Source organism: Ureibacillus thermosphaericus (genome assembly GCF_012396605.1).
In the GTDB taxonomy this organism is placed as follows: Bacteria; Bacillota; Bacilli; order Bacillales_A; family Planococcaceae; genus Ureibacillus; species Ureibacillus thermosphaericus.
On sequence record NZ_JAAXPW010000010.1, the window covers coordinates 1 to 57,671 of the forward strand.

A 57,671-nucleotide genomic window follows, 5' to 3' on the forward strand; every position below is an offset into this window, starting at 1 on the left:
AAGAGAACAGCTATTCACGGAAGTTATAAAGACTTGCGTCAATCATCTTAATTGAACCGCCGTATACGGAACCGTACGTACGGTGGTGTGAGAGGACGGGAGTTAATCGCTCCCTCCTACTCGATTATCTTCATTAATTTGTTAAAAAACAGATGCTTATTATACTGATTATTCCAATCATGTTTGTTAAATCAATTTGAATTTGCTAAATATCCAATGAAGGTTCCGGTAAATTGAAAAGTTTACGTGTATTCTCTGTTGCATGTTTCGCAACCACTTCCGGTTTGACGCCCATAAATTTAGCGATTTCATTTACGATATGAGGCAAGAAGGAAGGTTCATTTCGCCGATTTTTTGGTCTATTTTCCATATTCCTAGGAAGAAGGTAAGGTGCGTCTGTTTCGATTAATAATCGGTCAAGTGGTATGTATTTTACTGCATCTTGCAAGGCTTGCCCTCTGCGCTCATCACAAATCCATCCGGTGATTCCTATATAGAATCCCATCGATACGTATTTTTTCACTTGCTCTTTATTCCCTGTAAAACAATGGACCACCGATTTTTCGGTCATATCCATAAAGTTTGCAAAAATTTCGCAAAAACGATTGTGAGCATCACGTTCGTGCAAAAAGAGAGGCATCGAAAGTTTTCTTGCTAAATGTAGATGGGCTTCAAAACACTCTTCTTGAATATCTTGGGGAGAAAACATTCGATTGAAATCTAGACCGCATTCACCAATGGCAACGACTTCATCATACTGTGCTAATTGTTCCAACTCATCGATTGTGTTATTAGTAAAAGTTTTGGCATCGTGGGGGTGAATACCGGCAGTTGAAAACAACACATTTGGATATTCTTTTGCAATTTCTAAACCCTGTTTACTGTTCCTTAAACTAGTGCCAGTAACAATCATTTGAACTACTCCATTTTGAAGTGCACGTTCAATAACTTCACTTCGATCATTTTGGAATTGTTTATCTAATAGATTAACTCCAATATCGATTAAATGCTGCATTAAATTTCCTCCACTATGTATTCAAAATTAATGTGAAAAGCATTATAAAAACAATATACTGACAAAAAGGTGATTTCAAGAATAATGAGTTAAATCTATGGATATTGTATGGAGTAAATAAAAGGAGAACTTGAGTAAACCCAAATTCCCCTGTCTCATTTTTTGTATTAGAATGCCCAATCGCCTTTGCGGAAAATAGGAACGATGGAGCCATCTCGTGTTATTCCATCAATATCCATTTCTGCAGAACCAATCATAAAGTCCACATGAACGTTTGAAATATTTAAACCTTGGGCACGCAATTCTTCTTCGCTCATTTTTGTACCACCTTCTATTGTAGAGGGGTAGGCGGAACCAATCGCGATGTGATTTGAAGCATTTTCATCAAATAATGTATTGAAGAATGTTACGCCCGATTGGGAAATTGGAGAAGGATCAGGTACAAGTGCAACTTCTCCCAAGCCGGTAGCTCCTTCATTTTCAAATACAAGTTTTTTAATAACTTCATCGCCTTTTTCTGCGGAAATATCCACAATCTTTCCGTCTTTAAAATGAGCTACAATGCCTTCAATTAATTGTCCTGCATAACTTAAAGGTTTCGTGCTGCGAACGACTCCGTCCATGCGGCGAGTATCGGGTGCTGTGAAAAGTTCTTCCGTTGGCATGTTGGCAATAAATTGCTCACCTTTTGGATTATAACTTTCTGCACTTGTCCAGATGTGATTTTTTGGCAACCCTAATTTAAAATCAGTTCCTGGCGCCTTGAAATGCAGGGCTTCAAATTGGTATTCATTTAATTTTGTTGCTTTTTCATTTAATAAACTTATATGTTTGTCCCATGCAGCAATTGGATCGTCCTCATATACCCGGCAAGTTTTAAAAATTTGATTCCATAAAGCATCGACTTGTGCTTCAGTAGTTTCTAAGTGAGGGAACATTTTATTTGCCCAAGCGCTGCCAGCTGCTGCTGCAACGGTCCATTTCAAATCGTTATTTTGTGTTGCTTTTCGTTGAACTTGGAAGGCTTGACTAGCTGCTTTTTGGAATGCAGCTACTTTTGCTGGATCCGCTGAATCAAGTAAACTTGGATCGCTAGAAAGGATGGCAAGTCTCGAAACGCGCTTATTTAACACATGGTCTTCTGATTCCTCAATTTCATATGGAGGAATGTCCGTTAGTACTTCTGTAGGCTGATGAAGATAATGTAATTTAGTAATTTCATCATCATTCCATTTGATAATCACTTTTTCAGCACCTAATTCGTAAGCCTCTTCTGTAATAAGTCGAGCGAGTTGAGCTTGCTCAACGGAAATTGTTATTTTCACCCAATCACCAGATTGAACATTTATTCCTTTTGACACTAATAGTTTTGCATATTTTCTTAAGAGTTCATCGAAATTTTGTAACATATCTATTCCTCCACATGTGTTTTTTCCAATTTTATCATATTCATAATAGAATGATTCAAGGAATACATTGTATGGTTATTTCTTTGTAAAACGATTCGCATAGGTGCTTGCAACAAAGGAGTCTGGTTTAATCTTTGCTTCAATTCCAAGGGAGTTCATTCTCGCAATCATTTCATTGACAAAGACGCTTGTTTTGTTTCGATTTCCGCTTCCAATATCGATATGTCCTTCAATGGTGAAGCTAGCTCCTTTATATACATAAGGTAATACGATATTTATTAACTGCTCTATTTTTTCTTCTGTAAATAAAGAAACGACTTCTTCGGTTAAAGAGGTTTCGTAAGAAATACGTTCATGTAAGTTTGTCATTCTCCTTGGGACAATGACTTTTCGAAAACATGCCCAAACGCCCTTTCCTTTTTGCTGAATGACAATTCCGGTAATAAATTTTGTTTCTTTACTAAATACTTGTGAATCTGTTCCAAACATTAAAACAAAATTACCGGTTGGTTCTTTTCTCATAAACTGTACAATTGCGTCGAAAACTTGCTCGAAAGTCATGTTCTTTTGACTCAAATTTTGAAAGGTTCCGTCTGTTATTCGATCGCTCTCCATAGAGATCTTACCTTTCTTAAGTTGTTATTGAATTAGTACAGTTTATTCACTATTAGGACATAAATGTGCTTTTCCAATAGTACAAAAAAGACCCAATCATTTGGGTCTCTTATTTTATGCACGGTTCAATTTCATTACCTGTTTTGATATCGATAACTTTTTCATTATGAAGAGGAGCAGGAATCGTCTTGCTTTCTGGTGGTTGGATATTTTGTTCTACCCAATCCACCAACAAATTAAATGCTTGATGCGCATACGGCAACAATGGTTGAAGTTCTTTGTCTGGATCTGTTGCTGGATTCCAAACGAGTCCATCTACATGATTACCATTTTCTATAATATATAATCGATGTAAATGTTCTCTTTTCGCTCGTTTCACTAATTTTTCATATCCTTTTGCATGAATTTCTGGGAATATAAGCGTATCTAATGATCCTGTAATACTGATTAACGGGACTTCAATCTTACCTGTATTTTCGATTTCTTTTATATTATCTTTGATTAATTTTCGTCTTTGATTATACTGATAGTTTTTGAAAATATGGTCAAAGGATCGATCACGTAAGCCGTTCTCATCAAATCTTAAGTAATTTGGCCATTCTATCCGATTAGGTGCAGTTGGATCAAAATGGTCACGATAAATGTTTAACGTGACAAACCAATATATTTGGTCATGATAAACCCATAATTTTTCAGATCCTTTTGGAACGCCTGCTTTAAATAATTCTTTTATCGCTTGTTCCTTTGCTTTTCCGCTACCATAAAGGGCTTCTTCTGCATGGTTGACAACAGAAACTAACGAACTTATGAGATTAGGGGCTTTTTCTGTCCAAAGAACACCTTCCCAGTCTACACCGCCATCGAAAAGTCGCGGTTCTCCGGTTTTTTCAGGGTTATCATTTTCCAATGCGAAACGAACAACATAACCTCCATTTGAGATTCCAATGGCATATGTCGGCACTTTATGATCTGGCCGAATTAATTTGCTTGCAGGATTTGAAGCATCATTCGGGTTAATAAGTCGGTCGCTAAAATTGTTTATCAAATATTGATGTGAAGCTTTAGTAATTTGTCTAAAACGAAGATGCCATTCTCGAACAGAATCATCTTCATCAACTAAAGCATTTTTCACTTTTGCCAATGGATCACCTTCGACTTCAGTGCCTTGAGTTCCTTTATCAATCGCTGCAAAAGCATACCCTTTTTCAAGAACAAAATCGCTAAATAAAAGATCTGTTGAGGTTTCATTTCTTGTTGCTGGAATGCCTGAAACGACTAATTTGCCATTCCACTGGTCAGGTACTCGAATGACAAATTGTGCATCATCAAATGCACCGGTTACTTGAGTGCCTGTTATTTTTGCAGGTTTATACATTTGAAACCAACCTGTTTCCTTTTCTGGGTCACCCCAATAAATGGGAGCTATTATATTGTTGCCATAAAGGTTAGCTTTTTCAAGTTGTTCAGGATTCAATGTTGTGAGCCAACGATCATCTTGTCCATCAAAATAAGTAACTTTTACAGAATGTGCTCCAGGGATAATTTCTTCATTTGCATGGGCTGCTGCACCTCCACCAATTGAGTGAGCACCAAAGAAGATCAATGGGGTTAATGTAATTCCAATTAGTTTTCGATACAAAGAAAGGCCCCCTTTATAAAACGAATTTACTCTATTTCTATATTCAATTTTCTTACAATTTATGAGATGTATTCAGCTTTTCTGTAACTATTTGGTAAATGGAGTTAAATGGTTATAACAAATTTGATATAATTTATTCATATTAAAGAAAATTCTTTTAATTACAGGTGAAAAAAATAAAAAAACATCATAAAATATAATTAAAACGAAAATAGGAGGAATGCTGATGATAACCGGTCAGTTAGAGCGGGCATTTCAGTTAGCTGAAAAGCATCGTCTCGAAGTTAGTACCATTTTAGAATTAAACAAAATCATAAGGAAGGAAATTAATTCGACCCCTATGGTAGAAGAAAAAATCCTTCAACAAGTCATTAAGATATTGGAAAATAATAAAAGATTACTTAGGGAGGCAACTTAGGAATTGGAAAAACATGTTGAATTATATGGTGATATAGACGAATTTGATTAAAGGCACTGCTCTGTAATAAGAAATGAGAGCAGTGCCTTAATAATTTATACATATTCTATTATTAATTTGATTTACGCTCTTTTGCCCATTCAGCTGTTGCTGTAAATAATACGTCGGATGATGAATTTAATGCAGTTTCACAAGAATCTTGTAATACGCCAATAATGAATCCAACAGCTACAACTTGCATAGCAATATCATTGGAAATTCCAAAAAGACTACAAGCGACAGGAATTAAAAGCAATGATCCTCCAGCGACACCAGAAGCTCCTGCAGCAGAAAGTGCAGAAAGTACTACTAAGATGATAGCGGTCATTACATCTACTTCAATTCCTAGTGTATGACTAGCTGCAAGCGTTAATACAGAGATTGTAATTGCAGCTCCCGCCATATTAATTGTGGCACCTAATGGAATAGATACAGAATATGTATCTTTATTTAAACCTAATTTTTCACATAATGCTAAATTGACTGGAATGTTTGCGGCAGAACTTCGAGTAAAGAACGCAAAAATTGCACTTTCTTTTAATGTAAGCCATACAAGCGGATATGGATTTTGCTTTGTAAAAATAAATGTGATGAGCGGGTTTATAACTAATGCAACAAAGAACATACAGCCAAGAAGAACAATTAGCAATTTTCCGTATTCAACTAATGTGGAAAGACCACTTGTTGCTATCGCATCAAAGACAAGCCCCATAATACCAATAGGTGCAAATTCAATTACCCATTTCACAATTGTTGAAATTGCTTCTGAAAGATTGTCAATCATGGTTTTTGTTGAATCTGCTGCTTTCTTAAGCGCAATTCCTAGAAGAACGGCCCAAGCCAATATGCCAATGTAATTTGCATTCATAAGAGCATTTACCGGATTACTAACAACATTAAAAAGCAACGTTTCAAAAACTTCTGCAATACCTTCTGGAGGAGACACATCTTCAGCACTCATTTTTAATGTCAGTGTCGTTGGGAAAATGAAGCTGGCAATGACACCGATTGCACCAGCGGAAAAAGTACCGATAGCATAAAGAATTAAAATCAATTTCATATTGGTTTTTGTTCCGCTTCGATGATTTGCGATTGCTTGAATAACCAATACCAATACAAGTACTGGTGCCACGGCTTTTAATGCACCGACAAACAAGTTTCCGAAAATGGATACCCAACTGAAAGTATCAGGTATTGTAATAGCTAGAAGAATACCTAAAATTAAACCGATTAAAATTCGTTTGACTAAGCTAATTTGACTCCATGTATGAAATAGTTTTTTCATAAAAACCTCCAAAGATTAAAATCTTGCTTACAAATACAAATGTTTACACCAAAAGGACATTTAAGATAGATATAGTTTAGCACGAATTTTTAAAATCCAAAGAAATTTGTTATTTCGGAAAAATGTAAATAGTATTTATATTTAGATAAAATAAAAAATCTCCTCACCAGGAGATTTTTATAAATGGTTATTTATTTACTTCCCATAAACCTTCGCCATTTAAGATTCTTTGGATGCCTGCTTTACATACACCATAGGAACGCCATGTACAACTTTCACAAAGAATATCTATATCTTCAGGAGTTGCGAATTTTTGTATGCGAGACTCAATTTCTTCCCAAGTGAGAGTTTGACCAATCTGTATCCCTAACTTTTCCAAAATTTGTTTATCTCTTATGTAGATGTTTTCATCTTGACAATGATATTTTCCGCAGTTTGGGTATTTTTCGCAAATTTGATCGATGCCCTCGATGATGTGAATTAAGGTCTTGGGGTTTTTCCTAAGTTCTTGGTGAATGCGCTTCATATTTTCCGCAAATTCTTTAGAATATCCCATACCTCTAAAGCCAACAAGGCAAAATAAATGATGCCCTCGTATTTTATACATGAAATGCTCCTCCTAAAGTTAACGTTAACTAACTAACATATTAACATACTGATTAGGAGGAAAAAATTAGAATATATGACACTATTGTAATAATGTTACAACTTAAATAATCTGTTTTTTCCAGTGAATCTCAATGTTCCCTACATTTCTAAAGTATTAAAAGCTATAGCTTGAGCATTCTAATGGCACAAGGAGGTGAACAACATGACAAATCGTAGTTCTAACAAACTAGTATTCCCAGGGGCAGAAGCTGCATTGAATCAAATGAAATATGAGATTGCACAAGAGTTTGGCGTAAACCTTTCACCAGATACTTCTTCCCGAGCTAATGGTTCAGTTGGTGGAGAAATTACGAAACGTCTTGTGCAAATGGCTCAACAACAATTGAAAGGAAACTCAGAATAATTGGCAATAATAAACACACCTAAGTTCAAATGTTCTTAGGTGTGTTATTATTGTAACCATTATAATTAAATTTTACTCATATAAAAATAAAGAATCAAAATAATAATAACGTCAAATATAAACCAACTAATGTGAAGAATAGTATTGGAAGTGTCAGGATAATCCCCATTTTAAAATAAGCTCCCCAAGAAATTTTAATCCCCTTGTTTGAGAGTACATGTAGCCACACAAGCGTAGCAAGTGAACCAATTGGTGTAATTTTGGGACCTAAATCTGAGCCGATTACATTGGCATAAATTAAAGAATCGCGAATTACACCTGACGTGGAAGTTTCCGCTATTGCTAATGAGTCAATCATAATTGTAGGTAAATTATTCATAACTGAAGATAAGAAGGCTGCAATATACCCCATTCCAATCGTAGTAGTGAATAATCCTCCTTGCACTGTCCATTCAATAACATAGGCTAGTCCTTTCGTGAAACCTGCATTTCCTAATCCATAAACGACTAAATACATACCGATGGAGAAAAATACAATATTCCATGGCGCTCCTTTTATTACGGCTTTTGTATTGACTGCTGAACTTTTTCGAGCCATCGCCAATAAGAATATCGCCATAATCCAACCAATAATACTAACGGGTACATGAATCCATTCAGCTGAAAAATAACCGGTTAATAAAATTGCCATTACCGGCCACGCTAATTTAAACATCTTTTCATCCCGTATGACTTCCCGTGGGTTTTTTAGCATCATTACATCATACTTTGATGGAATAGATTTCTGGAAGTATAAAAATAGAACGATAATGGTTGCTATTAATGAAAAGAAATTAGGAATAATCATTCGTAAAGAGTATTCCATAAAGCTGATTCCAAAAAAATCTGCTGCGATTACGTTTACTAAGTTACTTATTAAAAAAGGGAGGGAAGTAGTGTCAGCTATAAAACCACTAGCCATAATAAAAGGGAAAATCATTTTCTCATTAAAATTTAAATTTCGAACCATTGCAAGAACAATAGGGGTCAAAATTAATGCTGCACCATCATTTGAAAAGAAGGCTGAAACAAAAGCTCCAAGAACTGTAACGTAAATGAACATTCTAATACCGTTCCCTTTTGCTATGCGAGCCATGTGCAGTGCAGACCATTCAAATAAACCAATTTGATCCAATATTAAGGAAATGATTATAATCGCAATAAATAATAATGTCGCATTCCAAGTAATGTTTACAACTTCAAAGACGTCATTAATATCCACTACTCCAACAATCAATGCAACTATTGCGCCACAGCAGGCTGACCAACCGATATTGATATTTTTTGGTTGGCGAATTACGAGTATGAGCGTGATGATAAATATTAAAATGGCTAATAGTAAATTGAGCAAAATCATATCCTCCAACAAAGTTGAATTGTGACATATTGAAGATAAAAAAATAAGCACTTATGAATTTAGTTAAATGCCTAAAATTCACAAATGCTATTATATCACTATTCATTTTCCTATCGAATATTTTATTTACTTTTCCACCAAGTATTATTTATCAAAATAAAAACCTGCCATTTTCATGGCAGGAGAATATTTATGAAATCAATTGTAATTGTGTATTTCTTAATAAATAATCTAGCATTTTTTGTTGCTCTTCGTTTAATGGCACTAGTGGAAGACGAACACCACCAACTGTTATGCCTTTCATATTTAATGCTGCCTTAACAGGAGCAGGATTTGGTGCAATGAACATCGCTTTCATAATTGGTAACAGGTTTCGATGTTCTTTTGCAGCTTCTTGAATATTTCCAATGAAGAAATTTTTAATCATAGATTGCATTTCATTGCCGATAATATGAGAAGCAACGGAAATTACTCCTGTACCACCAATTGCTAATGTTGGTAATGTTAAGCTATCATCCCCGCTATATAGTGAGAAATGATTTGGCGTGTTTTCGATAATTTGTGCCATTGCATCTAAATTTCCACTTGCCTCTTTAATTGCAACAATATTCGGTATTTTCGCAAGACGAACTACCGTATCAACGGATAAATTGACGACACTACGGCCAGGAATGTTATAGAGTATAATTGGCAGTTTTGTATTTTGTGCAATTGCTTTAAAGTGTTCATACATTCCTTCTTGGTTTGGCTTATTGTAGTATGGAGTTACAAGCATGATGCCATCCACCCCGGCATCTTCTGCTTTTTTAGTAAGCTCAATGGAAGCTCTCGTATTATAAGAGCCCGTACCTGCAATTACAGGAACTCTACCATTTACAGTCTTCACAGTAAATTTAAACAGTTCTACTTTTTCTTCATCTGTTAAAGTAGGAGATTCTCCAGTTGTACCACATACCACTAATCCGTCTGTACCGTTTGCAATTAAATGTTGAATTAGAATTTCCGTAGCCTCAAAATCTACGTCACCATTTTTGTCAAATGGCGTTACCATTGCTGTTAATACTCTTCCGAAATTCATTCTTCTCCACATCCTTTTCAATGTTTTTTAATGGAGAAGGGCAATTTCTTTATAAACGCAAAAAGCAACAACGAAGAGCCTCGTTGTTGCAAAAAGGAAGATTTTTTGCGTAAGATAGCCCTCCATATAGTTTCCTATATGACAGTCCTACACTTATTCAATGCAGAACCAGCCCCTAGAAAAATGAGTTTCTAGAGACTTCGGCAAATCCCCCTTTCCACAATTATCATTGGACCTCATTATCCTCAAACTGTGTACTCTTGGTTTTTGCGCCTCTATCCTTACTTCAAAGCAATATTGAAATAAGTCGATGGATAATTGTATATAATTGTAGCTCCTTTTATTTGGAAAAGCAATAACAATTAAGTATTTAAATATCATTTATGATTGAATTTTATACAATATGCAGAAAAATTTTGAATTTTCAATCGAAAATTTTGTTAAATTGAAAATTTAAAAGGAATTCTAACTTCTTTGCAATAATAATGCTGTTATTTTTATAAAAAGCATCCATACTACTTTCTGAGGTGAAATAGAATGTATAAATTGCTGTCCCACAATGATTTAGATGGAGTTGGATGTGGCATTTTAGCGAAACTTGCCTTTGGACAAGATGTAAAAGTCCGATATAATTCAATTGCTTCACTTGAACGGGAAATTGAATACTTTTTAGAAAATGATTTGCCTGATACTTTTTTATTTATTACAGATTTATCACCTAGTGAAGAAAATGAAAAAAGATTAAATGCACATTTTAAACAATATAAAAATATTCAACTTATTGATCATCATAAAACAACGTTGCATTTTAATGAATATGATTGGGGAACGGTATTAGTCGAAAATGAGGAAGGGAAGCTAGAAAGTGCAACTTCATTATTTTATCAGTTTTTAGTTGCAAACGAGTTATTAAAGCCAACAGAGGCAATTGATGAATTTGTGAAGCTCGTAAGACAATATGATACTTGGGAGTGGGAAAAAAACGATAATCATAAAGCCCATTTCTTAAATTCATTGTTTTTCTTAGTGTCCATCGATGAATTTGAAGAAACGATGATTGACAGACTAACTTCTTCTGAACACTTCGATTTTGATGAATTTGAAAAAAAGCTGTTGAATATGGAAGAAGATCGGATAGAACGATATATTCGTCGCAAAAAAAGAGAGGTAGTGCAAATAAAAAATGATGAGTATTTTGCTGGAGTTGTGTATGCGGAATCTTATCATTCAGAATTAGGAAACGAATTAAGTAAAGAACATCCTCATCTTGACTATATCGCTATATTGAATATGGGAAGTAAAAAAATTTCTTTCCGCACTATTCATGACCATGTGGATGTTTCGGAAATCGCAACAGTGTATGGCGGAGGAGGACATCAAAAGGCAGCGGGTTGTAACTTAACAGAGGAAACATATCAAATATTTGTACAAAATACTTTTCAGCTTGATCCAATGCCTCAAGATGCGAAATATAATCGGTATAATGTAAAGGAATCTTCTTTTGGTACGATGTATGCTGATGCCGATGATAACAATTATTTTATATTACAAAAAGATGGCGTTTGGATGATTGAAAAATCAGAACAATTAATAGAAACAACTTTTGCAAGTTTTGAAGAAGCAGAAAAATATTTAAAAAGGATGTATGAAGCCTATCTAGTACGTGATGAAGTGTTTGTTGAGTATTTAATGAATCGAGTAAAAAAAGAACATTAGAAGTAGATGATTGAAATATTTTTTATGAATGCAAAATTCGCTAGCTCCTTTCAATTTAGCTAGCGAATTCTTATTATTATTTATGTTGTGATAAATATAATGCGGTTTGGAAAACGAACTTTTTATTTTCATCCTGCATCATATTTATTAATTCATCGTGATCAATTAAAAGTATATGGTTTAAGGAAGAAAACTTTTTGGCAGATGGTGTAAAAGATTGATTTGTAATAATCATTGCGCCATCTGCACTGTATGTTTTTATATTGACAGCAACTTGTTGAACCTTTCGGATGTCAACTGCATTTGCCCCTTTTATAATCTGTACTATATATTTTCTCGTACCTTTCCATAAAATAAGATCCACATTGAAAGTTTCAATGTCCTTTGTAATAAGTGCTACGTAACGATGTTTTTCAAAAAGTTTTTTTAATAGATGGATGTACTCCGTTTCTGGCAAATTATTCAATTGTATAAGTTCTTTCTGTAAAAGATCGTTGTCAGTGTGAACGGTTTTTATTAAATGTAATGTACGATTAATTAAATAAAAAATAAAACGAAAACTTGCTATTCTAAAAGGCTTGTAGAATATTACCAAAGTAATGAAAATCATGAAATACAATTTAATATCATATACATTTAGTTCCATGGAAATCAAACTGAATAATGTGATAACAATACCAAAACTGAACATCAAAATCATTAAAAATTCAATTACTTTGCTTTCAAATTTTCTTTCTTTCATCTACATTCATTCCTTGTTTTTTATATTATTTTTAACTTTTGGAGCCGAATATATTCTAAAAAAGGATGAGAATTAAAAACAGAATATTTGATAATCATCCTAATATTTGTGTATGATTACAAAGAAAAATATTTCAATTTCGAGATAATCTTTTTTGTATGTGGAGGGAATGAGGATGGAAATAGGGTTAACGACATTTGTAGAAACGACGCCAGATGTAAGAACGGGAAAAGTGATAAGTCATGCGGAGCGCCTTCGAGAAGTTGTAGAAGAAATTCAACTAGCTGATGAAGTGGGATTAGATGTTTATGGAGTAGGTGAGCATCATCGAAAAGATTATGCTTGTTCATCACCTGCTGTATTGCTTGCTGCGGCCGCAACGAAAACAAAAAATATTAAATTAACGAGCGCAGTAACTGTATTATCTTCAGATGATCCAGTGAGAGTGTATCAGCAATTTGCTACATTGGATGCAATTTCGAACGGGCGTGCAGAAATTATGGCAGGCCGGGGTTCTTTCATAGAATCTTTTCCGTTATTTGGTTATGACTTACAGGATTATGATGAATTATTCGAGGAAAAGTTAGATTTATTACTACAAATACAGAAACAAGAAATCATTCATTGGAACGGTAAACATCGTCCAAGTATTAATGGTCGAGGAGTATACCCAAGACCAGAAAATGAAGTTCCGATTTGGATTGCTAGTGGTGGAACGCCTCAATCGGTAGCTCGAGCAGGTGCGTTAGGCTTACCTTTATGTTTAGCGATTATCGGCGGCAGTCCATTACAATTTGCTCCTTTAGTGAAGTTATATTATCGTGCAGCAAAAGAAGCAGGACATGATATTTCCAAACTAAAAGTAGCATCTCACTCCCATGGATTTGTTGCGGAAACGACAGAAGAGGCGGTTGAAAAGTTCTTCCCTCCAACCCAATACGCAATGAATGTTTTAGGTAGAGAACGAGGATGGGGACCATATACGCAAGCGACATTTGATTATGCTAGAAGTTTAGAAGGAGCATTGTACTGTGGCGATGTAAAAACGGTAGCAGATAAAATTATTTTCTTGCGTAAAAATGTTGGAGTTACTCGCTTTATGCTCCACTGCCCAGTTGGTTCAATGGCTCATGAAGATGTGATGAGATGCATCGAATTGTTAGGGAAAGAAGTTGCACCAATTGTACGTGAAGAAGTAGCGAAATGGGAAGCGGAAGGTAATGGGCAAATCATAGTCTAATAATAACTATCCATATTGGCTATTATTTTGCAAACTTTGACTAATATCTTTTTTAGCTTGACTATTAAGTGATCGATTTTGGCTAATATCGGTCTTTCTCGAATCGAAATTGAAACGATTGGCAATTAAGTTCGCACATTTGACTATTATCCATTTTAGTTTGACTATTAAGTGATTGATTTTGGCTAATATCGGTTTTCCCTAAATCGAAATTTAATCGATTGGCAATTAAGTTCACACATTTGACTATAATCCAATTTAGTTTGACTATTAAGTGATTGATTTTGGCTATTATCAGTTTCCATGAATCGAAAGTGTTATAGCTAAGCCTTATTTCAAATGAGAAATGATAAAGAGAGGACTGTCATCAACTTTTGCACAGTCCTCTCTCTTATAACACGAATATTTCTAATCAATAAACGTATTCAGATTCAATTTCTTTAATCTTTTCATACAGCATTTTATTTACCGGTGTATCAATTCCGTACTTTTTGCCAAGTTTTAATACAGTTCCAGCAAACAATTCAACTTCGCTTAGTCGTTTTGCATCGACATCTTGTGCCATTGATGGTTTTCCTTCTGGACTGAGAGTATCTAATACATCAAGCCAGTAATTTAAATCATCTTCTGTCAATGGAACACCAGCTTTATCTGAAATAGCAATAACTTCTCGCATAGCAGCAATCATCGTATTTCTTGCTTCACCTTCATTTTGTACTTCCCCATAATTGCTATTGTAAACGGCAACCGTTTGATTGACTCCAACGTTTAGCATGAATTTGCCCCAAATTCGATGGGGCATGTTTGTATCCACTTGATGTGGAAGTTCAACAGATTTGAAAAATTCGCTTAATCTTTTTGTTTTTTCACTAAGGATTCCTGGTTTTCTATCACCAAAGACGAGCATTCCTTTATGTTCAAATGTTAATTTGTTATCAATTTTTACTGCATCCATTCCTTGAGCGACACAATAAAGTACCTTTTCAAAGCCGTAAACTTGTCCAATCATTTCTTCGCTGATGATGCCATTTAATGCCGAAATGATTATCGTATGTTCACCTACATGGTGCTTAACAGATTGAATGGCTTCTTCTAAACCGTTAAACTTAACAGTAAAAATAAGTAAATCTGCAGGTTCTACATGCTCATCAGGTGTTACAAAGTGGAATTCACATCGTTCTCCGTTGCAAAATACCCCTTCAGTTTGATATTTTTCAATACGTTTTTTATCGGCTATGATTCGTACATTTTCTTTCGGAAGTTTTTGAGAAAAATGTTGACCATACATAATGCCTAATGCACCTAAACCGATAATTGATACCTTCTTTATACTCACAACCATCCCTCTTTCATTAACTTCTTACAAACGAAATCATTTCATTTAGTTTATCAAATTATTTGGCAAAAGGAATTCTTATTAAGGGTTATAAAAGCTAGAAAAAAAGAGATGCGAGGGTTATTCTCGCACCTTATAGATAAGAAAGGGGTTGTGAATATTTTGAACATGTTTAAAAACATGAGCAACTAAGCGGGATAGTTGAGCCATTCATCAGCTAAAGCTTTAATTCATTTCTTTATTGAGATTGTACTTCCAAAAAACATAAAATAAAAGGCATTAGAAAGGAGTTCAAAGATATTTCAAAACTTTTCGAACAGATAAAGAACAAAGAAGAGTTCAGCGGAATGTTGATGATCATTTCTCAATGATTATTTTTCTAATATAGAATTATGTTATAATTGAAGAAATTTTGTTGGGATTATGAAAATAGAGGTGAGCCGTATGATTAAAATAACAGCCGATAGCACTTGCGATTTATCTCCTGAAATTATTGAGCAGTTAGATATTTCATTAATGCCATTACATGTGTTAATTAACGAGGAAGATTTTCGCGATGGAATTGATATTACGCCAAAAGATATCTTTCGTTATGTAAGTGAAGAAGGAAAAACTTGTAAAACGGCTGCGGTAAATGTATTTGAATATGAAAATTTATTCAAGGAGCTATCACCGCATTACGATGCTGTGATACATATTAGTTTAGGTTCTGGTTTTTCCTCTTGCTATCAAAATGCCAAAATTGCATCGGAACAATTTGATAATGTGTTCGTTGTAGATTCAAGCAACCTTTCTACTGGAAGTGGACATGTTGTCTACGAAGCGGCACTTATGGCAAAAAAGGGAGCACAACCAGAAGAAATCATAAAACATTTAGAAGAGATTATTCCTAAGGTAGATGCAAGTTTTGTGATTGATACTATGGAATACTTACGAAAAGGCGGACGCTGTTCCGGAATTGAAGCTTTCGGTGCTACATTGTTAAGAATTAAACCTTCCATTGAAGTTGTAGATGGTAAAATGATTGTTGGAAAAAAATATCGTGGGAACTTCGATCGCTGTATCGTTAATTATGTAAAAGACCGGATTGAAAATAATGATGACATTGATTATTCAAGAGTGTTTATTACTCATTCCTATTGTTCACCCGAAACGGTTCAAAAAGTAAGAGAGGCAATTGAACAGTATGCATCATTTGAAGAGATTATTGAGACAACGGCCGGTTGTACCATTTCAACTCACTGCGGACCAAACACATTAGGAATCTTATATAAAAGAAAAAGTAAAAAGTAGTATGTGGGGCTGTCTAGAAAAGTTAAAAACTAGACAGCTTTTTTCTTTTTATTTCCGTTCATTGTATTAAGGAATTGAAGTTAGTTTAAGTAGTAATCTGGCTATATATGTCCTAAAATGTGGAAAAAATGTTGCTAATGTTTGTATAATATGAATTAGAAAAAAGAATCATAGGAGGGATTGGAATGGATCCAAAAGCAAAAAGAACTGCGCTAAGAGGCATCACATATGGACTGTATATTATTGGAACGAAAGATGACTCAGGAGTTAACGGCTTCGCAGGAAACTTTTTAACACAAACTTCTTTTGAACCTCCTCTCGTTGCCATCGCTGCCAAAGAAGGTACACGCTCTCAAAAACAAATTGCTGAAAGTGGGGTATTTAGTGTAAATATTTTAGAAACTGGTCAGAAAGATATGGTAACGGCTTTCTTTAAATCATTACAACCTGAAGGCAATAAACTAGCGGGTTACGAATTTTACACTGAAGAAACAGGGTGTCCAATCTTTAAGATGCATTAAGCTTTTTTGAATGTAAAGTGGTGGACAAGATTGAAAAAGGTGACCACTATATTTACGTTGGTGAAGTGATTAATGCTGGTGTACACCGTGAAGGAGATCCGCTAACAATGAAAGAAACAGGTTTCTATTATGGCGGATAATAAAATTTATTCATATTTATAATGCAACAACATAACATGATTATTGAACAATCTTCAAAAGCTTTCCTAAAGCAGTAGTGCTCTTAGGAGAGCTTTTTTCTATCTCATTATGTTCGTTTCCAAAACTAGCTAATTAAAAATCAGTGGTATCATAAACAAAACGTAATCATACTATGTTATAAATTAGCCCTGAATGGAGGGAAGGCGCTATCGACATTTTAAAGAAAGTGAAAGAGTACAGAGAAGAAGAAGAAAAGCTGAAGTGGGAAGGTACCTTTGCTGAGTATTTAGAAATAGTGAAAAAACGCCCAGAAGTTGCACAAACTGCTCATTCCAGAGTTTACAATATGATAAAAAGTGCAGGGATTGAGGAAAAAAATGGACAAAAAATCTATAAGTTTTTTAGCAATGAAATCTTTGGATTAGAATCAACAATTGAACGTTTAGTGGAAGAATATTTCCATCCGGCTGCTAAAAGACTTGACGTTCGAAAACGGATTTTGCTTTTAATGGGCCCTGTCAGCGGTGGTAAATCAACAATTGTTACTTTGTTAAAACGCGGATTGGAAAAATATACTCGCACCGATGAAGGAGCGGTATATGCAATTAAGGGTTGTCCTATGCATGAAGATCCACTGCATTTAATCCCTCATCACTTGCGAGAAGATTTTTATAAAGAATACGGTATACGTATTGAAGGAAGTTTATCGCCATTAAATCAATTACGTTTGGAACAAGAATATGGTGGCCGCATTGAAGATGTAATGGTGGAGCGAATCTTCTTCTCAGAAGATAAACGTGTAGGAATTGGAACGTTTACTCCATCCGATCCAAAGTCACAAGACATCGCTGATCTAACAGGTAGCATCGATTTTTCAACAATTGCTGAATACGGTTCGGAATCCGATCCACGTGCATATCGATTTGACGGAGAACTAAACAAAGCAAACCGAGGAATTATGGAGTTTCAAGAAATGTTGAAACTCGATGAGAAGTTTCTATGGCACTTATTATCATTATCTCAAGAAGGAAACTTCAAAGCTGGCCGGTTTGCGTTAATCAGCGCAGATGAATTGATTGTTGCTCACACGAACGAAACGGAATATCGTTCATTCATTGCAAATAAAAAGAATGAAGCTCTTCATTCAAGAATTATTGTGATGCCAATTCCGTATAACTTAAAAGTGAGTGAAGAAGAGCGAATCTATGAAAAAATGATTAAGGAAAGCGACATGGCTCATGTACACATAGCACCACATGCGTTAAGAGCTGCTGCTATCTTCTCGGTTTTAACGAGACTTGAAGTGCCGAAAAAACAAGGCATCGATATTGTAAAGAAAATGCGGTTGTATGATGGAGAAACTGTTGAAGGGTTTAATTCAGTTGATGTAGAGGAATTAAAAAAAGAATATCCTAATGAGGGAATGAAAGGCATAGATCCTCGTTATGTCATTAACCGTATATCATCAGCTATTATTCGCAAGGAAGTACCATCCATTAATGCATTAGACGTTTTAAGATCATTAAAAGATGGACTAGATCAACATCCTTCTATTACGCCAGAAGATAAGGAAAAATACATGAACTATATTGCTATCGCAAGACGGGAGTATGATGAAATCGCGAAAAACGAGGTACAAAAAGCCTTTGTTTATTCTTATGAAGAATCAGCAAAAACATTATTAAACAACTATTTAGATAATGTGGAAGCCTATTGCAATAAAAATAAAATTAAAGATCCGTTAACAGGAGAAGAAATGCCGCCAGATGAAAAATTAATGCGTTCTATTGAAGAACAGATCGGTATTTCAGAAAATGCGAAAAAAGCATTCCGAGAAGAGATTCTCATTCGACTTTCTGCTTATGCACGAAAAGGAAAAAAATTCGATTACAATTCTCATGAGAGATTAAGGGAAGCAATTCAAAAGAAACTATTTGCTGATTTGAAAGATGTAGTAAAAATTACAACATCTACAAAAACTCCTGATGAGGCACAATTGAAAAAAATCAATGAAGTGATTGCTAGGTTAATTGATGAATATGGTTATAATTCCACTTCAGCCAATGAATTATTGCGTTATGTTGGAAGCTTGTTGAACAGATGAATAATGAAGAAAGAAACTATTAATTTATGTGCTAAGATTTTTTCTTAGCACTTTTTTATTTTCAAAATGAAGTGGTAATTCCATAAAACTCCCGCATATGATAAAAAAAGTGATTTTCCAGATAGATTAAGGAAAGTCATGAAAGATGGGTGATGATGAGATGGGTAAAAACGATAATAAAAGCTATATTGTTTCTCGAGAAGATTGGTCATTACATCGTAAAGGTTATCAAGATCAACAACGTCATATGGAAAAGGTTAGAGAAGCTATTAAAAATAATTTACCAGATTTAATTAGTGAAGAAAGCATCATCATGTCAAACGGTCGTGAAGTGATTAAAATTCCAATCCGCTCTCTCGATGAATATAAAATCCGGTATAACTATGGGAAGTCTAAACATGTTGGTCAAGGGCAAGGGAATAGCAAAATTGGTGATATTGTTGCAAGGGATTCCCAAGGTGCTCTAGGGCCTGGAAAGGGGAAAGAAGCAGGGAACCTTCCAGGGCAGGATTACTATGAAGCAGAAGTTAGTCTTGATGAGGTACAAAACATCCTATTTAGCGAATTAGAATTACCAAATTTGCAACAAAAGGAAATATCGAATATTACAACAGAAAAAATTGAATTTAACGATATTCGTAAAAAAGGATTAATGGGAAATATTGATAAAAAACGCACCATTCTTTCAGCATTTAAACGAAATGCCCTAAAAGGGAAACCAGCAATCGCACCGATTACAGATGAAGATTTGCGATTTAAAACATGGAACGAAGTAGTGAAACCAGAATCGAATGCAGTAGTTTTAGCGATGATGGATACGAGTGGTTCAATGGGGAATTTTGAAAAATATTGTGCTCGCACGTTCTTCTTTTGGATGACTCGCTTTTTACGTTCAAAATACGAAAAAGTTGAAATAGAGTTTATTGCCCACAGTACAGAAGCAAAAGTAGTGACAGAAGAGGAATTTTTCACAAAAGGTGAAAGTGGTGGAACAATTTGTTCATCTGCCTATTCAAAAGCCATTGAACTTATAAAAATGAAGTATAGTCCAAGTCGATATAATATTTACCCAGTTCACTTCTCAGATGGTGAAAACATGTCCAGTGACAATGAAAAATGTTTAAAGCTCGTAAACGAACTAATGGATGTTTCCCAAATGTTTGGATATGGGGAAGTAAACGCTTTAAATCGTTATTCCACTTTAATGAATACGTATAAAAAAATCGATAACCCGAAATTTCGCCACTATATTATTCGTCAAAAAAGCGATGTATATGAGGCGTTAAAAAGCATGTTCCGTAAACAAGAAGCAAATGCTTGATTTTCCAAAGAGAGGTGAGTTTTCTTGGATAAAGAGCTTCAAAAAGCAATTGATGAAATTACGGAAATAGCTATTGGATTCGGGTTAGATTTTTACCCTATGCGCTATGAAATCTGCCCTGCGGATATCATCTATACAATTGGTGCATACGGAATGCCGACAAGATTTTCCCACTGGAGTTTCGGAAAGCAATTTTACAAAATGAAATTGCAGTATGATTTAGGTCTCAGTCAAATATATGAACTTGTCATCAATTCGGATCCTTGTTACGCCTTTTTGTTAGAGTCCAATACACTAACGCAAAACAAATTAATTGTAGCCCACGTATTAGCCCACTGTGATTTCTTTAAAAATAATATTCGCTTTTCTAATACAAGAAGAGATATGGTTGAAAGCATGACAGCAACAGCTGAACGCATTGCTAGCTATGAGAGGGAGTACGGAAAATATGAAGTGGAACAATTTTTAGATGCGGTCCTGTCCATTCAAGAACATATTGATCCCTCTTTAGTTCGTCCACATTTAATATACGAAGAGGAAGAAGATGAAGTTGAGAGCAGCATCCTTATTCAAACCCCATATGATGATTTATGGAATTTAGATGAAAAATTAGAAGGGAAAAAAGAAGAAAATCGAAAGAAAATAAAAAAGAAGAAATTCCCACCGAAGCCGGAAAAGGATTTGTTGTTGTTCATTGAACAATACAGCCGAGAGTTAGATGAGTGGCAACGGGATATTCTTACAATGATGCGAGAAGAAATGTTATACTTCTGGCCACAGCTTGAAACAAAAATTATGAATGAAGGATGGGCATCCTACTGGCACCAACGAATTATGAGAGAATTAGATTTAACGACGGCAGAAACCATTGAATATGCAAAACTCAATGCTGGTGTACTTCAACCATCAAGAACGTCAATCAATCCATACTATTTAGGATTGAAAATCTTTGAAGATATTGAAAGACGTTATGACAATCCGACAGAAGAAATGAAAAAGATGGGCGTAAAACCTGGATCAGGTCGGGAAAAAATCTTTGAAGTGCGAGAAATTGAATCGGATATTTCCTTCATTCGAAATTATTTAACAAAGGAACTTGTGGATCAAGAAGATATGTATTTATTTGAGAAAAAAGGGAATACGTATCAAATTACCGATAAGGATTATGAAAATATTCGAGATCAACTAGTTTCAATGAGGGTGAATGGAGGATTCCCGTACATCGTTGTAAAAGATGGTGATTATTTAAGAAATGGAGAATTGTATTTAAAACATTGTTACGAAGGAATGGAATTAGACCCTCATTATTTAGAAAATGTGTTGCCATATATTTATCAACTTTGGGGCCGTTCTGTTCACTTAGAAACAGTTGTTGAAAATAAACCTATTCTCTATTCATATGATGGAAAACGAAATACAAGGAAGACATTATAATGGTTTCTAAAAAATGCTCATGAAAAACTAGATTCATGGGCTTAATTTTTTTTAGTGTTATATTCAGCAAACTTTCTTTTAAGAGCATAGGCTATCTGAAATGAAGGCGCGATTCTCTGTAGCGCACGCTTAGTCGCAATTTATCTGCGATGAAAAATAATTGACAGTCGAAAAGATTTCCCGTGTGAAAAACGTGAGCCAAACAATACAAAGCTCCGAGGAGTGTGAAGATGGGCTCCTCGGAAAACGTCTGATGAAACGAAAAAAGGCAAAAATAATCATCTATACAATTGAAAGGTGATTTTTTTTTGGAAATGTCCTAATAAGATTTTGTATCTTTTCCTTTTTGAATGGCTTGTTCTACCGCTTTTTTCGCGTTGTAAGCGCCAAGGGGATGAAACTCTTCTGCAATTTCTTCATGATGTTTTTCTTTATTTTTGGCTTCTAAACCTTCTCTTAAACGTCTACCATATTCTTCATCGGCAGCTTTTGCATAAGAAATCATTTTTTCTTGAATATCTTTTGGACAGATGGATAGGTCATTAACGAGATTGTTAATCAGCTCATCTTTTTCCCATTGTTCAAAATTACGGTATGTTTCTCCAGCCTGTTTAAAATCGTTTGTTCGATCAATCGATTCTCGCACGAGATTCCCTTCAATCATAGGCGTATATTCTTTTCCAACTTGTTCTGCTTCTTTTAAGCCTCCCATGCTTGAAGGTTCATAGTTTACATGCAAGTTTTGATTTGGGCCTTTATCATTATGATAACGCATGAATCCGCCTTCTTGATTCGTTGCAACCCGCTTCTTTGGAGCGTTTATTGGTAATTGCAAATAGTTAGCTCCCAGGCGATATCGCTGCGTATCAGAATAAGAGAATGTTCTTCCTTGGAGCATTTTATCATCTGAAAAATCTAATCCGTCTACGAGTACTCCTGTTCCAAAGGCGGCTTGTTCAACTTCTAAAAAATAGTTTTCTGGGTTTTTATTTAATACTAATCGACCAACCGGTAACCTAGGAAACTGATCTTTTGGCCAAAGCTTAGTACAATCTAGTGGGTCAAAATCAAGCTCAGGATGCGGCCCGTCCTCCATAATTTGGACGAACAGTTCCCACTCAGGGTAATCTCCCTTTTCGATTGCTTCGTATAAGTCTTGTGTTGCGTGGTTAAAATTTTTCGCTTGAATTTCTTGCGCTTCTTTTGTCGTTAAATTTTTAATGCCTTGTTTTGGTTCCCAATGGTATTTGACAAGAACTGCTTTTCCTTCGCTGTTGACCCACTTATATGTGTTTACTCCGGAACCTTGCATCATGCGATAGTTAGCAGGAATTCCCCACGGAGAATAGACAAGAGTTACCATATGAAACGTTTCAGGAGAATTTGCACAAAAGTCAAAGAATCGTTTTGCATCTTGTATGTTTGTCACTGGGTCTGGGCGAAAGGCGTGAATCATATCAGGGAATTTCATTGCATCCCGAATAAAGAAGATTTTTAAATTGTTTCCAACTAAATCCCAGTTGCCATCCTCAGTATAAAACTTTACTGCAAAACCTCGAGGGTCGCGAACGGTTTCAGGAGAATGTGTACCATGAACAACAGTTGAAAAACGAACAAACACTGGTGTTCTTTTTCCTTTTTCTTGGAATAACTTCGCTCTTGTATATTTAGAAGCTGGTTCATCACCTACTGTACCATAAGCTTCAAAATAACCATGTGCACCGGCACCACGAGCGTGAACGATGCGTTCTGGTATCTTTTCCCGGTCAAAATGGCTAATTTTTTCAATAAAATCGTAGTTCTCTAACGTAGCTGGACCACGATTCCCGACCGTACGAATGTTTTGATTGTTTGTGATTGGATGACCTTGTCGGTTTGTTAATGTATCATCATTTTCAATATTGGTAAGTTGTTTTTCTTGGTTGTTAGTCATGATGGTTAACACTCCTTATATTGGTATAATGATTGGTAAGATCATCGGTTTTTTCTTCGTTTTATCATACAAATATTGACCAACTTCCTTTTTGATGGCTTTCTTCATCGCAAAAATGTTCGGGTCTTTAAATGCATCGACAGCCCCTTTTGCGATTTCGTTAATATTACGAATAAGTTGTTCCGATTCTTTCGCATAAACGAACCCTCTAGAAATTGAATCAGGTTCAGAAATTCGGCTACCGTCCGACTTATTAATGGTGATGACAATGACAAGCATGCCTTCTTCTGAAAGTTGTTTTCTATCCCTCAAAACAATATCTTCAATTCCTTCTTCACCAAAGCTATCAACATATGCGTCTCCTGCTGGTATTTTTCGTGTCTGGCGAGCTTCCTGAAATTGAATATCCACCACATCGCCATTATTCAATATGAAAATATTTTTACGATCTACCCCAACATCTTCGGCTAATTTAGCGTGCAGATGTAACATGCGATATTCTCCATGAATCGGAATGAAGTATTTCGGTTTCATTAATGTCAACATTAGTTTTAAATCTTCTTGATAGCCGTGTCCGGATACATGCATCCCTGTTTTGCTAGCAGCACCGTAAACAACATTGGCACCTAGTTGGAATAAGTTATCAACGATTTTGGTGACGTCTTTTTCGTTGCCAGGGATTGGTGATGCTGCAAAGATGACCGTATCTCCAGGATCTATTCGAACATCTCGATTGCTATTCGTCGATAAACGTGAAAGAGCAGCAAGGGGTTCTCCTTGGCTGCCGGTACATAATACAACCACCCTTTCAGATGGCCATTGTTTAACGTCACGTGCATCAATAAGCAGCCAATCAGGAATATCGATATAACCTAATCTTTTGGCAACGCTGACGACGTTTACCATACTTCTGCCAAGAAGTGCAAGTTTTCGGTTTGTTTTGATTGTTGCCTCTACAATTTGTTGAATTCGATTTACATTGGAAGCAAAAGTAGAGATAATAATTTTTCCTGATGCATTAAAGAATGTTTCTTCGATATGTTTGCCTACTTCTTTTTCAGAAGGAGTTGATCCAGGTCGTTCTGCATTTGTACTTTCAGAGATGAGTAATAATACCCCTTCATCTCCAATTTTCGCCATTTTATGAATTTGTGAATATTGCTTATTCACTGGTGTGAGATCAAATTTAAAGTCGCCAGTATGGACAATTTTTCCTTCTGGCGTATTGAATACAATTCCTAGACAATCAGGAATGCTGTGGCTCACTTTAAAAAAAGTTGCTTGGATTTGTCCAAAATTCAATTCAGATTCTGAATGAATTTCAATCAATGTTGATTCCCGTAAAATTTTATGTTCCTTCAGCTTTAATTCAATTAATCCTAATGTAAAGCGTGTAGCATATACAGGAACATTGATTTTTTTCAATAAATAAGGGATGCCACCAATATGATCTTCATGTCCGTGGGTAACAATGATTCCTCGAATTTTATGTTCATTTTCTAACAGATAGGTAAAGTCAGGAATGATTAAATCAACACCTAAAAATGTTCGATCAGCGAATTTCCCCCCACAATCGACAATAACCAAATCATCTCCATATTCAATTACATACATATTTTTTCCAATCTCATTGATACCACCTAATGCAAATATAGAGAGCATATGTTTAGATGACAAAATCATCCCCTCAATCCATTAAAATTCTTTTAACAGTATTGGTTTTTCTTTTATTTCATATACAGTAGAAAAAAGAAAAAGCCTGCATCCTCTTTTAGTGAAGGATACAGGCAATAAATTTATTTATTTAATGCATTCATAATGGCATTAGGATTAAATCCAACAATCCATTGACCATCGATTTCTATTTGAGGAACCCCCATTTGTCCTGTTTTATTTACTAGCTCTAACATTAGCTCAGGCTTCGCTTCCACATTGATTTCTTCGAAAGGAATACGTTGTTGATTCAAAAAGTTTTTCACCATCACACAATAAGGACAACTATTTGTCGTATAAACTATGACATTCTTCAATATATTCTCCCCCTTTTTAATTTTAAAATACCCCTATGAGTATATTATATTTAATCGAGAAATATGTCTAATGAAAATGGAGGATTCAAAATAAATTTCGTTTACCGAATGGGGTATTTAGATAAAAATTCTAATTAACAATCATAAATAAGAATTCAGCGAATAGTATGTTTAATAACTAATAGAAAGATTGAAGTTTTGGTTAATGACTTTAATAGAGGTGATATTGAATGTCTCTCATAATATGCGTGTTGGAAATAGTTTATTTGTTTTTATGGATGGAATCTGGAAACAATATTTTTTTCTTTGTTGCATTAGGAATTTTCCTTTGGTGGATTATTGAAAGGCGAGAGGAAGAAAAACGCTATCAAGAAAAAATCGAAAAGGATACGATTGAAAAGTTGGAACGAATTCCCCATAACCGAAGAGCTGTATCAGAAGATTGTTTATCAGCTATTTTGTTAGACGATTATTCAAAAACGTTTTACTATGTGAAAAGAAAAGATGTTGAGTCTAACTTTAAAAAGAAAAGTTATGCATTTGATGAAATTTATGAGTGTGCCATTAGTGTTAACGATAATATCTATTCTTTAATATCAAAGGGTGGTATTCATGGATGGTCAATATTAAATGATGATGAAGAATTATATAGTGATGATGATGTTGACGAAGAAGATGTTATAAATAAATTAAGTTTAAAATTAATTGTTGATGATTTGTCCAATCCGCTTATTGAATTTGTGTTTTATGAGGACGAGCGAGGCATTGATACTGAATCAGAAGAATTTGAGGAAATTTGGGAAGAATGTAAAAATTGGCATAAGAAATTTAGTATTATCATTAAACGAGATCAGCGAGAAAAGGTAGCGGTAAATAGTTGGGTTCATCATTAATCTTCTCGTCTTTTCCAACAAAAATTACGAGAATGTAAACATGCGTAATCTTGATAATTATGCGTGAATAACAAAGCAATGAGAAACAAAGTAGCTAGAGATTGAAAAACTATAATAGTTTTATACAAGTATTGATAAGCGGGCCACATAATTTAATTATGGTACAAAATAAGGGGACATCTCATCGGTTTTTTTAGACGCCCCCAATGAATTAATAATGAATATATACAGCTGTTCCATTTGGTACAATGCTTGCCAATTCTTCCACGTCTGCATTTAACATCCGAACACAACCCCTTGAAACAGCATAGCCTATTGAACTTGGATCATCCGTTCCGTGAATTCCATAACTTTCTTTGGAAAGAGTTAACCACATTGTACCAAAAGGGCCGCCTGGATTAGGTGCTCTATTAACAATGACAAAATTTCCTGTTGGTGTTTCAAAAAGCATTCGTCCTACAGCAATTGGATAAGTTTTTACTAAGATGCCATTATTATATAAGGATAATGTACGATTATTTATTGAAATATCGATTTCATATGGAATTGTACTTGGATCTGGCAAACCTGGTATATTAATAGGCTGACCAATGTATAACAAATCCGGATTTGTGATTTGAGGATTGTTTTCCAAAAGTACTAGATACTCGATTCGATAATCTCTTGCTATTTGTACAAGGGTCTCACCAGGTCTCACATAATGAATCACAATAACACCTCCAGCCCTTAATAACTAAACACATATTATTCGTACCAGGTATAATCGGTGCTAAAAAATCAAAAAAGGAAAAAGTACAATAGGAATTGTCGCTAACTCAACAATTGTTGAAGAATAAAAACGACCTGGTATGCAATGTCTACCAGGTCATTATGTTGAGTAAACGAGGCGATCTCTTCCATTTCTTTTCGCATTGTATAAGTTTTGGTCCGCATGATAAATTGTTTCTATTAAATTCATTTCGCCCTTAAATTGTGATAAGCCAATCGAAACTGTGATGTTAACTTTCTCAACGGTGCTATAAGGGAAGGAAGTATATTTAATATCTTTTCGTATCTCTTCCAGTATATTTTTAGCAGTTATCAAATCCGATTCTCCTATATATACAATAAATTCCTCTCCACCAAAGCGACCAACGACTAAATTTTTGCACTCATATTTTCTTAATATTTTAGCCACTTCTACTAATACTTTATCTCCAAATAAATGACCATAAGTATCGTTTACTTTTTTAAAATGATCAATGTCGATCATCGCTATGTAATGATTTGGCTTTAAAGTATTTACCTTCTCTTCTACTAATTCATAGAACTTTCTTTTATTTACTAGTTTTGTGAGCGGATCTTCATCAGCCATTTTTTCTAGATGACTATTCAAAAATCTGCGTTGTCGATCTTGCATAATGAATGTATATAGAATGATTGAGGTAACAACAATGGAGGATACTCGTAATATTGCTGTGTCTTTAAAAATCTCCCATCCATTCGGTACGATAAATATAATAGGGAAATCTGAAACGAACCAGCATAAAAGAACAATAAATATTTTTTCTATATAGTGTTTTTTGATGTTTGAGCGATGGTGGAAGATAAGGGCGATGAACGTCGGCAATATCATGCCATACAAAATTCCTGGAACCATTCCATCTCCCCCCATGAAGAAGCGCCATGTAGAAGCAATTAATAATGCTGGTATTGCAATCCATCCTTGTAAATATGCTAAAAAGGCTAAAGGAACTAATCGCATATCGACGAAATAGTTTTCATTTAAATGGATTGGTAAATAAAAAAGTACAATTACACAAGTAGAATTTAAAAAGATTGAAATGACTTTCCTATAGAAAGGCGGGATTTTTTTTGATAATCCCATATGAAGGTCATGGTTAAATGCATTAATAAAATTACAGCTATATTGGAGAGGACAGACTGAATCAAAAGGGGTACATCCTTTCATAATGAACTCAACTTTATAAACCATCCATAATTTTACCACAATGATTATTTAATAAATGCATGTTCTGAAATTTTTCATTATTCTTCAAAAATATAAATATTTAGAAATTAGTACATTTTACATGCTAAAATGGATAAATAATGTTTGATTTTATAAATGTCTTTATGGAGGCGGCTATGAGTAAATATATTGGAGAAATAATGCTTTTTACTACAGCGATTATTTGGGGGAGCGGATTTGTGTTCAGCGCAATTTCGTTAGACTATTTAACCCCTTACCAAATACTAGCTGTTCGATTTTCCGTTGGTGTATTAATTTTAAGTTTTATATTTTATAAGAGGCTGAGAAACATTAAGAAATCGACTCTATTGAGAGGTTTTATATTAGGATTTCTATTATACTTGGCATTTCTATTACAAACGGTTGGTTTACAATATACAACACCGTCAAAAAATGCTTTCATTACTGCTATTAACGTTGTGATAGTCCCCTTTATTGCATTAATTATGGATAAAAGAAAAATCGATAAATTTGAAATGTCCGGAGCGTTCTTAGCCATTATCGGAATTGCTTTTTTATCGTTGCAATTATCAGTGGGGAAAATTAATATAGGTGATTTGCTAACATTGGGATGTGCTTTTGGCTTTGCTTATCAAATTTATTACACTTCCAAATATGTAAAAGATGAAGATCCAATCTTGCTTACCGTTGTGCAAATGGGAGTAGCAGCACTCTTTGCATGGATTTTTGTCATTGGAAAAGGAGAAATCTATTTCTCACTGGAATGGGAAGGTATTTTATCCACATTATATTTAGGAGTATTCTCGACGACACTCGCGTATTGTTTTCAAACGATGGCGCAAAAATATACGAGCGAAACAAAAACTGCAATTATTTTATCAACAGAGGCGTTATGGGGAATGGTTTTCTCTGTTTTGATTTTAAGTGAAGTATTAACTGGAAGAATGATTATTGGAGCAATTTTAATATTATTGGCCATCATTTTAGCAGAAACAAAGCCTGACTTTTTCAAAAGAAAGGCGATGGAGGACATATAAAGAATTTAAGGTAAACCTTTTATCTTTTGCTGGTTACAGCACTAGTTGTGATTCCAACAGTAACAATGGCCATAATTGATAACAGCAAGGTGCTTGCAGATAGTAAAAGCCCTCCGATCAAGACAATAATGGAGTCAATAAATAAAATAATTAATCCAACATTGATTTTTGTTTTGTCGCTGATGAATTGAGCTAGTAAGTCAGTTCCACCAGTGCTTGTGTCATATCTAAGCATTATGCCTATACCAAGCCCCACAAATATCCCACCAATGATTGCAGCAAAAGAGGCTTCTATGTCTAAGAGATAACGAAGGGGCTTGAAAATATCGATAATTACAGAAGAAGTTAGTAAACCGTGAACACTATTGTAAAAATATCGTCTATATTTGAACCATGCCAAAATAAAAATTGGCGTGCTTAACACAATGATCATCAATCCGATTTTGAGGTTAAAAAGATAATGCAAAATAAGGGATAGCCCGATAATCCCACCGTCCAATATTTCATAAGGTGCAAGAAAAAGGTTAATGCCAATTGCCAATAAAATGCTGCCAATCATAATAGCTAGTCCCTTTTGTAAATAGTACATGAACATTCCTCCACATTAGGACATGCACTATTGTATGAAAGGGAAAAAAAGAAAATGATAAATCATGTTGAAAGCAAAAAGACCCTCTATTGCTATGCCTTTAATAACGATATTTATTCGAACAAAGATTTTTTTCAATAGCTAAAGTGCTCCATTTGGAAAAAAATATACGGAACATTACACGAATAATTAACTGCAAATTTAGCATGATAAAGGCATAACAATCTTGGAGGTGTTTTTATGGCTAATAACAATAAACGATTTACTCAAACTGGAACAGATATTGAAGAAGTAAAACGTCAAAATGCACAAGGAAAAAGTAGTTCAACTTTCGGTACTAATCCTCAAAAAGTACGAGAGGAAATAGCTCAAGAAGGTGGTTTTGGAAACCAAACTTTTGCTCAACCAAGTCAACCAGGTAAAACACCAGCTGGAACAAATATTCAACAAGTGAGAGAAGAAATTGCAGAAGAAAGTGGTTTTGCAACTCCAAATAAACCGCAACCAAATCCGACGCCAGCGAAATCACCAGCTGGAACAAATATTCAACAAGTGAGAGAAGAAATTGCAGAGGAAAGCGGTTTTGCAACTCCAAATTCGCAACCAAATCCGACGCCAGTGAAATCACCAGCTGGAACAAATATTCAGCAAGTGAGAGAAGAAATTGCAGAGGAAAGCGGTTTTGCAACTCCAAATTCGCAACCAAATCCGACGCCTGCTAAAACACCGGCTGGAACAAATATTCAACAAGTAAGAGAAGAAATTGCAGAGGAAAGTGGATTCCAACCGCAACAACGTAACAAAAAGAATCAGTCTAATCAATAAAATAAAAAACGCCTCTTCATTTGAGGCGTTTTTCATCATTTTGTACCATATAAAATAATTTATCTAAAACAAAATTTGTTAGTATGGGAATAGTAGGAAAAATTAGTAAGGTGATTTTTATGGAAAAACGAAAAATTATTGGTTTACAAAAATTAGGAACGCAATGGACTACAGAAAGCCCTTTTATTTTAACCGTATATCACAAAGATCATTATCCACCAGGCAACGATGAACAAGGGGTAGACAAAGAGAGGTTAGCAGGAAGAAACTTAGGGGAAGATTTTGAATTAAAAGATGGATTTCGTATGTATCATGGAAAATCAGTTCCGGGATTTCCCGCTCATCCCCATAAAGGATTTGAAACAGTAACGATTGTTCTTCAAGGTGTTGTTGATCATTTTGATTCTAAAGGTTGTTTTGGTCGTTATGCTAGCGGCGATGTTCAATGGCTAACGACGGGCAAGGGGTGCCAACATTCAGAAATGTTTCCGCTTGTGAATAGAGAACAGTCGAATCCACTTGAATTGTTTCAAATTTGGTTAAACCTAGACCGAAATGGAAAAAAGGCAGAACCGGAATATCGAATGTTTTGGAAAGAAGATATACCTGTAATTGAGAATCTTAACAATGGCAACAAAACAACAGTAAAAATTATTGCGGGTGAAATGTACGGCATCAAAGCATTAGAGCCAAATTTAGCTTCATGGGCAAGAGAAGAGTCGCATCATGTAGGAATTTATTTGATACATATGGCACCAGGAGCAACATTTACACTGCCTAAAGTATCAAGTACTATTAACAGGAACTTATATTTTTACGAAGGCAATACAATTCAAATTGAAGGGGCAACAATTCAAGCTTCTTACCGTTGTAAACTTGTTGGAGATGAAGAAATTGTTATCCACAACGGTAATACAAACAGCTCCTTACTCCTTTTAGAAGGAGAACCTATAAATGAACCGATTGCCCAATATGGCCCGTTTGTAATGAATAAAAAAGAAGAGATTTATGCCACTTTTGCCGAATATAATAAGACAAAATTTGGAGGCTGGAAATGGGATAGACAGGATCCCGTTAACGAAAGGAATGCGGGCAGGTTTGCCCAATTTGCTGATGGCACTATAGAAAAGCCTAAAGAGGAATAGAGAAAGGGTTTCCTGTTTGCGTTATAGCCTTTGCAGGAAACCCTCTATCATTTTGTACAACAATACATCAAGTTTTGCGGAAGTACCAATATGGTTGAGTATCGTTGGCTAATATTTGAATGGGATTGACTAATATCATGTCCCGAATTGCTAATAAGTTTCCAAGAATGACTAATATTTGCAGACTGGAAGCTCAAAATTTTTTCGTTGGCTAATATTTGGATGAGAATGACTAATATAATGCTCCAAATGGCTAATAAGTTTCTGAGAATGACTAATATCTGCAAACTGGAAGCCCCAAATTTTTTCGTTGGCTAATATATGGAGGAAGTTGACTAATATTGTGCTCCGAATGACTAATAAGTTTCTGAGAATGACTAATATCTGCAAACTGGAAGCCCCAAATTTTTTCGTTGGCTAATATATGGATGAAGTTGACTAATATCGAGCTCCGAATGGCTAATAAATTCCCTAGAATGACTAATATCCGCAGACAGGAAGATTAATAAAATTTCATATAAACTAGTAGAAAAAAGAGGAGCCTAGAAAACTTTCCAGACTCCTCCACCTCTACATCATCATAATATTATCTTTGCTTAAGTGTATAAACCAGTTTCCACAATTCTTATTGCAAGGGGACTGTCTAAACATCACTTTTTAGACAGCCTCTTTAACTTAAAGGGTTCTTTAAACTTATTTCAAAACATCATGATCAACATAACGTTCGCTGTTTAATTCGCTAATGACGTTGATTGCCACTTTTGCACCGTCGCCAGCAGTGATGATTGTATGGACACTCACACCTGCACAAGTACCTGCAGCCCAAATCCCTTCTACATTTGTTCTGCCTTCATTGTCCACATCAAAAATTGTTTTAACTCTTGGCTCAGTGCCAGGTTTTGTTGCTAATCCAACACTTTCAGCTAAGTCTGTTAAAAATCCAGTTGCAAGGATGATATGTTTCGCTTCCACTTCACCATTCTCATATTGCAATTTAAATCCTTTGTCTGTTTTGGAAATACCAGTTACTTTTGCTTCGATTAGTTCAGCACCATAGTTTTTCGCTTGTTCAATTCCCGTTTTCACTAATTCTGGACCTGTTATTTCTTTAACGCCGTAGTGATTGTAAAGCATTGCGCGTTTTGTAACACCTTGGTCGCTATCTAAAATAACTGTTTTTTTACCTGCCTTTGCAGTAAAAATTGCAGCACTTCCTCCAGCTGGTCCTGCACCGATAATGGCTACATCATACATTACAAGATACCTCCTTTTCTATATTTATCATTCTATCAAAATACAAGCATACTCTCTAAAAATTTGTCTATTTTTTCAAAAAATAGAGGGATTGTTTGAAATTTAATTTTTTGAGTATTACGATTTTATTGTCAACACTTATATGGTTTTTGGAGGGGATAGTAGTGGCAAGTTTGTTGTCAATTGATTGGGACTATTTTATTTCCGCTGAAAATCAAGAAATTACTTCAAGTGTTGAAAATAAAAGAACTATTCATGACTTATGGTACAAAAAATACTTCCAATACAAATCTTTTGGGAAAGATTTTGAAAAGTCTTTTTTTCTTTCAAAAGATGTCGATCAATTCTGGAATAAAATTAAACAAATTTTCCGATGGGATCAGCAAGTGAGAATATATGTGTCAGATTCTCATGCGTTATCTTACAAAATTGCAGAAAAATTTGAAGTCGATGAAGTATATCTATTTGATGCTCATTCTGACTTAGGCTATGGAGGACTTGCTTCCTTACAATTTAACGTTAACTGTGCAAATTGGCTTGGAAAACTTTTGCAAAATCGAATAATTCAAAAAGCATATATTATTTACAGTCCTTTTACAAAAGAAAAACCAGAATTTTTTAATGAAATTAATAAAGCTTTTAATATTCAATATTTGAAGTTTGAAGATTTATATGAAGGAATTAAAACGAATGTTATTCATATTTGTCGTTCGGGAGCATGGACTCCACCTTGGTTTGATGGGAAATTTGTAGAATTCGTAAGAGCAATTGGCTTGCCTTATAAAGTGTATCAATGTCCAATTAGAAAATGGAATCCAAATAATGTGACATTTGCTGAAAAATTGGATTATTTAATGGCGTGACGTTGATTTTGAATAAAGAAGCACAATCAACACATACTACAAAAAAGGAGTGTGTTGTTGATATGAAAAAAGAATCGCTTCCAGAATCAAAAAAGAGATTTGCTGAAATGCCTTATGAAGAAAAACCCGACCGTGTACCATCAGATAATATCAGCCTTTTTGATTTGCATGAAGACATGCAAACGGTGGACGCGATAGCGGTGGACGAATTAAATAAACGGGTAAAAGCTGAAGGAGATGAACTTTTAGAAGAAGTGTTTCGAAAAGAATCTCCTGATGAGAAAGAACATTTTGATAATGCATAGATGCAGTGGCAAACTGCATCTTTTTTATTTACTTTAAAATCTCCATGGTAAAAATTACTACCTTTTAACTTTGTATAAAAATTTACAGAAATCACAATCTTTTAATCTTATAATAGAGTCAGACGGGGACTTTGAAAGGGGAAAAGATATTAATGAAACATTTTATCATTCTACTTCATACATTGGTTCTGTGTGGATTATTAATTTTAAGTCCTATTAATGTCCATGCAGAGAAAGTATTTATAGATACAGATGTGTTTAATGATCATTATGAAAGCACGAATTATTTAAATCAGTTAAACGTTTATGATTATATAGAAGGGAATCAATTTTATCCTAATCAAAGTATATCCAGAAGCGATGTTGCAAAAGTAATACATACATTATTCAAAGACCAGTTAAAGAAAATTAGGGATTATGAGGAGCAACCATTTATTGATGTGTTATCAACGAATCCTTACTATGAATCTATTATTTGGTCTTATGAAGTAGGAATTTTTGATGGAGATCATGGTCGTTTTAAAGGAGAGGAATCATTAAATCGAGCTCAATTAGCAAAAATACTAGTCAATACATTTAATTTACAATCTTCTAGTAAGACTCCATCATTTATTGACGTTCCTGAAGGACATTGGGCATATGACTATATTTATACATTATACGGACTAGGAATTACGAAAGGAAGCAACGGCTACTTTATGCCAAATCAACCTGTAACAAATGGCCAATTTGCTAGTTTCATTTATCGAACAATGCAAGTTACAGGATTAGATGAAATTTTAGCCTCCAAAGAACCTAAATTTAAAGAAAAAAAGCAACTAGCAAGTAAAAATGTATTAGCAACTTTCCCGTCAGAGTACGATTTTGTTTGGAATCAGATCGGAAAAAACGAACAGTTAGAGCTGGAGGGAGTCAATGAAAAAAATGAAGTTGTTGGTTTCTACAGCACAATTATAGGAAAGGAGTTATTTGACATTACAATTGGAGAAAGTGATAAAGAGGACGTCTTACGGCTTTATGGGAAAGGGATTGAAGCAATATTAAAAAATAATACGCCTTATATTTTAGCAAAAGATGATGGACATGCAATCTACTTAATTGAAGGTAAATATGTTACTTTCTTTTTTGATCAATTCCAAAGTGATGTAGTGAGATCAATACTTTGGATAGAAGAAGAATACGAGATGAAAAAAGAAGGTTTTTATGGTAATTATCGCGTGGAAGCTCGTCAAGAAGGCTTTGAAAATTTAATGGTTGAGCTAATGAATCAAGCGCGGGTCATTTTTGGAGTACCACCGCTAAAAAGCGCACAACAATATAGGGAAACGGCGAGAAAACATAGTATGGATATGGTCAAAAATCATTTCTTTTCTCATACAGGTAGCGACGGAAAAAATGCTCTAGAGCGAATGCTTGCTGACGGTATGAATTTTATCCATGGTGGAGGAGAAAACTTAGCAGCAGGTGCATATAACACGATTTATGCTCATGAAGCGTTAATGAATAGTAAAGGGCATCGGGAAAACATTTTATTTAAGCAATATACACACGCTTTTACGGGGGTAGCCTTTGATGGCACAAGGCCGTATTGGACAATCAACTTCTTTATTGCAAACGAATGATATTAGTTAGGTTTTACCTATCCAAATAATTGATTTTGATACCATTTCGTGCTACTTTCATTTTAGTCAAGAAATTTGTCTGTAAAAATAAAAAGTAAAGATGAAGAGAGATGAAGAAGCAATGAATCAACCGTTTTTACCTGTATTATGTGGTTCAGATATGAATGCCTATGGAATGGCACGCGCCTTCCATGAAGCATATGGAATAAAATCAATCGTAGTGGGACGCTCTCACTTAACAGCAACACAGGACAGCAAAATCATTATCTTTGAACAAGTGGACAATTTTAATAAGCAAGAAGCCTTTTTACCAGCATTAGAGAACATTGCAGAAAAATATAAAGATATAAAACTATTGCTTCTTGCTTGCGGAGACGATTATGCAAAATTAATCATTAAAAATAAGCCTGAATTGCAAAAGCACTTTATTGTTCCATATATTGATGAATCTTTAATGGATCAAATCTTATTAAAAGAAAACTTTTATAAAATGTGCGATAAATATGGCTTTAAATATCCAAAAACAACGATTATTAGCTATGAAAATTATAAAGAGTTTGAAATTCCATTCGATTATCCAATTATCATCAAAGCATCTAATTCTGTAGCCTATTGGGCATGTTCTTTCCCGGGAAAGAAAAAGGTATTTGTTGCCCACGATGAAAAAGAAAAAAATGCTATATTAGATGCTATTTACAGCTCTACTTATAAAGATCATTTAATTATTCAAGAGTTCATTCCTGGCGACGACTCTTATATGCGCGTTTTAAATGCTTATGTAGGAAAAGACGGGAAAGTCAAATTAATGTGTTTAGGCAATCCGATTTTAGAGGAGCATTCACCTGAAGGGATTGGCAGTTACGCAGCGATCATTACTACATACGATAAGGAATTAATGGATCGTGTACGTCATTTCCTTGAAGATATCGGATATACGGGCTTTGCCAATTTCGATATGAAATTAGATCCGAGAACTGGAGAATACAATTTATTTGAAATTAATTTGCGAAATGGACGTTCAAGTTATTTTGTAACAGCTGCTGGATATAATCTTATGAAATATGTTGCGGATGATCATGTGTTTAATATTAAACAAGAGTTAACATATGCCGATAACAAACATTTATGGCTTGTTATTCCTAAAGGCGTATTATTTAAATATACTACAAATGAAAAATTAAAAATTGAAGCGAAAAAATTAATTCGAGAAGGCAAATGGACAAACTCCCTATATTATTCATATGATATGAATGCAAAACGTTGGATGAAACTAACATTAAATAAATTAAATTATTACCGAAAATATAAAAAATACTTTAATAAAAAAGGTTTGGCAGAATAATGAAAAAAACTTTAGGAATTATTGGCGGCGTTGGCCCACTTGCAACGATGTTTCTTGGGGAAACAATCGTCCGCCTAACAAAGGCAACATCAGATCAAGAACACATTCATACGATTATTGACAATGATACATCAATTCCGGATCGTACAGCCTTTATTTTAGGTAAATCCAATCGAAATCCAGTACCCATTATTATTCAAGATGCGAAAAAGTTAGCAGAATATGGTGCTGATTTAGTATGTATACCATGCAACACAGCGCATACATTTTATGATGAAATACAACAAGGTTCGCCTATACCTGTTATTCATATGATTAAGGAAACAGCGAAACAGGCACGAAAACTTGAAGCGAAGAAAGTAGCAATATTAGCAACGGATGGCACCATTCAATCAAACGTGTATCAAGAGGCGCTGATTGAAGAGGGGATAGAGCCAGTCATTCCAGATGAAAATACCCAAAAACTCGTCATGTCCATTATTTATGATGATGTAAAATCGGGTAAAGAAGTTACGAGAGAACGGTGGAATGAAGTGGAAGATGCAGTTGTTGCGCTCAATTGTGACTACATTATTTTAGGATGTACAGAGTTGTCCGTTGTAAATAAAAACTTGCAATTAGGAAGTCGTTACATAGACTCATTAATCGTACTTGCAGAAACAGCAATTCGTAGCTGTGGATATGAAGTAAAAAAATAAAATGAACAGAAAGAATTCGCTTATATGAAGGCAGCCTCAATTGGGGAGGCTATAACTAGTACTTAAGCGAATTCTTTTTTCGTGAACGCTAATAAGGTTGCTATTTATTTATAAATAACTTGAACACTTTAGGAAAGAATGGATGTAACAACGGTTGATATTTTCCGAAATGTGGTAAAATAAATTTGGGAAGGTGGGAATGCTGATGTCAGCTATCAATTTATTGAATGAATCATTGCAAAAAAAGTGGAAATTTGAAACAACAATGAAAGTACAAGAGCAAATGATTCCAGCGATGTTGGAGGGAAAAGATATTGTTGCCGAATCTCCAACGGGTTCAGGGAAAACATTAGCTTATGTATTACCTATATTAAATAAAGTGGACGGTTCAAAAAAAAGCACGCAAGCTTTAATCGTCGCACCTTCTCAAGAATTGGCTATGCAAATTGTAGAAGTGATTCGAGAATGGATTGTTGGAACAGATATTACCGTCCAACAGCTCATTGGTGGAGCGAATATGGCTCGTCAAATTGAGAAACTAAAGAAAAAACCGACCATCGTTGTAGGGACACCGGGTCGATTAAATGAATTAGTAAGAGCGAATAAATTAAAATTGAGAGAAATCGAAATCGTTGTATTAGATGAATGTGATCAATTATTGAGCAGAGATTATCGGGTCATCGTGAAATCCTTTATTGAAGGAGCATCTCCAAACCGACAAGTCGTTCTTGTTTCAGCGACGATAACTGATGAGATTCGGTTAGTTGCTAGCAGAATGATGAAAGATCCTATTAACATTCAAATTAAACCGGAAGATATGGTAAAAGTGGGGAAAGTCGTTCACTCCTTTGTGAAAGTGGATGAGCGAGAAAAAACGGATGTGTTAAGAAGACTCGCAAATATGGAAGGGGTACGAGGCCTTGCTTTTATCAATAATTTGGATCAATTATTATTAAAAGAAGTGAAATTAAAATATAAAGATGCAAAAGTAGTATCCCTTCATGCAGATATGAATAAAGAAGAGCGCAAAAAATCTTTGGATAATTTCCGTAAAGGTGAAGCCCGCATTTTGCTCGCAACAGATTTAGCCGCAAGAGGATTAGATATTGAAGGGCTTACTCATGTGATTCATGTTGATTTGCCTCATACAGTTGAACAATATTTGCACCGTTCTGGACGTACTGGCCGAGCGGGTGCTGATGGAGAAGTGATAACGCTTCTTTCATATAAGGATGAAAAAAATTATAAAAAATTATTAAGAGAAGTAGGACAAAAACCTGTGCAAAAGATAATTTATAAAGGTCAATTAATTGAAGGGAATTCAAAAACCATCGCTAAAAAGTGAGGGAAAGTTTATGACATTTGAAGAAAAATTAGAACAATATGCGGAATTGGCTGTCAAAGTCGGTGTAAACATTCAAAAAGGGCAATATTTATTAATTAATACAACGACAGATACATTAGATTTTACTAAAATCGTTGTGAAAAAAGCGTACGAAGCGGGAGCAGGAAGAGTACATGTCAATTTGTCTGACCAAGAAATTACCCGTGCTTTTTATGAATATGGAGCGGAAGATGAATTTAGCAAGTTTCCAAAATGGATTGTTGCACAGCGGGATGAATGTATTGAACGGAAAGGGGCTATTCTTTGGATTGACGCAGAAGATCCTGATTTGTTAAGCGGGATTCCAGCGCGTCGCATTACTGCTCAGCAAAAAGCTAGTGGAGAGGCGCTCGTGAATTATCGAAAAGCAATTATGAACGATGATATTGCTTGGTCAATTATAGCTGTGCCTTCAAAAAAATGGGCTGCAAAAGTATTTCCAGACTTACCGGAAGACGAACAAATGAAGGCGCTTTGGGAAGCAATTTTTAAAACCGTTCGCATCGGTGAAGGAGATGCAGTTGAAAATTGGCGCAAACATCTTGCCGAGTTGGAACATCGAGCAAAACAATTAAACAGTAAAAAATATGCGAAGTTACACTATAAAGCACCTGGTACGGATTTAACAATTGAACTTCCTGAAAAGCATGTATGGTGCACTGGTTCAAGCAAAACGCCAGAAGGAGTTACATTTATTGCGAATATGCCGACTGAAGAAGTGTATACTCTCCCATCAAAATTCGGGGTTAACGGTTATGTAAGCAATACGAAGCCTCTCGTTTATCAAGGAAATATTATCGATAAATTTACACTCACATTCGAAAACGGAAAAATTGTAAAGGCAGACGCTAAGCATGGCAATGAATTGTTGCAGGAGTTAATTCAAACAGATGAAGGTGCTGCATATTTAGGGGAAGTGGCATTAGTCCCACATGAATCTCCAATTTCAAAGTCAGGCATTTTATATTACAATACGCTTTTTGATGAAAATGCCTCCAATCATTTAGCGATTGGGGAAGCCTATCCAACTTGTTACGAAGGTGGACGGGAATTAGAAGAAGGGCAATTAGAATCGCTCGGAATTAATGTTTCAGTTACCCATGAGGATTTCATGATTGGCAGTGCTGAGATGGATATTGATGGCATTTTGTCAGATGGAACTAGAGAACCGATATTTAGAAAAGGGAATTGGGCGTTTTAATTTCGGTTTGACCACATCTTTTCTCTATGAGAGATGTGGTTTTTTTATTTGGAATAAAGTTTTTCAGGTTGAGGATGAAAATTTTTGTTTAACGAAGTTGCAAGTATTAATACGAAAATTTTAAGTTGATGAAGAATTTTCCAAAATCGATAAGAACATATATTCGTAAATTTGGTAGTCACTCAATTGAACTCGTGTTAAAATAGATGCATAGCAAAAAGCGGAGGTCGATTGAATTTGAAAATTTTCCATACGGCAGATTGGCATTTAGGAAAGCTTGTGCAAGGGGTGTACATGACAGAAGACCAGCGTTATGTACTCAATCAATTTATAACAGCAATTGATGAAGAAAAACCGGACGTTGTTATCATTGCTGGAGACTTATATGATCGAGCTCTTCCCCCGGTGGAAGCGGTAGATTTACTTGATGAAATTTTTGCCGAAATCGTGCTGAAACGAAACGTGCCTGTACTTAGCATAGCAGGAAATCATGATAGCCCTACACGTCTTGAATTTGGGAGCAAATTGATGAAAGAGAGCGGATTGTACATTGTCGGCGAACTCGATCACCAATTAAAACCGATTATTTTACAGGATGAATTTGGAGAAGTGCATTTTCATCTTGTACCATTTGCAGAACCTTCCACTGTGAAAAATGTATTTCAATGCGAATCAATTCACACATACGATGATGCCATGAAAACTATCATTGAAAAAATAGAAGAAAATATGGATAGAACGAAGCGTCATGTGTTCGTTGGACATGCCTTTGTAACGCATTCTGGAGAAAAGGGAGAAAATACAAGCGATTCTGAACGTCCGCTCTCAATTGGAGGATCTGAATGTGTCAATGCTCATTATTTCCAGGCATTTCATTACACAGCCCTTGGGCATTTACACAAAGCTCATTACGTATTAAATGAAACGATACGATATCCGGGATCTCCATTAAAATATTCGGCATCTGAAGCGAATCATCAAAAAGGATTTTTAATAGTCAATTTAGATGAAAATGGACAAGTTTCTATTGAAAAACGAAATTTCACACCGAGACGAGATTTGCGCATCATTGAAGGCACCATTCAAGAAATTTTAAAACATGATTACTGTGAAGATTATGTATTCGTACGATTGACTGATTTAACACCAGTTGTAGGAGCGATGGAACAAATTCGCACTGTTTACCCGAATGCCATGCATGTGGAACGAAAAACGATTCAAAGAATTGAAAGTGCTGAAGAGAATATTAAAATTCAGCGAGAACAATTGGATGATATGACGTTATTTAAAGCTTTCCATAAAGAAATTTTAGGCTTTGAGCCGACAGAAGAAGCTCTTCAATTATTTGAAGAAGTATTGAATGAAATGTTGCGTGATGAAAGAGAAATGAAAGAGGAGGCGGTGACGAAATGAAGCCAATTTTATTAAAAATGACCGCCTTTGGACCATACAAAAATGAAGAAGTGATCGATTTTACAAAACTTCAGGAAAGAAAGCTTTTCGTGATTTCCGGACAAACTGGCGCCGGAAAAACGACGATATTTGATGCCATCTGTTTTGCGTTGTATGGTTTTGGTAGCGGTCAAGACAGGAAAGATACAAAAATGCTGCGCAGTGATTTTGCAGAAGATGATGTGCATACTTCTGTTGAATTTGTTTTTGAAATACGTGGCAAAAAATATCGTGTTTTGCGCAGGTTGTCCCATGTGAAAAAAGGAAGAAAAACACCAACTGGTGAAAAATATGAGTTGTTTGAAATACTGCCAAATAACGAAGAAATTCCAGCGGTGGAACGGCAACGAGTGACGGATATTAATGAAAAGCTTGAAGAATTGATTGGATTAACTTACGAACAATTTAGCCAAATCGTGATGCTGCCACAAGGAGAGTTTCGTAAATTATTAACTTCTAAATCGGACGAGAAAGAAGAGATATTAAGAAAAATCTTTAAGACAGATCGCTTTGTAAAAATGGCTGATAAACTGGAAGAAAAGAAACGATTAGCGGATCAACAACTAAATGAAGCAAAGGCATTAAAAAATAGCTATATTAATCAAATTGAAGGAACATTACCAAAACGAGAATCATTGTTGTTTACAATGCTTAGTCAACATTCCAATATTTATCAGATTCTAGAAGGATTGGCAGAAGAACAGCAATATTATCAGAAAAAAATTAAAGATGATGAACGAATGTATCGAGAAGCTTTCAAAAAACATCAAGAGGCATATGAAGTTTATGTTGCGAATAAAAAGTTAAATGATCAAATTGATGAATATGAAAGGAAAAAAGAAAAGCTATCCTTTTTACAATCTCAAAAAGACCATTATGAACAAATAAAACAAACAATCGATGCAGCAAATCGTGCAAGCCGAATTTTCCCACTCTATTCTTATCTGATGGAACTGGATAAGGAAAAACAATCCATCGAAAAGAGAATGGAACTCGTTACAAAACAGTTAGAAGCAGCAAAATGGACATTTGCTAAAGCAGAAGAAATGTTCAAGATGGAAGCAATGAAAGAGGAAGAACGGGAACAAGCGAATGAACGAGTAAATGAATTAGAAAAACTTGTCCCTATTTATGAGCAAATGAACGAACAAATAAAGCTCGTGGACAAACTGTTGAATGAAAAAAATCAATTGCAAACTCGCCTACAAAACATAGTAAAACAGATCGAAGAAAAGGAATGGGCTATTCAACAGTTGAGCGAGATGATTGAAAAGCTGGAAGAAGACACAGAATCATTGAATGAACTATTAGAACAGCAACGACTATTAAGAGAAATTGTAGATACCTACACAAAATACTTTGAGGTAAACGCTGAAGTCCATAAACTAGAAAACGAATGGCTTAAAGCGACATCTACCTATGAAGAAGTTCAAAATATATATGCTCAGGAAGAGGAAAAATGGTTGAATAATCAAGCGGCCATTCTTGCGAAGAGTCTCCTGCCTGGAATGCCTTGCCCTGTTTGCGGTAGTACGGTACACCGAATCGAACATACAGCATCAACTGAAACCGTTAATCAAACGGAATTGAAAAAACTGAAAGCAACATTAGATGAAGCTCAGCAAAAGAAATTTGCTGTTCAAGGGAAATTAGAATCGAAACGACATCAATTACAAGAAATAGAACAAAAATTAATGCAATATCATGCGCCATTAAAAGAATATCAAAAATATGTTCATCAATTACAAGATATAAATATTGCTATAAAAGAAAAAGAACGTCAAAAAGAAGTACTTACATTAAATAAAAAACAAATAAAAATTCTGCAAGATGAAAATGCACAATTAGTTCATTTTCGTAAGGAAATCGAACGTCAGTATCATGAAAAACATGAACAATACACGCAGAATAGTACGATTTTAGAGCAACAAAAAAAATTAATACCAGAAGAGATTAAAGACCTTTCCCAATTACAAGTTGCACTTCAACAAGCAATCAGCAATAAGCAACAATTAAAACAATCTTGGGAAACAGCCCAAAAGCAGTATCAGGAAGCTAACAAACAAGTTGTAATGAATGAAGAGGCATTTAAACAAATAACTGAACAAGTGAAACATATTCAAGTAAAATGTCAACAATCAAAGGAAAATTTCCATTCAGCTCTTCTACTAGCAAGGTTTACATCGACGGAAGATTTTCTACTTGCTAGACGTCCAGAACAGGAAATTGAAGCTTTACAAATGCAATATGATAATTATTCAAAGGAGCTTCATTTTTTACAAGTGCAAGTGAAAGAGGAAGCAGAAAAATTAAAAGATAAAGAAAAGGTCGATTTAACAGAAGCTGAAAAAGAATTGGAAGCGTTGCAGTTTAATTATGAAAAAGCATTAGATGAATTAAACTACTCGAAAGCTTGTGAAAAACATTGCATCGACTTTGCAGAGAAGCTTGAAAGACTTGCCAATAATATATTTCAAATGGAAGAAAAATCGAATCAAATCATAGAATTATATAATTTACTTCGTGGACACAACAGCAAAAAAATTTCCTTTGAACGCTATGTACAAATGGGGTATTTAGAGCTCATTACAGAAGCAAGCAATCTTCGTTTGAAAAATTTATCGAACGGTCAATATTATTTGCAAGTTTCTGACCGATTGGAGTCCTACGGTAGGCAAAGTGGATTAGGATTAGATGTATATGATGCATACACTGGACAAGCAAGAGATGTAAAAACTTTATCTGGCGGAGAGAAATTTAATGCTTCGTTAAGTTTAGCACTAGGAATGGCGGATGTGATTCAAAGCTTCCAAGGAAATGTTCAAATCGAAACAATGTTTATTGATGAAGGTTTTGGCTCCCTTGATGAAGAATCGTTGATGAAAGCAATTGATACGCTCATTGAACTACAAAAATCCGGCCGAATGATAGGGGTTATTTCTCATGTGGAGGAATTAAAATCGGCAATGCCTGCTATATTACAAGTAGAAAAATTAAAAGAGGGCTATAGTAAAACATCCATTATATTAAAGTAAATAATGAGGTTGCAATCTTCATATAATTTGATAAAATGACATTGTTCCCAATAGAATATAAGATTTGTACCACAAGGGGTGCTGATGAAGTCAGCTGAGAGTGTGCCGGATGCACTAACCCTTAGAACCTGTAAGTTAGTACTTGCGTAGGGATGTGGATAGAAACCGAAACAAAGACGTCTCGGCTCTGTCCGGACGTTTTTTTATTTTGTAGTTTTCTATCCTTCTCTCAAGTTCTATAAACGAAGAGAAAGGAGATAATTGAATGAGAAACCAAAAATTATTATGGATGGTTGAAATTGCGATTTTTGCTGCAATTGGTTATGTGTTAGACCAATTGAAATTTTCTATTTGGGCGCAGGGTGGATCCGTTAGTTTAGTTATGCTGCCTATTATTTTAATCGCTATTCGTTGGGGACTATCTGCAGGACTTATGACTGGATTGATTGTAGGATTATTGAACATGACAATTAATCCTTATATTGTCCATTGGGCTCAAGCATTGCTTGATTATGTTTTTGCATTTACTTTCGTAGGATTTGCGGCAATTGTTCGTAAACAAGTGTTAGATGGAGTATCAGGAAATCGTAAAAATAAAATTGCATTATTTGTTATCATCGGAACAATTATTGGCGGTTTGTTGCGCTTTATTTGTCATACACTTGCAGGAGCTATTTTCTTCAAAGAATATGCAGGCGATCAAAATGCCTGGATTTATTCTATCGGGTATAATGGTTCATATATGGTTCCGGCTATTATTTTAACTGCAGTTGCAGCGGTGCTCATCTTTACTGCAAGCCCAAGATTGATAAAAAAAGAAAATTGATTACAATTGTGAATTAAAATAAAAAGCGAATTGGGAGACAATATTGTTTTCCTAATTCGCTTTTTTATGGATAAATTTTTATACGTTTATCTAATTTTACCTACAATCCATTTCCCAAAAGGTAAATACGAAATGCATTTTGAAATGGTAATGGCAACGATTAGCGTTGATATCATCATTGCTAAAATTGCTAGATAACCATTGTTGAAAAATGATACAAAGTACTTTGCGGTTAATGATAATATGTTCCAATGAATTAAATAAATCATAAATGCATATTTGCTAATGATTCGAATAATTTTAAAAGATGGAATCAGTTGTCCATAGGCTAAGATCATGCTTGTTATTCCAACGACAAAAGGAATCAAATCCATCCTTCTAGAATGTATTTCAACCATTCCGAATTTATAGCCATACCAAATATAAAGAGCTGATAGTGCCGTGAAAATTACAGTGAAAATGCGATATTTTTTCAATAGTGGCTGAATTTTTTCATAATTTGCACCGATTATGAATGCGATTACAAAATAAACGAACCAAGCTGTTCCATACAATTTTTCATACTTCATATTTTCTTGAAAGAATGGATATGGTAAATCAAAAATTCGATGCTGCAGAAAATACAACAATACACATAAAGGTAACACGACAAAAGATGGCCATTGAAATTTAATCATTAGCCAAAACAATAGATACAATTGAAGAATAACTAAAACAAACCAACCTACAAATTCACCTAGAACGATATTGTTATAAAAGGTTTGCCAAATTAGACCATTTTGGTAGTTATATTCAATGACAAGGGCATCAATAAAAGCCCAAAATATATATGGAAGTAAAATGAATTGAAGCCGTTTTGACCAAAACGATTGTGGGATTCCATCTTTATATTTTGCTGCAAGTATGATGATGGAAAGTAAAATAAATGTCGGTGTAGCATAACATAGAAGTATTCGGATATAATGAACCATTACTGAATTTTCAGAAAGACCTGATTCTAGGTTATAAAAAGTAGTTGAATGTAATAGTAAAATTGATAAACATGCAATAACTCTTAATAAATCCCACTCTTTAATTCGCAATGATAAAACTCCTATTGTTTTTATATTTATTTTTTATAATGTTTGATTATAACATGATTAAAATACCAAGGTCTAAATAAATTTTCATTGTATATTCTATCATTTCTAGAATAAAATCATATATCATATTGTGTAGTACATTCCTAAATATAAACTTGGATTTCCGAAAAATTTTATAGAGTATGTTATATTATAAAAAGAAATTGTATAGAAGAAAGGAAATTTTACATGATTGTAAAAACACAAGAAGAATTAGAAGCGTTAAAAAAAATTGGGCGCATTTGTGCAGAAATTCGAGAAGCGATGAAAGCGGCAACTAAACCAGGCATCACAACGAAAGAGTTGGATGAGATTGCCGGCCGCATGTTTGCTGAAGCAGGAGCACTTTCTGGTCCAAAAGGTGAATATGATTTCCCAGGATATACATGTATTAGCGTCAATCACGAAGTTGCACACGGTATTCCAGGCAATAAAGTCATTCGAGAAGGTGACTTAGTCAACATTGATGTTTCAGGCTCACTAAATGGTTATTTTGCCGATACAGGCATATCTTTTGTTGTAGGCGAAGGGTATGAAGACAAAGAAAAACTTTGCCGTGTTGCTAAATCTGCCTTCGAACGAGCAATGACAAAAGTAAAAGCAGGCTCTAAATTAAATCAAATTGGGAAAGCTGTTGAACGAGAAGCAAAAGAACATGGATTAAAAGTCATTATGAATTTAACGGGGCATGGAGTAGGGCGTTCTTTGCATGAAGACCCACAACACATATTAAATTACTATGATGCGTGGGATGGAACTATTTTAAAAGAAGGGATGGTTCTTGCGGTAGAGCCATTCATTTCTGAAAAGACAGATCATATTATTGAAGCTGGGGATGGATGGACATTTATTACACCTGACAAATCACTCGTTGCACAAGTTGAACATACAATTATTGTGACAAAAGATAAGCCAATAATTATTACGCAAATTAATGAATAATCATTCGCTTTTATTTCATAAAAAAAATCCTGAACGTTTAATGACGTACAGGATTTTTTTTCATAAATAATACTCCAACAATTAATACACCACTTAAAAATAGGGATGAAGTTGTAACTAATAGTTCATCAAATCCGTTTGAAATTGCAATTCCTATAAAAGACCAAACAAACACAAGTGGATATGCGGTGTCATAATGATGATAACGTAAATGCAATGCAACTAATGTGGCAAATGTTAATATTATTACCACCCATAAAGCATTACTCAAGCCGAACCCGTGCCATTCTTTATACAATAGTAAATAACAGGTATTGAGAATAAAAATAAAAGTAATCCAGCCGAAATAAATAGCAATAGGAATTCTTTTTTTCAGATGTTCTCCTTGCATCGGATATGTAAGATATAGTGCGAATAAGGACAGTAGTTGGATTCCAACGCATATAAAGGAGTAGAATAATGCTTCCTTATTCCATAAGTATATCGAAAGTATTTGGAAGATCATCACGAGCAAAAAGAAAATTGTCTGAATAGGCGAAATAAAGGTTTCAGAGTTACGCTCCTTTGAATAATTAATTGCCCAAATAAATAAAAGAATAAAAAGAAAGAACCAAAATATATATACATAGGTAGAAGGCGATATTAGAAGTGGTAGGCGATTGATAATTGCTATAGTGGATTTTCCTTCGATTGGTAGCCAAAAAGAATATAAGGTATAGATGGTCGCTGCTATAAGGCTACAAAAAATGACGATCATTCGACCCATGTTTCGCACTCCTTTCCATAAAATTATAAACGTTTATTTCAACAACTTAAAGTGAGGAATTAAATTTTTCACTTTTATATATGACAAATATAGCAAGAGGAAAATATTCGAATAGTACTTTGGAAAACAATAGATTAAATGAATAGAGAGAACGAAATGTGGATGAAAACTAAACAAGCACAGCTTTTAACGTGCATATAATATTGTACAATCGAGTAGGTAAATAATGGAGTTTACGGTTCTGCAAGAACAAAAACAATCTAGTAAAGTTTGGGTTTCTTTAGCATGTTTATAACCTACTAACTAAATGCTAGTAGAATTATAAAATATGGAAGAAAGGCATTAGGTAAATACAATGGTGAAGAAGCTATTACAAATATTTAAAAAGAAGGGTGATCATGTGATTCGAATCGAAAGCGACAGGTTGCATTTACGTACCTTTGTAGAAACAGATGCAAAAAAATTAGCGGAATTATTACAGCGAAATAAATATTTTTGGGCAACTTATGAGCCATTACATGATGCGGAATATTATACAGAAGAGGCACAGTTTCGAAAAATTTTAGAAGGATTGCATCTTCAGCGTACAAATCGCGAATATTCCTTTGGGATATTTACAAAAGATGAGGAACAATTAATTGGCCATATTTCCCTATATGCGATTAAAAGGTTGCCATATAGCAGTGCATTTATCGGTTACTCCATCGACGAACGATTTACGGGACAAGGTATTGCAACAGAAGCAGTGAATGAAGTTGTGCAATTTGCTTTTAATGTAGTGAATTTACATAGAATCGAAGCATATGTATCACCCAAAAATATAGCTTCTGTGAAGGTTTTAGAAAAGGCAAATTTTAAACGAGAAGGTCTATTAAGGGAATTATTGTATATTAACGGATCTTGGGAAGATCATTATATGTATGCCCTTTTACAAAGCGATTATTTTCGTAATCAACGTTAACCGTTCGCTTCTTAACTAAAATCCTAAAATTAGCGATTTTAGTTAGGAGCGAATTTTTTTATATTGCATGTGTGGGAAATCGTGTGTCTTGTGTGAGGGAAGTCAAGCTCGAGCGGGAAATGCTAGAACATGTGCTGGAAATGAATTAACTTGAGCGGATGAAACGATGCTGGTGTGGGAAATATTCTAGCATGTGCGGGCAATCCTTCAACTTGTGCAGACCTCTCTTAATGTTAAAAAAGATAAACTTGCAAAAAAACCACCCGCTAGCCAGTTTAATTCCTGACCTATGCAGATGGACTCAATGTTCAATCGTTGTATCATTTGTTACCTAAATATTCATGTCCATTTGTTAATAAATCAAGTTTGCCTGTTTCAGGATTCATAACTAAGCCGTGCACTGGCGTATTTTTTGGAAACAGTGGATGGTTGCGAATGATATCAACACTATTCAATACGTTTTTTTCAACATCTCCGAATCCACGTAACCATTCAATCAAATCGATTCCTGAATACTTAATAGATTTGATTATCTCCTTACTTATCCCTTTTTCAATCATATGATCAACCATCAAATAAGGATCAACAGTGCTCATGCCACAATCATAATGACCGATTACATACACTTCATCTGCTTGTAGTTCATAAACAGCCACTAAAATGCTTCTCATAATTCCCCCAAAGGGATGGGCTACCATTGCACCGGCACTTTTAATTATTTTTGCATCGCCATTTCGCAAATTCATCGCCTTTGGTAATAATTCGATTAAACGTGTATCCATACACGTTAATATAACAATTTTTTTATCTGGAAATTTTGATGTTTTATATGGTTCATATTGCTTTTTTTCAACGAATTCTTTGTTAAAACGCAAAATCTCATTTAATGATGCCATTTATTAATCCCCTTTCTGATGTTAAGGACGATTATAGCAATAAGAAATAGGTTGATACAAATGAATGAATTGAATATGAATAAATATAGCAAAAAGTGATAAAAAAAATCGACAAATACAGCTTAACCTGTTTTGTCGATTTTTCATTCAAGTGCTATGGCATTAAAATTTTTCAGATGGTTTTGCGTCAACTTTTACTGAAGAAGTGGAATCTAAACCTTTACGTAAATAGTGAATGAACATCATAACTGCAACTACAAGAAGGCCAAGATATCCAGTTACAGTTGCTAAAAATAAGCCCATTGCTAGACTCCTTTCTAAAAAACAATAATGATTTAAATTAATTATACTATAACTATACGACAATTATAAAGGTTTTAGGAGAAAAATAGGATTAGTAATTCCAAGGAACGTTACGCTATTTTGCTATTTTTGTAGAAATTGTGACAGACAATAATGGGAAGTATGCAAAATTTGATGTGAAAGTATCATTTTTTATTTCCTTACATAAATATTTATTAATTATAAAAAATAATATTTGAATGAAAATAGAAAATTATTATATGAACCATTTATTTTCTATAAAAATTACTCATTATTATAGTTATCTAGTAAAAAGATACTTAAAAAAATATTGGAAAATGTCGAAATATAAAGTAGTGGAAGATTTGGAGGTACAGTTATGGATTTAGCTACAGTTATAGGTATTTTTCTTGGCATTATTGCGGTATTTGTCGGGATGGTAGTAAAAGGGGCGTCCTTGAGTATTTTAATCAACCCGGCGGCATTTTTAATCATTATCGTTGGTACAATATCATCTGTTGTGATTGGATTCCCAGGAAAAGAACTAAAAAGAATCCCTAAATTATTAAAAGTAATTTTTACTGAACAAAAAACAGTAAGCGATGTAGAAATCATTCAAATGTTTTCAAAGTGGGCAGACCTAGCTCGCCGTGAAGGTCTCCTTGCATTGGAAAGTGAAGCCCAAGAAATTAAAGATCCATTTTTACGAAATGGTTTAATTCTTGCAATCGATGGTCAAAGTGCAGATTACATACGGGATGTATTAAATGAAGAAGTTGAAGCGATGGTAGAGCGCCATGAAAGTGGTGCCCAAATTTTTTCGCAAGCAGGTACATATGCTCCAACACTCGGAGTACTTGGGGCGGTTGTCGGTCTAATTGCCGCTTTAGGAGATATGGAAAATATCGATAAATTAGGTTATGCAGTTTCTTCGGCTTTCGTTGCAACATTATTGGGGATTTTCACTGGTTATGTATTATGGCATCCATTTGCTAATAAATTAAGACGTAAATCCGCTTTTGAGGCTAGACAAAAACGATTAATGATTGAAGGTGTTTTATCTGTATTAGAAGGTGAGGCTCCGCGTATTATTGAACAGAAATTAGCTTCGTATTTGACAAATGAAGAGCGTAAACTATTCTACGAAAGCGGGGCTGGCGGTCTTGGCAAAGAGAACTAAAAAGCGTGGAAAAGAAACAGAAATCAATGAATCATGGCTTTTACCGTATTCGGACTTAATGACGTTGCTATTAGCGTTATTCATTGTATTATTTGCTTCCAGTAGTATTGACCAAGTAAAGTTCCAAAAAATGTCGCAAGTGTTCAATGAAATTTTTAATGGCGGCGTTGGGTTTATGGAAAATACCTCAGTCATTGATAATCCAACGGCTAGAACGGATGGAATGACAGTAGAGCAAAAAGCTTATTTAAGAGACCAAGCTCAACTTAAACAAATTCAAAGTGAAATTGAAAATTTTATCGCTGTCAATGAATTGGAAGATACATTTTCAGCAAAAATGACAGATGAGGGATTGCTGCTTACAATTCGTGATAGTATTTTATTCGATTCAGGGAAAGCAGATATAAAACCTGAAAACATCCCAATTGCTCAGGAGTTATCGGCTATTTTAGAATTTGACCCACCACGTTATATTGTTATTACTGGACATACGGATAATGTGCCTCAAAATACTCCGGAATTTCGATCAAATTGGGAATTATCTGTGATGCGGGCAGTGAATTTCTTAAAATTAATTATCGATTCAAATCCGAATTTAGATCCTAAATATTTCAGTGCAAAAGGGTATGGAGAATACAATCCAATTGCAACGAACGAAACAGCAGAAGGTAGAGCGAAAAATCGTCGGGTTGAAGTGTTAATTCAACAACTCGTGAAAAAAGATGAAACTACAACTTCAGAAACGAATTAAAACAATATGATGTAAAGGAGCGTTTCATAGTGGAACGCTCCTTTTTAAATCGTTTTATTTAAAGTGTATGATTTACTTTAAAAGAACATAATGAATGCTTTTACAAGATATTTGAATAATGATTAATTAAATAGGAAAAAGTATGCGGTAGTTAATAAAATGAAAATGGTTTATTTTCGAAGCGAACCTAATTCAGAGACGATTGCCTCTATTTCGCTAGGGCTAAAGGAATCACGCTTCATGACCATTTCGTATAAGTCATACAAATCTTCGTAATTAGCTTCTGTAAAATCTTCTGAACGCAATGCGCTCGAATTGACCATTTTCAATTTTTCTTTAATTTTTTCTACAATATACGCCACATTATCTTTGGAAGGCGTTGATAAATTCATCTCTTTTTAGCCACCTTTCAATTAAGCTTTGTATCATCATTTCATTTCATATTATTGTTGTCAAGTTGTATCCATGTATTCGCCCTTACTTTTAAAAGATTAAAAGTTCTTATAGAATATTATTAGTAAAACTTTACATGAATCGACAGGAGGAGAAGGTAATGAGCCAAAGCAAATTATGCAAAGGTGTTGTGATTGGTGCAATAGTAGGTGCCGCAGTGAGCATGTTTGATCGTAAAACAAGAGAACATACCGTTGAAACAATGAAAAATATAAAGGATTCTGTTATTTACTATGCTAAAAATCGTGATGAATTCCAACAACTCGTTTATGAAAAGATAGAAAAAATGCAAAAATTATATGAAGATACGACGGAAAATGTAAATTTTATTATGGAAAAAATCGATGAAATGAAAGAAATTCCAAGTACCGTTCAAGCGATTGTCGAAGATACAAAAGCAGCTTTTTCATCGAAAGAAGAAAAATAATGTGATGTGGGATGAAGGGAAGTGAGCTAGCGCTTGAATGATTCAAAAGTTTCGCAAACAAAATGGGTTTTAATGTTTCAATCAATTTTTAATCCAGATGAATCAAAAATTGATATTACGACTTTTAAAGGATTTGTCCAGGAAATCATTATCAGAATGAAGAAAGTGGACATTTCCGGAATGGGGGCGCAACTAGCTTACTTCTTCTTACTATCATTTTTCCCGTTGTTATTAGTCGTAGTTTCCACATTACCTTTTTTGGATATTAATCAAGAACATGTTTTTCGTTTTATTCAAACCATTGTACCAGCTGAAGTTTTCATGTTGACCCAAGGAACGATTGTAGAAGTATTGACAACGTATAATGGGGGCGGTGTTTTATCAATCGGGATATTAGGTACATTGTGGTCTGCTTCAAGAGGAATGAATGCGATAATTAAAACGTTAAATGAAGCTTATGAAACAGAGCCAAAGATGGGAATTATAAACCGAGCTTGGTCATTAGTCTTTACAGTATTATTAATTTTAATATTGCTGCTTGCTTTAATAGTGCCGATTTTTGGTCAACGATATGTATACTTGCTATTCGATTTTTTAGGAGTCGAGACATCATTTGTTGACTTTTGGAATTATGTACAATGGATTTTACCACCACTACTCATTTTTATTGTGTTACTTTTATTGTACTGGGTTATACCTTATACAGAATCACGAGTTCATATTGTGACTGTATTACCTGGAACAGTATTTTCAACTATTTCATGGGTAGTGTTAATTTACGGGTTTTCTTTTTATGTGAATCATTTTGGTAATTTTACTTTTACTTATGGAAGTATTGCCAGTGTCATTATTTTTATGCTTTGGTTGTATTTTACGGGAATGATTTTAATATTCGGTGGAATATTAAATGCAGCAATGCATAAAAGACATTTTGCGAAAATAAGAAAAGGCAACATCTCCTAATTAAAAAATTTCCCAAAGCAGACACTCCACTCATAGCAATTTTGTACTTCATACAATTAAACAGAAAAGCGGATTTAGCTATTAAAACAGCTAAATCCGCTTTTCTGTTTACATATAAACCAATGCATCAACTACAATAATTATATTCTATGATTGTGTTTTAAGCATTCTTAATCCATTTAATATCACTAAAATAGTGCTACCTTCGTGCCCAACTACCCCAAGTGGGAGATCGACGATTTGAAGAAAATTAGAAATGATGAGTAAAGCAATGACTGCTGTTGAAAAAATAACATTTTGTTTCACAATTTTTTGCATTTTTCTTCCTAGTTTAATTGCGTAGGCAATTTTCGATAAATCGTTTTTCATTAATACGACGTCTGCCGTTTCCAATGCTACATCAGTACCTCCGCCCATAGCAATTCCTACAGTTGATTTTGCAAGGGCAGGTGCATCATTGATACCATCGCCTACCATTCCAACGTATTGATGTTGTTTTAAAGCTTTATTAATAAATTCTGTTTTTGTAACTGGAGAACATTCAGCAATATATTCCGTTACCCCTGCTTCTTTCGCAATCGTTTTGGCTGTTTTTTCATTATCTCCTGTAATCATGGTAATATTGATTCCAAGTTCTTTCAATGTTTGAACAGCTTCTTTCGCTTCATCACGAATTATGTCTTTTAAAGCAATCAATGCGGCAATACCTTGCTCATCTTTCATAAAGACAACGGTTTTTCCCTCTTCTGCCAGTTGAGCTGCAACACCATTCGCAAATGTCTTTGCTTCATTGCTTCCTACAAAATCTCCCTTACCAATCGTGTAAGATTGACCGCGAATATCCCCTTTTAACCCAAATCCAGGAACATCAGCAATATCAATGCCGGAGATAATTTCCACTTGTTGTTCTTTCGCATACTGAACAATGGATTGAGCAAGAGGGTGATTGGATTGAGCTTCAATAGATGCAATAATTTGAAGCGTTTCATTAGTATCCAAATCTTCTCGGACAATCACATCGGTTACTGACGGCTTTCCTTCCGTTAGTGTTCCAGTCTTATCAACTGCAAGTAATTTAATGACGCTCAAATTTTCTAAATGGACGCCACCTTTTAGTAAAATGCCGTGTCGTGCACCATTTGAGATTGCTGCGAGTGTAGCGGGCATAATGGATGCAACAAGGGCACAAGGTGAAGCGACAACTAGCAACACAATTGCTCTATAGAAAGTTGTATTCCAGTCCCAACCAAATAGGTAGTGAGGAAGAACCATCATAATTAAAACGGCAATTAAAACACACTTTACATAGAGATTTTCAAATCTTTCTATAAATAGTTGGGAAGGGGATTTTTCACTTTGAGCTGATTGCACGAGCGTAATAATTTTTTGGAAAAGCGTTTCAGAATTTGGTTTTGTCATGTTAATTGTAATGGTGCCATTTAAATTGATGGTACCTGCGAAAACTTCATCACCTACATTTTTGGAAACGGGAATAGATTCACCTGTTATGGCTGATTCATCAACAGATGAAGAGCCTTTTATGATTTCACCATCTGCAGGAATTCTTTCTCCCGGTTTAATTAACAGATGGTCGCCTACTTTTAAAGAAGAAACGGGTACTTTCATCGGCTCAAAATTTCCTCGTACGAGCCATGCTTCTTCTGGTTGCAAATTCATTAAGGATGAGATTTCACGATGACTACGATTCATTGCATAAGTTTCAAGGGCGCCGCTTAAGGCAAAAATGAAGATCAGTATGGCACCCTCTGTCCAGTAGCCGATTATCATTGAACCGATGGCTGCCAAAATCATCAATAACTCCACATTTAATGTTCTATTTTCTATAGTGTCAAGGATTCCTTCCTTTGCTTTCGCATAACCACCAATAATAAAAGCGATTATATATGAAAATACCGAAGCTGTTGATAAGCCTTCTTTTTCTAATTTCCACGCCATTAATATAATGACTCCGCTTATAATAGCTGCGATTAGTTCCTGATGTTGTTTTATATTCTCAATTATTGAGAAACTTTCTCGATTACTGTTATCCATAAAATCCTCCTTGTGATAATGAATTTCAGTTTCAAACCTCTATTTTTATAGTGATTGATAATCAATATCAATTATTTGAAATAAGTTTTATTTTAAAATTATTCTAATCTAAAACAGTTCTTTTGTAAACAATTAAACACTAAAAATTATAGAAAATTTAAATTATATTAATCTTACTTGACTTATCGGAATAAAGATGTATTATAAAGTTTGTTCATATAAAAGGAGGTTAAGTGATGGGAATCATAGTAAATATTGCTATTTTAATAGGCTTGTTGGTCTTTCTATATTTTTTAAAGAAAAAAAATGTAAAATTTTCAAACAGAGTGTTTATAGCGTTAGCTATTGGGGTAGTATTTGGAGCTGTTCTGCAATGGATTTATGGATTTGGTTCAGAAACGATAACGAAAACGATGCCATGGTTTAATATCATCGGAAATGGTTATGTAAAATTATTGCAAATGGTTGCAATGCCCTTAGTATTTATTTCAATTTTGGCGGCATTTACGAAAGTGACAATAGGAAAAAATTTAGGGAAAATTGCAAGCATCATTTTGGCTGTGCTAATTGGTACAACTGCCATTGCTGCATCCTTAGGTATTTTATCAACAGCCATTTTTGATTTGGATGCTTCACAAATCATGCAAGGGGAATCTGAAGTTGCACGTGGAGAGGAAATTGTGCAAAAAGCTGAAA

52 protein-coding genes, 1 pseudogene and 2 riboswitches (1 of these 55 running past the window's edge) are annotated in these 57,671 nt (G+C 34.6%); of the genes and pseudogenes, 30 read left to right on the plus strand and 23 right to left on the minus strand.

Annotated elements, in window-relative coordinates; translation table 11 throughout:
- Positions 1–205 precede the first annotated feature (205 nt).
- From HF990_RS05895 to HF990_RS05910, 4 genes are all read right to left on the minus strand, one after another.
- Positions 206–1,015 (minus strand): TatD family hydrolase, encoded by an 810-nt coding sequence (locus HF990_RS05895; protein ID WP_016837944.1) that lies wholly within the window; start codon positions 1,013–1,015, stop codon positions 206–208.
- 167 nt (positions 1,016–1,182) lie between these two features.
- Complete coding sequence (locus HF990_RS05900) at positions 1,183–2,424, minus strand: aminopeptidase (protein WP_168412207.1); 1,242 nt, start codon at positions 2,422–2,424, stop codon at positions 1,183–1,185.
- Between the two features lie 75 nt (positions 2,425–2,499).
- Entirely contained in the window at positions 2,500–3,039 is a 540-nt protein-coding gene (locus HF990_RS05905) for a ribonuclease H-like YkuK family protein (protein ID WP_016837942.1), read from the minus strand.
- Positions 3,040–3,148: 109 nt separating this feature from the next.
- A complete protein-coding gene (locus tag HF990_RS05910; RefSeq protein WP_210730760.1) occupies positions 3,149–4,678 on the minus strand; it encodes an alpha/beta hydrolase in 1,530 nt (509 codons plus the stop codon).
- A gap of 226 nt (positions 4,679–4,904) precedes the next feature.
- Between HF990_RS05910 and HF990_RS05915 the strand changes: the two genes are divergently transcribed.
- Positions 4,905–5,096, plus strand: a complete 192-nt coding sequence (locus HF990_RS05915) for a hypothetical protein (protein WP_016837940.1) — start codon at positions 4,905–4,907, stop codon at positions 5,094–5,096.
- A 112-nt stretch (positions 5,097–5,208) separates the two neighbouring features.
- Here HF990_RS05915 and sstT read toward each other — a convergent pair whose 3' ends face one another.
- Positions 5,209–6,420 carry a serine/threonine transporter SstT gene (sstT, locus tag HF990_RS05920; protein WP_016837939.1) on the minus strand — a complete coding sequence of 404 codons (1,212 nt, stop codon included), beginning with the start codon at positions 6,418–6,420 and terminating at the stop codon, positions 5,209–5,211.
- Between the two features lie 187 nt (positions 6,421–6,607).
- Entirely contained in the window at positions 6,608–7,027 is a 420-nt protein-coding gene (locus HF990_RS05925; RefSeq protein WP_016837938.1) for a DUF1284 domain-containing protein, read from the minus strand.
- Between the two features lie 204 nt (positions 7,028–7,231).
- Here HF990_RS05925 and HF990_RS05930 point away from each other — a divergent pair, with 204 nt between their 5' ends.
- Positions 7,232–7,432 (plus strand): alpha/beta-type small acid-soluble spore protein, encoded by a 201-nt coding sequence (locus HF990_RS05930; protein ID WP_016837937.1) that lies wholly within the window; start codon positions 7,232–7,234, stop codon positions 7,430–7,432.
- 94 nt (positions 7,433–7,526) lie between these two features.
- Here the strand turns inward: HF990_RS05930 and HF990_RS05935 are convergent, their stop codons facing one another.
- Positions 7,527–8,822, minus strand: coding sequence for an arsenic transporter (locus HF990_RS05935; RefSeq protein WP_016837936.1), 1,296 nt, complete (start codon positions 8,820–8,822; stop codon positions 7,527–7,529).
- A 196-nt stretch (positions 8,823–9,018) separates the two neighbouring features.
- On the minus strand, positions 9,019–9,906 hold the full coding sequence (gene dapA / locus HF990_RS05940; protein ID WP_016837935.1) for a 4-hydroxy-tetrahydrodipicolinate synthase: 888 nt from the start codon (positions 9,904–9,906) through the stop codon (positions 9,019–9,021).
- Positions 9,907–10,013: 107 nt separating this feature from the next.
- Positions 10,014–10,192, minus strand: a riboswitch (Lysine riboswitch).
- 251 nt (positions 10,193–10,443) lie between these two features.
- On the opposite strand from dapA, the gene HF990_RS05945 reads away from it, so the two are divergent.
- Positions 10,444–11,622 (plus strand): DHH family phosphoesterase, encoded by a 1,179-nt coding sequence (locus tag HF990_RS05945; protein ID WP_168412209.1) that lies wholly within the window; start codon positions 10,444–10,446, stop codon positions 11,620–11,622.
- Between the two features lie 76 nt (positions 11,623–11,698).
- On the opposite strand, the gene HF990_RS05950 is transcribed toward HF990_RS05945, so the two are convergent.
- Positions 11,699–12,364 carry a restriction endonuclease gene (locus HF990_RS05950; RefSeq protein WP_168412210.1) on the minus strand — a complete coding sequence of 222 codons (666 nt, stop codon included), beginning with the start codon at positions 12,362–12,364 and terminating at the stop codon, positions 11,699–11,701.
- 175 nt (positions 12,365–12,539) lie between these two features.
- On the opposite strand from HF990_RS05950, the gene HF990_RS05955 reads away from it, so the two are divergent.
- A complete protein-coding gene (locus tag HF990_RS05955) occupies positions 12,540–13,604 on the plus strand; it encodes an LLM class flavin-dependent oxidoreductase (protein WP_016837932.1) in 1,065 nt (354 codons plus the stop codon).
- A gap of 412 nt (positions 13,605–14,016) precedes the next feature.
- On the opposite strand, the gene HF990_RS05960 is transcribed toward HF990_RS05955, so the two are convergent.
- Positions 14,017–14,940, minus strand: coding sequence for a ketopantoate reductase family protein (locus HF990_RS05960; RefSeq protein WP_172597897.1), 924 nt, complete (start codon positions 14,938–14,940; stop codon positions 14,017–14,019).
- Positions 14,941–15,384: 444 nt separating this feature from the next.
- On the opposite strand from HF990_RS05960, the gene HF990_RS05965 reads away from it, so the two are divergent.
- From HF990_RS05965 to HF990_RS05985, 5 genes and pseudogenes are all read left to right on the plus strand, one after another.
- Positions 15,385–16,233: a DegV family protein gene (locus HF990_RS05965; RefSeq protein ID WP_016837930.1), complete on the plus strand. Its 849-nt coding sequence runs from the start codon at positions 15,385–15,387 to the stop codon at positions 16,231–16,233.
- Positions 16,234–16,418: 185 nt separating this feature from the next.
- A pseudogene (locus HF990_RS05970) lies at positions 16,419–16,894 on the plus strand (flavin reductase family protein).
- 209 nt (positions 16,895–17,103) lie between these two features.
- Positions 17,104–18,999 carry a PrkA family serine protein kinase gene (locus tag HF990_RS05975; protein ID WP_026019040.1) on the plus strand — a complete coding sequence of 632 codons (1,896 nt, stop codon included), beginning with the start codon at positions 17,104–17,106 and terminating at the stop codon, positions 18,997–18,999.
- Between the two features lie 160 nt (positions 19,000–19,159).
- The gene (yhbH, locus tag HF990_RS05980; RefSeq protein WP_026019039.1) at positions 19,160–20,320 is read left to right on the plus strand and encodes a sporulation protein YhbH; all 1,161 of its coding nucleotides are present in this window, start codon (positions 19,160–19,162) and stop codon (positions 20,318–20,320) included.
- A 24-nt stretch (positions 20,321–20,344) separates the two neighbouring features.
- Entirely contained in the window at positions 20,345–21,754 is a 1,410-nt protein-coding gene (locus HF990_RS05985; RefSeq protein ID WP_168412211.1) for a SpoVR family protein, read from the plus strand.
- A gap of 319 nt (positions 21,755–22,073) precedes the next feature.
- Here HF990_RS05985 and HF990_RS05990 read toward each other — a convergent pair whose 3' ends face one another.
- From HF990_RS05990 to HF990_RS06000, 3 genes are all read right to left on the minus strand, one after another.
- Positions 22,074–23,687, minus strand: coding sequence for a catalase (locus tag HF990_RS05990; RefSeq protein ID WP_168412212.1), 1,614 nt, complete (start codon positions 23,685–23,687; stop codon positions 22,074–22,076).
- Positions 23,688–23,702: 15 nt separating this feature from the next.
- Positions 23,703–25,370: a ribonuclease J gene (locus tag HF990_RS05995; protein ID WP_210730761.1), complete on the minus strand. Its 1,668-nt coding sequence runs from the start codon at positions 25,368–25,370 to the stop codon at positions 23,703–23,705.
- A 113-nt stretch (positions 25,371–25,483) separates the two neighbouring features.
- Entirely contained in the window at positions 25,484–25,717 is a 234-nt protein-coding gene (locus tag HF990_RS06000; protein ID WP_016837924.1) for a glutaredoxin family protein, read from the minus strand.
- A gap of 230 nt (positions 25,718–25,947) precedes the next feature.
- Here HF990_RS06000 and HF990_RS06005 point away from each other — a divergent pair, with 230 nt between their 5' ends.
- Positions 25,948–26,610, plus strand: coding sequence for a hypothetical protein (locus HF990_RS06005; RefSeq protein ID WP_016837923.1), 663 nt, complete (start codon positions 25,948–25,950; stop codon positions 26,608–26,610).
- A 211-nt stretch (positions 26,611–26,821) separates the two neighbouring features.
- Here the strand turns inward: HF990_RS06005 and HF990_RS06010 are convergent, their stop codons facing one another.
- Positions 26,822–27,319 (minus strand): L,D-transpeptidase family protein, encoded by a 498-nt coding sequence (locus HF990_RS06010; protein ID WP_016837922.1) that lies wholly within the window; start codon positions 27,317–27,319, stop codon positions 26,822–26,824.
- Between the two features lie 159 nt (positions 27,320–27,478).
- Positions 27,479–28,477, minus strand: coding sequence for a GGDEF domain-containing protein (locus tag HF990_RS06015; protein WP_168412213.1), 999 nt, complete (start codon positions 28,475–28,477; stop codon positions 27,479–27,481).
- A gap of 260 nt (positions 28,478–28,737) precedes the next feature.
- Here HF990_RS06015 and HF990_RS06020 point away from each other — a divergent pair, with 260 nt between their 5' ends.
- Entirely contained in the window at positions 28,738–29,619 is an 882-nt protein-coding gene (locus tag HF990_RS06020; RefSeq protein ID WP_168412214.1) for a DMT family transporter, read from the plus strand.
- Positions 29,620–29,638: 19 nt separating this feature from the next.
- Here HF990_RS06020 and HF990_RS06025 read toward each other — a convergent pair whose 3' ends face one another.
- The gene (locus HF990_RS06025; RefSeq protein ID WP_168412215.1) at positions 29,639–30,208 is read right to left on the minus strand and encodes a YitT family protein; all 570 of its coding nucleotides are present in this window, start codon (positions 30,206–30,208) and stop codon (positions 29,639–29,641) included.
- 240 nt (positions 30,209–30,448) lie between these two features.
- On the opposite strand from HF990_RS06025, the gene HF990_RS06030 reads away from it, so the two are divergent.
- Together HF990_RS06030 and HF990_RS06035 are read left to right on the plus strand one after the other, a co-directional pair.
- Positions 30,449–31,033 carry a hypothetical protein gene (locus tag HF990_RS06030; protein ID WP_168412216.1) on the plus strand — a complete coding sequence of 195 codons (585 nt, stop codon included), beginning with the start codon at positions 30,449–30,451 and terminating at the stop codon, positions 31,031–31,033.
- A gap of 119 nt (positions 31,034–31,152) precedes the next feature.
- Positions 31,153–32,178 (plus strand): pirin family protein, encoded by a 1,026-nt coding sequence (locus HF990_RS06035; protein ID WP_016837917.1) that lies wholly within the window; start codon positions 31,153–31,155, stop codon positions 32,176–32,178.
- 693 nt (positions 32,179–32,871) lie between these two features.
- On the opposite strand, the gene HF990_RS06040 is transcribed toward HF990_RS06035, so the two are convergent.
- The gene (locus HF990_RS06040; protein ID WP_016837916.1) at positions 32,872–33,432 is read right to left on the minus strand and encodes an FAD-dependent oxidoreductase; all 561 of its coding nucleotides are present in this window, start codon (positions 33,430–33,432) and stop codon (positions 32,872–32,874) included.
- Positions 33,433–33,596: 164 nt separating this feature from the next.
- Between HF990_RS06040 and HF990_RS06045 the strand changes: the two genes are divergently transcribed.
- The 10 genes from HF990_RS06045 (at position 33,597) to thiT (ending at position 46,160) form a co-directional block, all read left to right on the plus strand.
- Positions 33,597–34,295: a hypothetical protein gene (locus HF990_RS06045; RefSeq protein ID WP_016837915.1), complete on the plus strand. Its 699-nt coding sequence runs from the start codon at positions 33,597–33,599 to the stop codon at positions 34,293–34,295.
- Between the two features lie 62 nt (positions 34,296–34,357).
- A complete protein-coding gene (locus tag HF990_RS06050; protein ID WP_016837914.1) occupies positions 34,358–34,600 on the plus strand; it encodes a hypothetical protein in 243 nt (80 codons plus the stop codon).
- 152 nt (positions 34,601–34,752) lie between these two features.
- Positions 34,753–36,222 carry an S-layer homology domain-containing protein gene (locus tag HF990_RS06055; protein ID WP_016837913.1) on the plus strand — a complete coding sequence of 490 codons (1,470 nt, stop codon included), beginning with the start codon at positions 34,753–34,755 and terminating at the stop codon, positions 36,220–36,222.
- 121 nt (positions 36,223–36,343) lie between these two features.
- Positions 36,344–37,564 carry a carboxylate--amine ligase gene (locus tag HF990_RS06060; protein ID WP_016837912.1) on the plus strand — a complete coding sequence of 407 codons (1,221 nt, stop codon included), beginning with the start codon at positions 36,344–36,346 and terminating at the stop codon, positions 37,562–37,564.
- Positions 37,564–38,262 (plus strand): cysteate racemase, encoded by a 699-nt coding sequence (cuyB, locus tag HF990_RS06065; protein ID WP_016837911.1) that lies wholly within the window; start codon positions 37,564–37,566, stop codon positions 38,260–38,262. Before HF990_RS06060 ends, cuyB begins: the two co-directional genes overlap by 1 nt.
- Positions 38,263–38,467: 205 nt before the next feature.
- Positions 38,468–39,607 (plus strand): DEAD/DEAH box helicase, encoded by a 1,140-nt coding sequence (locus HF990_RS06070; RefSeq protein WP_016837910.1) that lies wholly within the window; start codon positions 38,468–38,470, stop codon positions 39,605–39,607.
- 10 nt (positions 39,608–39,617) lie between these two features.
- Positions 39,618–40,847 (plus strand): aminopeptidase, encoded by a 1,230-nt coding sequence (locus tag HF990_RS06075; protein WP_168412217.1) that lies wholly within the window; start codon positions 39,618–39,620, stop codon positions 40,845–40,847.
- A 237-nt stretch (positions 40,848–41,084) separates the two neighbouring features.
- On the plus strand, positions 41,085–42,260 hold the full coding sequence (locus HF990_RS06080) for an exonuclease SbcCD subunit D (RefSeq protein ID WP_168412226.1): 1,176 nt from the start codon (positions 41,085–41,087) through the stop codon (positions 42,258–42,260).
- Positions 42,257–45,334, plus strand: a complete 3,078-nt coding sequence (locus HF990_RS06085) for an AAA family ATPase (protein WP_016837907.1) — start codon at positions 42,257–42,259, stop codon at positions 45,332–45,334. The genes HF990_RS06080 and HF990_RS06085 overlap by 4 nt, the downstream gene beginning before the upstream one ends.
- Positions 45,335–45,398: 64 nt before the next feature.
- Positions 45,399–45,504, plus strand: a riboswitch (TPP riboswitch).
- Positions 45,505–45,599: 95 nt separating this feature from the next.
- Entirely contained in the window at positions 45,600–46,160 is a 561-nt protein-coding gene (gene thiT, locus HF990_RS06090; RefSeq protein WP_016837906.1) for an energy-coupled thiamine transporter ThiT, read from the plus strand.
- Between the two features lie 86 nt (positions 46,161–46,246).
- Here the strand turns inward: thiT and HF990_RS06095 are convergent, their stop codons facing one another.
- Positions 46,247–47,242, minus strand: coding sequence for an acyltransferase family protein (locus HF990_RS06095; RefSeq protein ID WP_016837905.1), 996 nt, complete (start codon positions 47,240–47,242; stop codon positions 46,247–46,249).
- Between the two features lie 228 nt (positions 47,243–47,470).
- Here HF990_RS06095 and map point away from each other — a divergent pair, with 228 nt between their 5' ends.
- On the plus strand, positions 47,471–48,223 hold the full coding sequence (gene map, locus HF990_RS06100; protein WP_168412218.1) for a type I methionyl aminopeptidase: 753 nt from the start codon (positions 47,471–47,473) through the stop codon (positions 48,221–48,223).
- 37 nt (positions 48,224–48,260) lie between these two features.
- Here the strand turns inward: map and HF990_RS06105 are convergent, their stop codons facing one another.
- Positions 48,261–48,989: a hypothetical protein gene (locus HF990_RS06105; protein WP_016837903.1), complete on the minus strand. Its 729-nt coding sequence runs from the start codon at positions 48,987–48,989 to the stop codon at positions 48,261–48,263.
- 400 nt (positions 48,990–49,389) lie between these two features.
- Between HF990_RS06105 and HF990_RS06110 the strand changes: the two genes are divergently transcribed.
- Positions 49,390–49,950 carry a GNAT family N-acetyltransferase gene (locus HF990_RS06110; RefSeq protein ID WP_016837902.1) on the plus strand — a complete coding sequence of 187 codons (561 nt, stop codon included), beginning with the start codon at positions 49,390–49,392 and terminating at the stop codon, positions 49,948–49,950.
- A 320-nt stretch (positions 49,951–50,270) separates the two neighbouring features.
- On the opposite strand, the gene HF990_RS06115 is transcribed toward HF990_RS06110, so the two are convergent.
- Positions 50,271–50,846, minus strand: coding sequence for a beta-class carbonic anhydrase (locus tag HF990_RS06115; RefSeq protein ID WP_016837901.1), 576 nt, complete (start codon positions 50,844–50,846; stop codon positions 50,271–50,273).
- Between the two features lie 162 nt (positions 50,847–51,008).
- The gene (locus HF990_RS06120) at positions 51,009–51,149 is read right to left on the minus strand and encodes a hypothetical protein (protein WP_016837900.1); all 141 of its coding nucleotides are present in this window, start codon (positions 51,147–51,149) and stop codon (positions 51,009–51,011) included.
- A 379-nt stretch (positions 51,150–51,528) separates the two neighbouring features.
- Between HF990_RS06120 and motA the strand changes: the two genes are divergently transcribed.
- Both motA and motB read left to right on the plus strand, forming a co-directional pair.
- Positions 51,529–52,329, plus strand: a complete 801-nt coding sequence (gene motA / locus HF990_RS06125; RefSeq protein WP_016837899.1) for a flagellar motor stator protein MotA — start codon at positions 51,529–51,531, stop codon at positions 52,327–52,329.
- Complete coding sequence (motB, locus tag HF990_RS06130) at positions 52,313–53,080, plus strand: flagellar motor protein MotB (protein WP_016837898.1); 768 nt, start codon at positions 52,313–52,315, stop codon at positions 53,078–53,080. The genes motA and motB overlap by 17 nt, the downstream gene beginning before the upstream one ends.
- Positions 53,081–53,250: 170 nt before the next feature.
- Here motB and HF990_RS06135 read toward each other — a convergent pair whose 3' ends face one another.
- Positions 53,251–53,472, minus strand: a complete 222-nt coding sequence (locus HF990_RS06135; protein WP_016837897.1) for a DUF1128 domain-containing protein — start codon at positions 53,470–53,472, stop codon at positions 53,251–53,253.
- A 161-nt stretch (positions 53,473–53,633) separates the two neighbouring features.
- Here HF990_RS06135 and HF990_RS06140 point away from each other — a divergent pair, with 161 nt between their 5' ends.
- On the plus strand, positions 53,634–53,960 hold the full coding sequence (locus HF990_RS06140; protein ID WP_016837896.1) for a YtxH domain-containing protein: 327 nt from the start codon (positions 53,634–53,636) through the stop codon (positions 53,958–53,960).
- 33 nt (positions 53,961–53,993) lie between these two features.
- Complete coding sequence (locus HF990_RS06145) at positions 53,994–54,923, plus strand: YihY/virulence factor BrkB family protein (protein WP_184656214.1); 930 nt, start codon at positions 53,994–53,996, stop codon at positions 54,921–54,923.
- A gap of 147 nt (positions 54,924–55,070) precedes the next feature.
- Here HF990_RS06145 and HF990_RS06150 read toward each other — a convergent pair whose 3' ends face one another.
- On the minus strand, positions 55,071–56,975 hold the full coding sequence (locus HF990_RS06150) for a heavy metal translocating P-type ATPase (protein ID WP_016837892.1): 1,905 nt from the start codon (positions 56,973–56,975) through the stop codon (positions 55,071–55,073).
- Positions 56,976–57,211: 236 nt separating this feature from the next.
- Between HF990_RS06150 and HF990_RS06155 the strand changes: the two genes are divergently transcribed.
- On the plus strand, positions 57,212–57,671 hold the 5' end (the start) of the coding sequence (locus tag HF990_RS06155) for an L-cystine transporter (protein ID WP_168412219.1). 914 nt of this gene lie beyond the right edge of the window; 460 of the gene's 1,374 nt are visible here — the first part of the coding sequence; it begins with the start codon at positions 57,212–57,214; its stop codon lies beyond the right edge, outside the window.

Bases quoted from the DNA above. Each gene is read 5' to 3' on its own strand.
- HF990_RS05895 (WP_016837944.1), bottom strand. From the start codon at position 1,015: ATGCAGCATTTAATCGATATTGGAGTTAATCTATTAGATAAACAATTC.
- HF990_RS05900 (WP_168412207.1), bottom strand. From the start codon at position 2,424: ATGTTACAAAATTTCGATGAACTCTTAAGAAAATATGCAAAACTATTA.
- HF990_RS05905 (WP_016837942.1), bottom strand. From the start codon at position 3,039: ATGGAGAGCGATCGAATAACAGACGGAACCTTTCAAAATTTGAGTCAA.
- HF990_RS05915 (WP_016837940.1), top strand. From the start codon at position 4,905: ATGATAACCGGTCAGTTAGAGCGGGCATTTCAGTTAGCTGAAAAGCAT.
- sstT (WP_016837939.1), bottom strand. From the start codon at position 6,420: ATGAAAAAACTATTTCATACATGGAGTCAAATTAGCTTAGTCAAACGA.
- HF990_RS05925 (WP_016837938.1), bottom strand. From the start codon at position 7,027: ATGTATAAAATACGAGGGCATCATTTATTTTGCCTTGTTGGCTTTAGA.
- HF990_RS05930 (WP_016837937.1), top strand. From the start codon at position 7,232: ATGACAAATCGTAGTTCTAACAAACTAGTATTCCCAGGGGCAGAAGCT.
- dapA (WP_016837935.1), bottom strand. From the start codon at position 9,906: ATGAATTTCGGAAGAGTATTAACAGCAATGGTAACGCCATTTGACAAA.
- HF990_RS05945 (WP_168412209.1), top strand. From the start codon at position 10,444: ATGTATAAATTGCTGTCCCACAATGATTTAGATGGAGTTGGATGTGGC.
- HF990_RS05950 (WP_168412210.1), bottom strand. From the start codon at position 12,364: ATGAAAGAAAGAAAATTTGAAAGCAAAGTAATTGAATTTTTAATGATT.
- HF990_RS05955 (WP_016837932.1), top strand. From the start codon at position 12,540: ATGGAAATAGGGTTAACGACATTTGTAGAAACGACGCCAGATGTAAGA.
- HF990_RS05965 (WP_016837930.1), top strand. From the start codon at position 15,385: ATGATTAAAATAACAGCCGATAGCACTTGCGATTTATCTCCTGAAATT.
- yhbH (WP_026019039.1), top strand. From the start codon at position 19,160: ATGGGTAAAAACGATAATAAAAGCTATATTGTTTCTCGAGAAGATTGG.
- HF990_RS05990 (WP_168412212.1), bottom strand. From the start codon at position 23,687: ATGACTAACAACCAAGAAAAACAACTTACCAATATTGAAAATGATGAT.
- HF990_RS05995 (WP_210730761.1), bottom strand. From the start codon at position 25,370: ATGATTTTGTCATCTAAACATATGCTCTCTATATTTGCATTAGGTGGT.
- HF990_RS06005 (WP_016837923.1), top strand. From the start codon at position 25,948: ATGTCTCTCATAATATGCGTGTTGGAAATAGTTTATTTGTTTTTATGG.
- HF990_RS06015 (WP_168412213.1), bottom strand. From the start codon at position 28,477: ATGGGATTATCAAAAAAAATCCCGCCTTTCTATAGGAAAGTCATTTCA.
- HF990_RS06020 (WP_168412214.1), top strand. From the start codon at position 28,738: ATGAGTAAATATATTGGAGAAATAATGCTTTTTACTACAGCGATTATT.
- HF990_RS06025 (WP_168412215.1), bottom strand. From the start codon at position 30,208: ATGTACTATTTACAAAAGGGACTAGCTATTATGATTGGCAGCATTTTA.
- HF990_RS06030 (WP_168412216.1), top strand. From the start codon at position 30,449: ATGGCTAATAACAATAAACGATTTACTCAAACTGGAACAGATATTGAA.
- HF990_RS06035 (WP_016837917.1), top strand. From the start codon at position 31,153: ATGGAAAAACGAAAAATTATTGGTTTACAAAAATTAGGAACGCAATGG.
- HF990_RS06040 (WP_016837916.1), bottom strand. From the start codon at position 33,432: ATGTATGATGTAGCCATTATCGGTGCAGGACCAGCTGGAGGAAGTGCT.
- HF990_RS06050 (WP_016837914.1), top strand. From the start codon at position 34,358: ATGAAAAAAGAATCGCTTCCAGAATCAAAAAAGAGATTTGCTGAAATG.
- HF990_RS06055 (WP_016837913.1), top strand. From the start codon at position 34,753: ATGAAACATTTTATCATTCTACTTCATACATTGGTTCTGTGTGGATTA.
- HF990_RS06060 (WP_016837912.1), top strand. From the start codon at position 36,344: ATGAATCAACCGTTTTTACCTGTATTATGTGGTTCAGATATGAATGCC.
- cuyB (WP_016837911.1), top strand. From the start codon at position 37,564: ATGAAAAAAACTTTAGGAATTATTGGCGGCGTTGGCCCACTTGCAACG.
- HF990_RS06070 (WP_016837910.1), top strand. From the start codon at position 38,468: ATGTCAGCTATCAATTTATTGAATGAATCATTGCAAAAAAAGTGGAAA.
- HF990_RS06075 (WP_168412217.1), top strand. From the start codon at position 39,618: ATGACATTTGAAGAAAAATTAGAACAATATGCGGAATTGGCTGTCAAA.
- HF990_RS06085 (WP_016837907.1), top strand. From the start codon at position 42,257: ATGAAGCCAATTTTATTAAAAATGACCGCCTTTGGACCATACAAAAAT.
- thiT (WP_016837906.1), top strand. From the start codon at position 45,600: ATGAGAAACCAAAAATTATTATGGATGGTTGAAATTGCGATTTTTGCT.
- map (WP_168412218.1), top strand. From the start codon at position 47,471: ATGATTGTAAAAACACAAGAAGAATTAGAAGCGTTAAAAAAAATTGGG.
- HF990_RS06105 (WP_016837903.1), bottom strand. From the start codon at position 48,989: ATGGGTCGAATGATCGTCATTTTTTGTAGCCTTATAGCAGCGACCATC.
- HF990_RS06115 (WP_016837901.1), bottom strand. From the start codon at position 50,846: ATGGCATCATTAAATGAGATTTTGCGTTTTAACAAAGAATTCGTTGAA.
- HF990_RS06120 (WP_016837900.1), bottom strand. From the start codon at position 51,149: ATGGGCTTATTTTTAGCAACTGTAACTGGATATCTTGGCCTTCTTGTA.
- motA (WP_016837899.1), top strand. From the start codon at position 51,529: ATGGATTTAGCTACAGTTATAGGTATTTTTCTTGGCATTATTGCGGTA.
- HF990_RS06135 (WP_016837897.1), bottom strand. From the start codon at position 53,472: ATGAATTTATCAACGCCTTCCAAAGATAATGTGGCGTATATTGTAGAA.
- HF990_RS06140 (WP_016837896.1), top strand. From the start codon at position 53,634: ATGAGCCAAAGCAAATTATGCAAAGGTGTTGTGATTGGTGCAATAGTA.
- HF990_RS06150 (WP_016837892.1), bottom strand. From the start codon at position 56,975: ATGGATAACAGTAATCGAGAAAGTTTCTCAATAATTGAGAATATAAAA.